This is a genomic window from Alteromonas sp. DY56-G5, assembly GCF_041414725.1.
GTDB classification, from domain to species: Bacteria; Pseudomonadota; Gammaproteobacteria; order Enterobacterales; family Alteromonadaceae; genus Alteromonas; species Alteromonas macleodii.
Genome location: NZ_JANHZQ010000039.1, coordinates 1 through 44,108, shown reverse-complemented (window position 1 = coordinate 44,108; position 44,108 = coordinate 1). Strand labels below are relative to the sequence as shown.

Genomic DNA, 44,108 nt, shown 5'->3' with positions numbered 1-44,108 from the left:
GAACACTCCGAATTTCACTATGCCTATTAGATCAAAGCCCCAGACTTTCGTCTAGGGCTTTTTCAACAGTCTGAGCCTGCTTATGCAGGCTTTTTTTGTTTCAGTTTTGTGCTCGGTTTGCTTACGTTTATTCGCACACCTATGCCTTTTGCCAGCATTTTTCGAAGCTTGAATGTCAAGTTTCCATAAAGAAAGGTCAGCTTTGCAAAGTTGACGTAAAGCTGCGAACTAAGCCCTATTCACATAGCCATATCGCTGTATTGTGCGTGCCAAGATCAGCACTCTCTACATGTGCCTATTTGCTTTAACGCAGGCTTTATCCAACCAAGAACAACTTCAAAGGACATTCAATTTATGCAATTGACCTCTCAATCTTTGCTTCGTGGAACATGGTTCCAAGCAGTGGCAATTGGGCTTATTGCACTGCTTGGGCTTACCGCTTGTGGTGGCTCAGGCAGCAGTAGCTCAGATTATTCGTATGCTTACATTCAGTTTTACAACGCTTCGCCTAACGGTGCCAATGTAGAAATGCGTGAAGTTGATGGCGATAGCTTTGGCTCTGCTCAATTTGGTGATACTACGTCAATGTACTCTATGGATGATGGAGAATTAGAACTCGAGTTCATTCGAACTGATTCAGACGACCAAGAAGTACTTATTGACGAGATTACCGTTAACTTAAAAACCGGTTATAAGACCATTGTTGTTATGAGTGGTGACTTTAGTAACCCTGTTTTTACCACCTATTCTTATAAGCGCGAAACATTGGAAGATCATTTCCGCCTATTCGCTTTGTCGGTAGCAGTAGATGAATCTTCTTATGATTTCTACATGAGTGAGTCTGGCGACCCGTTTGAAGCAGCCAACTTCCTTGGCACGGTTACAACGGGCGACATGATTGAATTTGACTTCTGGGATGCAGATGATGACAGTGAATACTTCGATGAGGGCGAGTACACGATTTATTTGACCGAACCAGGAAGTGACGATGTTGTCTTTGAATCGCAAACCATCGATTTTGTATACGAAACTGAGTATCTGATGACACTGCGCGATGTCAGTGGCGCCATTCAAGAAGGGCTAGTTGTAGACACTATTCTTAACTCTTCATCAGTAACGGCGCTTACAGATGTAGAAGCAGATTCACAGTATCGTATTTACAATTCTACGAATCTAGATGCAGAGCTTCAGGTTACCTTTGGTGGAAACACTGATGAAGAGGACGTCAGTTTTACACTCGCGGCAGGCGAGTTGTCTGAGTTTAGCACTATCCGCTATGGCGATTATCGCGTTACCGTAACCGACCCATCAGGTACAGTAACGTCATTGAGCAACAAGCTAATTACACTTAATCAGGGTGAGAGTAAGGCTATTCTCATCTACAACACCAACAATAAATTAGGCGCAGCAACCTTTGTAGAAAGTGGTTTGCCTCAGGCCTACGATAAGACAGTAAACTTCATCAACCTAGTTAGCGACTTTGATGACGTAGACTTCTACTTGGTAAGAAATGACGAAACCATTGATACTGCTGAGTACGATATACAGAATCTTGAATTTGCTGAAAGTACCAGTGAAGTGCTGCCGTCAGACTACTATGAAGTGATTGCCGTATACGAAGATGACAACGAGGAGCAGGTGCTGCTTGATAGAACCGCGCTGTTTGGTTTTACAGAGGAAGAAAACTATATAGTTACTGTTGAGCCAGCGGATACGCCAACGGGATATGAAATTAACGTGCTTTATTAATCGGTTAGTACATTTATTATACTAATTGATAAGGGTGAAAACTTTCATCTGCGTGTAATTCACGTAAGTTTAAAAGGTCAACGCAAAAAACGTTGGCCTTTTTACTTGCTGTCCGGGAGGGCGTAAATCCTCATGAGTATCATTAAAGATCTACAAACCATATCAAATGACAAAGCGCTTTCATTTGATAAAAAACTCGAGAGCTTGCTAAGCATAGGAACGGAAATACTCGGGTTGGAAACAGGGATTGTAAGTAACATTCGAGGCGATAATTATCGTGTGCTTAGCGTTATTACGCCCGACAACGACATACCATTAAATACGACCTTCGCATTACCAGATACTTACTGTGCAGACGTGGTGAACAGCGATGCTGTTGTGGCTTATCACAATATAGATACTGCGCCAGGTGCCTCGCATCCGTGTTTTGAAAAATACACATTAAAGAGTTATCTCGCTTCACCAGTGCGAGTACATGGTGAATTTTTCGGTACAGTAAACTTCTCATCTCTCGGTCCACGGGACACACCCTTTACGCCCTTAGAGATGGATTATTTACTTTTGCTTGCTTCGTGGATAGGCAACGAATTAGAGCGTCAACAAGCGATAAGTAATCTCAATGCGCAAAAAGCGATATTAGAAGAGAGAAACTCGTTATTACACCAAGTGACTAACCTTGCCGGTGTAGGTACATGGGAATTAAATATTGATACCGGAGCATTGATTTGGTCTGGTGCACTGAAGCGAATGCTGCATGTGCATGGTGAAAAAGTAGTAAAGCCAGAAGACGTGATCAAATTCGTGGTTGATGAAGACCAGCGGAATAAATACGTCGCCCAGTTCAATCAGATGATGAAAACCGGCGAAGACTTTTCCTATGAACTTGAAGTTCGCACCGATGCGGGAGAAACTCGTTGGTTACAAAGCCGCGCTCATCCGGTCATGGAAAATGACCGTTGCGTTAAGGTAATTGGTGCTACAGTTGATATTACGCAGCTTCACATGGACAAGGCAATGCTGCAGCAAAAAACGGATATGGCAGAAAGCGCCTTGAAAGCACGAAGTGAGTTCCTTGCGAATATGAGCCATGAAATAAGAACACCAATTCATGGGGTTCAGGGCATGCTTGAGGCACTTATTAGTTCCTCGCTAAATTCTACCCAGCTAGAACATGCCTCTATTGCTATGAAAAGTGCAGATTCATTACTCAACATCGTGAATGATATATTGGATTTTTCTAAAATCGACTCTGGCAACATGTCGTTTGAAGAATCGCCCACCAACCTTGCTGACACCATAGAAGAGCAAGTGCCGATGTTCACGCGGCTAGCTCACGAGAAAGGTATTGAACTTTCAGTAAGCACAAAGGGGGTTGAGGGCAAAACCTTCATAGCTGACAAACTAAGAATTGGGCAAATTCTGATTAACCTATTGAATAACGCCATTAAATTCACAAAAGAGGGGAAGGTAACGGTTGAAACTAAAAGCACCCGATACGGAAAAGGGCGGTTCAGAGTAAAATTAATCGTGACTGATTCAGGGATCGGAATTAGCGAGCAACAGCAAAAGCTCATTTTCTCGCCGTTCGTTCAGGCAGAAAACTCGACGCAGCGAAGGTACGGTGGCACAGGCTTAGGCTTGTCTATAGTCAGTCAAATCGTGAAACATTACGGTGGTAAAATTGAGGTGTGTAGCGATTTAGGCGTGGGGGCGCGATTTATCGTAACCCTCATGCTAGACGATGCTAACGCAGGCACCGTAGCCGAAAAAGCATGTGGCCATAATGCTGTTTATATCCCGTCTAAACAGGAACTGAGCGCGTTTAAAGCACTAATTGTTGAAGACAATGAAATAAATCAGCTTGTCATTAAAGAGCAACTAAAAGAGATAGGTATTGCAGCCGATTTAGCCGAAAACGGTGAAGAGGCAGTAGAAAAAGTTAAAGGCTCAATAAAGGGAAAGTCACCCTACGCTATCATTTTGATGGACTGCCATATGCCTGTAATGGATGGATTAGAGGCGACGAAGCTCATTAGGTCAATGGGAGACAAGGCACGGGATATCCCAATAGTTGCATTAACCGCAAATGCGCTAACCGGCGACAAAGAAAAATGCTTGAAATCGGGCATGGACGACTTCATATCAAAGCCTGTTGGTGTAAGTCGGTTGAAAGAATGTATTTATAAGCATTTGAGTAAGCAGCTTGTTAGCAATGAAAATCGCCTAAAAGATCCTGCTTGATAACCTATGACGTGGTTATCAGCCCCGGCTTTTAGTCGGGGCTTTTTTATTGCCCACATAGTTTAAAAATAATTCAATTTACCGCTATCACTTCGAAAAGTTTTCTGTTATTATTTCGCGCCCTTTTTATGGGGGTATGTACATAAAAGCAACGACATCCAGTTGTTTTTAGCAGCACTAACGACTCGGGAGAGTCTTAATTTTAAGAGCGGAGCACTAACATGATCCAAATGCAAACTAACCTGGACGTTGCAGACAACAGCGGCGCTCGCAGGGTTCAGTGTATTAAGGTTCTTGGTGGCTCGCATCGCCGTTATGCAGGTATCGGTGACATCATCAAAGTTACTGTTAAGGAAGCAATTCCTCGCGGTAAAGTTAAAAAAGGTGACGTACTGAATGCAGTGGTGGTGCGTACTAGAAAAGGCGTTCGTCGTGCAGATGGTTCTACCATTCGTTTTGACGGTAACGCGGCTGTTATGCTTAATGCTAACAAGCAACCAATTGGTACGCGTATCTTTGGCCCGGTTACCCGTGAGTTGAGAAGTGAAAACTTCATGAAAATCATCTCATTGGCCCCAGAGGTACTATAAGGAGTCACGATAATGGCTAATAAAATTCGTCGTGATGATGAAGTAGTCGTATTAGCGGGTAAAGACAAAGGCAAACAAGGCAAAGTCCTTAAAGTGCTTATTGCTGATAACCGTGTAATTGTAGAAGGCGTTAATCTCGTTAAGAAGCACACTAAGCCAAACCCACAACTGGGCGTAGCTGGTGGCATCGTTGAGAAAGAAGCTTCTATTCACGTTTCTAATGTTGCGATTGTTAACCCGGCAACGGGCAAAGCAGATCGCGTTGGTTTCCGTTTCGAAGATGAGAAGAAAGTACGTTTCTTCAAGTCTAACGGCGAACTTGTTTAATTATATTGGAGAGTACGATGGCGAAACTGCATGATTTCTATAAAGAAACAGTAGTAGCTGAACTTGCTAAGCAGTTCGGATACAAAAGCGTCATGCAAGTCCCTCGGATTGAAAAAATCACTCTAAACATGGGTTTAGGTGAAGCAGTTGCTGACAAAAAGGTACTTGAGAATGCTCAAGCTGACATGACGGCTATCGCCGGTCAGAAGCCTGTTGTTACAGTTGCTAGAAAATCAGTAGCGGGTTTTAAAATCCGTGAAGGTTATCCGATTGGCTGTAAAGTAACCCTACGCGGCGAGCGTATGTGGGAATTCCTAGAGCGTTTGATTTCAATCGCTATCCCACGAGTTCGCGACTTCCGTGGTTTGAATCCTAAATCATTCGACGGACGTGGTAACTACAGCATGGGCGTGCGTGAGCAAATCATTTTCCCTGAAATCGATTTCGATAAAGTGGATAAGGTTCGCGGTATGGATATCACTATCACTACCAGTGCGAATACAAATGACGAAGCACGTGCTCTGCTGGACGCGTTTAACTTCCCATTCAAAAAGTAGGGGTGTAGGGTTATGGCAAAAGAATCAATGAAGGCACGCGAAGCTAAGCGTACTAAGCTAGTAGCTAAGTATGCTGAGAAGCGCGCCGCACTTAAAGCGATTATCAGCGATGTTAACGTTTCTGAAGAAGAGCGTTGGGACGCTGTTCTGAAGCTACAACAACTGCCACGTGACTCTAGTTCTTCACGTCAACGTAACCGTTGCCGTGTAACTGGTCGTCCACATGGTTACCTACGCAAATTCGGTCTTAGCCGTATTAAGCTTCGCGAAGCAGCGATGCGCGGTGAAGTCCCTGGCCTTAAGAAAGCCAGCTGGTAAGGAGTAGCTGATAATGAGCATGCAAGATCCTATCGCGGATATGTTTACCCGCATCCGTAACGGCCAGATGGCACAGAAAGTTTCTGTAACTATGCCTTCTTCAAAACTTCGCGTTGCAATCTGTGAAGTATTGAAAGCTGAAGGTTATATTACTGACTTCGCTGCTTCTGGTGACGTTAAGCCTGTTTTAGAAGTTACGCTTAAGTACTTCGAAGGCAAGCAAGTAATTGACACTATCGAACGTGTAAGCCGTCCTGGTCTGCGCATCTATAAGAAAAAAGATGAGCTTCCAAAGGTTATGGGTGGTTTAGGCGTAGCTATCGTGTCGACTTCTAAAGGTGTGATGACTGACCGTGCAGCGCGTAACGCTGGCATGGGCGGTGAGATCATCGGTTATGTAGCATAACGGAGGAGTTGAAATGTCACGTATAGCAAAAGCCCCAGTAGACGTTGTATCAGGTGTAGAAGTTTCTATCTCTGGTCAAGAAGTTACTGTTAAAGGTAGTAAAGGCACTTTGACCCGCGTTTTCAACGACGCTGTAGAAGTTGCACAGGAAGAGAACCAACTTAAAGCACTTCCACGTGAAGGCTTTGTTGACGGTTGGGCACAGGCTGGTACTGCGCGCTCTATCCTTAACGCAATGGTTCAAGGTGTTTCAGAAGGTTTTGAGAAAAAACTTCAGTTGTTAGGTGTTGGTTACCGTGCACAAGCACAAGGTAACAAACTAAACCTTACACTAGGTTTCTCTCACCCTGTAGCATACGAAATGCCTGAAGGCATTACGGTTGAAACTCCTAGCCAAACTGAAATCGTCGTTAAAGGCGCCGATAAGCAGGTGGTTGGTCAGGTTGCGGCGAACATTCGTGGTTACCGTCCACCAGAGCCTTACAAAGGTAAAGGTGTACGTTACGCTGACGAACACGTACGTCGTAAAGAAGCTAAGAAAAAGTAGGTGGGTGATACGATGGATAAGAAAACAGCTCGCATTCGTCGCGCTACTCGCGCACGAGCAAAAATTCGTGAACTGGCCGCGCATCGCTTGGTAGTTAACCGTACACCTCGCCACATCTACGCTCAGCTAATCGCTCCATGCGGTTCTGAAGTGTTGGCAGCGGCTTCAACTGTTGAGAAAGATCTTGCAAAAGATCTTAAGTCTACAGGTAACGCTGAAGCAGCGACGGTAGTCGGTAAAGCAATCGCAGAGCGCGCGCTTGAGAAAGGCATTAAAACAGTGGCTTTCGATCGCAGTGGTTTCCAATACCACGGTCGCGTTAAAGCATTAGCTGATGCAGCTCGCGAAGCTGGTCTTCAGTTCTAGGAGTTTATAATGGCTAAACAAGACGTTCAAAATGGTGAATTTCTAGAGAAATTGATCGCCGTAAACCGCGTATCTAAAGTGGTTAAAGGTGGTCGTATCTTTAGTTTCACTGCATTGACAGTAGTGGGTGACGGTAACGGTCGCGTTGGTTTTGGTTACGGTAAGGCACGTGAAGTACCTGCTGCAATCCAAAAAGCAATGGAAAAGGCACGTCGCAACATGGTTGACGTAGACCTTAACGGTCACACGTTACAGCACCCGATTAAAGGTCGTCACTCTGGCTCTAAAGTTTACATGCAGCCAGCATCTGAAGGTACCGGTATTATTGCCGGTGGTGCGATGCGTGCAGTACTTGAAGTAGCTGGTGTACAAAACGTACTTTCAAAATGTTACGGCTCTACAAACCCAATCAACGTTGTACGTGCAACAATCAACGCGCTGACAGAAATGAACAGCCCGGCGAAAGTTGCTGCGAAGCGTGGATTGTCTGTAGAAGAAATTTTGGGGTAATCAGACATGGCAACGATTAAAGTAAAGCAAACTAAAAGTGCAATTGGCCGTCTGCCAAAGCACAAAGCTACGCTTAAAGGTTTAGGCCTTCGTAAAATCAACCATGTTCGTGAACTGGAAGATACCCCAGCCGTTCGTGGCATGATCAACCGTGTATATTACATGGTTGAGATAGTGGAGGAGTAATACATGCGTTTAAATACAATTTCTCCAGCCGAAGGTTCAAAGCCTACTGGTAAGCGTTCTGGTCGTGGTATCGGCTCAGGTCTTGGTAAAACGAGTGGCCACGGTCACAAAGGTCAAAAAAGCCGTTCAGGTGGCCGCGTTAAGCCAGGATTCGAAGGTGGTCAGATGCCTATCCAGCGTCGTCTTCCTAAGTTCGGTTTCACTTCACGCAAGAGCTTTGTTACTGATCAAGTAACTCTTGCTGAAATCGCGAAGGTTGATGGTGATACTGCGTCTCTTGAGACTTTAAAAGCAGCTGGTATCGTTAAGAAAGAAATCCAGTTCGTTAAAGTTGTTAAGAGCGGTGAAGTTTCACGCGCTGTTACAGTAAGCGGGTTAAAGGTTACTAAAGGCGCTAAAGAAGCGATTGAAGCTGCTGGCGGTAAAGTAGAGGAATAAGCTAGATGGCTAAACCAGGATTGGATTCAGGCGCTAAAAGCGGCTTGAGTGAGCTTAAGGCAAGATTGTTGTTCGTACTTGGTGCGATTGTTGTATTCAGACTAGGTTCTTACGTTCCTATCCCTGGCATCGATCCAGCTGTACTTGCTGACTTGTTCGAGCAACAAAAAGGCACCATTGTAGAAATGTTTAACATGTTCTCTGGTGGTGCGCTTGAGCGTGCATCCGTTCTGGCTTTGGGCATTATGCCATACATTACTGCATCCATTATCATGCAGTTGCTCTCGGTGGTTCACCCACCGATGGTGGAGCTTAAAAAAGAAGGCGAAGCAGGCCGTCGTAAAATTAGTCAGTACACGCGTTATCTAACGCTTGTATTGGCTATCTTCCAATCAATTGGAATTTCGACTGGTTTGCCTAACCTGATTAATGGATTGGTGATAAACCCTGGCTTCGGATTCTACTTTACGGCAGTGGTGAGTCTAGTCACAGGAACTATGTTCCTTATGTGGTTGGGTGAGCAAATTACCGAACGAGGTATTGGTAACGGTATCTCTATATTGATTTTTGCTGGTATTGTTGCCGGTCTGCCAACAGCGATAGGTCAGACTGCGGAACAAGCAAGGCAGGGCGACATTAACTTGTTGTTCCTACTGTTGATTGGCGTGATTGTTATCGCTCTTACATACCTAGTTGTATTTGTAGAGCGCGGACAGCGCAGAATTGTGGTAAACTACGCAAAACGTCAGCAAGGCCGTCAGGTTTTTGCTGCGCAAAGCACCCATTTACCGCTGAAAGTCAACATTGCTGGTGTAATTCCACCAATCTTTGCTTCTAGCATTATTCTGTTCCCGGGTACCATCGCAGGATGGTTCGGACAGAATGAATCAACAGCGTGGTTGCAAGATGTAGCGCTTATGCTATCTCCTGGTCAACCGCTGTACGTGATGTTATATGCAGCTGCGATTATCTTCTTCTGCTTCTTCTACACGGCGTTGGTTTTCAACCCGCGTGATACAGCAGATAACTTGAAGAAATCTGGTGCGTTCATCCCAGGCATCCGCCCGGGTGAGCAAACGTCACGATACATTGACAAGGTAATGACTCGCCTTACACTGGCTGGCGCACTGTACATAACCTTTATTTGTTTAGTGCCTGAATTCATGCTAATTGCTTGGAATGTGCCGTTCTACTTCGGTGGTACGTCGCTTCTCATTATCGTAGTAGTTATCATGGACTTTATGGCACAAGTACAGACACATTTGATGTCTAGTCAATATGAGTCTGTGCTGAAGAAAGCTAACCTTAAAGGCTACGGCCGATAAGTTAGCCCCTTAATATTGATAGAAAGGGGAAAGATGTAATGAAAGTTCGTGCATCAGTAAAAAAGATTTGCCGTAACTGTAAAGTTATCAAGCGCAACGGTGTTGTGCGTGTAATTTGCAGTTCTGACCCAAAGCATAAGCAGCGTCAGGGCTAATCTAAGCGGAACAAGATATTCGCAAAGCTAAGTAAGCAGAACCTAGATAGTACTTGTCTGGTTCTGCTAGTTTTGTTTTAAAGTATTTTGAACCTTAATTTGCAATTTAGTCGACGGGTAAGTATCCTATCGGGCTTTTTAGGTCGTCGACAAATAAACAAGAGGAGTGCTGTTAATGGCCCGTATCGCTGGCATTAACATTCCTGAGCACAAGCATGCTGTAATCGCTATCCAAGCGATCTATGGCGTTGGTCCCACACGTGCGAAAAGCATTTGTGCGGGTGCTGGTGTTGCAGAAAATACAAAAATCAAAGAGCTAGACGAAGCTACTATTGATAAGCTTCGTGACGAAGTGGCTAAATTCACCGTTGAAGGTGACCTACGCCGTGAAGTCTCTATGAGCATCAAACGTTTGATGGACCTGGGTTGCTTCCGTGGTATTCGCCACCGTCGTAGCTTGCCTCTACGTGGTCAGCGCACTAAAACTAATGCGCGTACCCGTAAAGGTCCTCGTAAGCCAATTAAGAAGTAAACGGGGAGTAAGTTATGGCTAAAGCACCAGCTCGTAGCACGCGTAAGCGCGCTAAACGTCAGGTTGCAGACGGTATGGCTCATATCCATGCGTCTTTCAACAACACAATTGTGACTATTACAGACCGTTCAGGCAATGCACTAGCATGGGCGACATCTGGTGGTTCAGGTTTCCGTGGTTCACGTAAATCTACCCCATTTGCTGCACAGGTAGCTGCTGAGCGTGCAGGTGTTGCTGCACAAGAATACGGTCTTAAGAACCTTGAAGTTTTCGTTAAAGGTCCAGGTCCAGGCCGTGAGTCTGCGATCCGTGCTCTTAACGCTACAGGTTATAAGATCACAAACATTACCGATGTGACCCCTATTCCTCACAACGGTTGTCGTCCACCGAAAAAACGTCGCGTTTAATCGACGGACAGTTGGAGAAAGATCATGGCAAGATATTTGGGTCCAAAACTCAAACTTAGCCGTCGCGAAGGAACAGACCTGTTCCTAAAAAGCGGCGTTCGCGCAATCGATTCTAAATGTAAAATCGATACAGCGCCTGGTCAGCACGGTGCCCGTCGTGGCCGTCTGTCTGACTACGGTGTTCAGCTGCGTGAAAAACAAAAAGTTCGTCGTATGTACGGCGTTCTGGAAAAGCAATTCCGCAACTACTATAAAGAAGCTGCACGTCTAAAAGGCAACACAGGTGAAAACTTGCTACAGCTTTTAGAACAGCGTCTTGATAACGTAGTTTACCGTATGGGTTTCGCTAGCACTCGTGCAGAAGCACGTCAGCTAGTTAGCCACAAGGCGATCATGGTAAATGGTCAAGTTGTGAACATCCCATCGTTTAACGTTTCTGCCGAAGACGTGGTTTCTGTTCGTGAAAAGGCTAAGAAGCAAGCGCGTATCGTTGCTGCTTTGGAACTGGCTGACCAACGTGAGAAGCCAACCTGGATTGAAGTAGACAGCAGCAAAATGGAAGGCACTTTCAAGCGCGTTCCTGAAAGAACTGACCTGTCTGCGGAAATTAACGAACAGTTGATCGTCGAACTTTACTCTAAGTAAAGCTAACTAAAGAGGAAGCATTGTGGGTTCTGTGACTGAATTCCTAAAACCGAGATTAGTTGAGATCGAAAACGTTTCTCCTACTCGTGCCAAAGTAACTTTGGAACCACTAGAGCGCGGCTTTGGCCATACTCTAGGTAACGCCCTACGTCGTATTTTACTGTCATCTATGCCAGGATGTGCAGTTACCGAGGTAGAAATTGACGGCGTTCTTCACGAGTACAGCACCAAAGAAGGTGTTCAGGAAGACGTAATTGAAATCTTGCTAAATCTTAAAGGTTTAGCGGTTCGCCTTGAAGGTAAAACTGAGGCAACCCTAACTCTAGTGAAATCTGGCGCTGGCCCTGTTGTTGCTGGTGATATTCAGCATGATGGCGACGTAGAAATTACAAACCCTGACCACGTTATTTGTACTTTAACTGGCGAAGCTGAAATCAGCATGCGCATTAAAGTAGAAATGGGTCGCGGTTATGTACCAGCTTCTACCCGTCGCTCCTCTGAAGAAGATGATCGTCCAATTGGTCGTTTGTTAGTTGACGCTTCATACAGCCCAGTTGAACGTATTGCTTACAGTGTAGAGTCTGCTCGTGTTGAACAACGCACAGACCTAGACAAACTAATCATCGACATGGAGACGAACGGTACTTTGGATCCTGAAGAAGCGATCCGCCGTTCTGCTACTATCCTAGCTGAACAGCTAGATGCATTCGTAGACCTACGTGATGTGTCTGAGCCAGAAGCGAAAGAAGAGAAGCCAGAATTCGATCCGATTCTGCTTCGTCCAGTAGATGACCTAGAGCTGACAGTACGTTCTGCAAACTGTTTGAAAGCAGAAGCTATCCAGTACATTGGTGACCTGGTACAGCGCACTGAGGTTGAGCTACTTAAAACGCCAAACCTTGGTAAGAAATCGCTAACTGAAATCAAAGATGTTCTAGCATCTCGTGGTCTTTCTCTAGGTATGCGCCTAGAAAACTGGCCGCCAGAGAGCATCGCTGAAAAAGATTAATCAGGTTTTTATCAAACTGATTTGTAGAGAAGGATAAAACTATGCGCCATCGTAAGAGTGGTCGTCAGTTGAATCGCAACAGCAGCCATCGTCAAGCTATGTTCAAAAACATGGCCGGTTCTTTGGTCAAGCACGAAGTGATCAAAACTACGTTACCAAAAGCGAAAGAATTACGTCGCGTAATCGAGCCTCTAATCACTATGGCTAAAGAAGATAGCGTTGCAAACCGCCGTCTAGCTTTTGCCCGCACTGGTGACAAAGAGGTTGTAGGTAAACTATTCAACGAGCTTGGTCCTCGTTACGAAGCTCGTCCAGGCGGTTACACTCGCATTCTTAAATGCGGTTTCCGTGCTGGCGACAATGCCCCAATGGCATATGTTGAGCTAGTTGACCGTCCAGTTGTAGAAGCTGAAGAAGAAGCAGTAGAAGCAACTGAAGAGTAATTAATACTCGATTAGAAAAAGGGCCTGAGTGAAAACTCAGGCCCTTTTTTTTGTACAGCATTCCTTGCAAACATTCACAAAAGGGAAGTCATACTTGGCTTAATAATTTGTGATGTTGTTATAATCTCAACAAGACGTAATATTACAAAGAATGTTATCATTAAAGCTGTATTGCATTATATCTACATAACTGCAAGTAGAATTCACCCACATGTAGAGATTTAACTACCATGTTAGAAAGTATTTCCCTAAGGGAATTTGGGTATAATTTCTTAGGCCCTATACTTAGTAAATACGTAGCTGAAGTATATAAAAAACTCAACACTTACGATCAACCTGTTTCAGTTTTCCATCTTGCACGAGAAGGTTATGCGCTTAAAAGAGCGTTTGAATTATATTCAGATGCTTCATCCTATAATTCTACTTATTTATTAGCATCGCGTACCTTTCTATTTAGAATTTCTCTTGATATTGAAGAATCTTGGCCTTTAAGTGTAGGTCATAATTTTACCGGAACCTTGGCCGAATTTTTACGGTCTAGGTACGCTTTTACCGCACTTGAAGCAGAGCAAATTCTAAGGGATGAAGATAGCAACAAATTGGTGTCCTTACCTAAAGATACCAATGAAATATGTCGCGTTTTAAAGTCAAATCTCACGTTAATATCCTCTATAATCAGTGAAAGTAAGCAAGCCTATCTAAGTTACCTTAGTAGTATCGGTTTCCTTAACAAAGGCTCTCATCCTCTCGTATTAGATGTAGGCTATTCCGGCACAATTCAAAAGCTATTAACATTAATCACTTCTAGTCAGGTTAATGGAATATACATGATTACGACGTCTTCGAAGACCGGTTATATCAACACGACTCCTTACTCTATTGACCATGTATTCAATACAAATGTTAAATTGGGAGAAGGTTATCTAATGTTAGATAGATCTATGTTTTTGGAGGCATTGCTAACATCTCCAAATGGACAATTTGTAGATATTATCAAAGGAAGTGAAGCAGGTTCTTATTCTTTTTGCTACGGCAAGCGCAACTATACACAAGAAAACTTCGAAAAATTAGAACATGTTTTTATGGGCGCACTTGCCTGTGTTTCTGACGCTAAAAAACATGGTTTTAGCTATTCGGTAGATGAAATAGAAGAGTTGTACGAAAAATATGTAACCCAACGTAACCTTTTACCTAGAGCCTCTTGGCCTTTATTCGTGCTTGATGATGCTATATCGGGTCATTCTGATTTACACCCTTTGAATTTCTTTGGTCTTTAAAATGTTATCTAAACTTAAACGTCTAATTCGACGCGTACAGCAATCGTTAGAATTATTAGCTAGACCGAGAACGGCTAAAGCTTTTAATAAAGCGAAAAAAGAAGGGCTCTTCAATTTAACTTGGTATGAAGAACATTATGGTTCTTTTCCGCACGAACTTGCAGCTTTCAAAGATTACTTAGACAAATCGACATCTTGCAACGTTAATCCATCCGCACATTTCGATACTGAAAGGTATTTAAGAGCAAACATGGACCTATATTTAGGGCTAAAAAATCCTCTCCTACATTATATGTATCATGGTAAAAAAGAGGGTAGATCAAAATTTGATGTTTGTGATACTTGGTTACCAAGTGAAGTTTTAATTGCTAAAGATACTGCGTCTTGGCGAAATCAAAAAATTGCCGTCGTTCTTCATATATTCTATGAAGATTTCGTTGCCAAGTTTGCAAATACATTGAAACAGTTTCCTACAGATATAGATGTATTTGTCACTGCTTCTTCAGCATCTATAAAGCAGCGTTCTCTAAAGTCCTTTAACAGCATTAACAATGTAAAAAATGTCAAAGTAGAGATAGCGGAAAATAGGGGACGAAACTTTGGACCGTTTCTCGTTAACTTCAGTAAAGATTTGCTCAACTATGATTTGATGTGCCATATGCACTCAAAAAAATCTTTATACAGCGGCAGGGAACAGACACAGTGGTTTGATTATTTGAACCACTTTATGTTGAAAGATAAACATGTAGTTAAATCTTTATTACGCCTGTTTGACGAACACTCTGATCTGGGTGTCTACTACCCAACCTCATTTTGGATGATGCCGCCTTGGGTAAACCATTGGACATGTAATAAGGCGTTTGCCAGCGAATTTGTTGATCAATGGGGCATTGATTTAACCGATAACTTTATTAACTACCCTGTAGGTGGAATGTTCTGGGCTCGCCCCAAAGCATTAAAGCCGATGTTAGATAGGTCTTATATATATTTAGACTTTCCTGAAGAACCCTTACCGAATGATGGAAGTTGGTTGCATGCTCTCGAGCGTACAATAGGCTTGTTGGCCGAAAAAGAGGGATTCAGCCAATTTTTCTATTATCCACCACATGGCAAGTTCACTAAAGATAAGAGCTACATTAGTTCTAGTTATTATAAGCCGCCTGAGAATCTTCTAAATGATTTAAGGGGGTTTGACATTGTTTCTTTTGACGTCTTCGATACTGTTTTGCGTAGACGTTACACAGAACCAGATTACGCTAAACTAAAACTTGCTAAAGAATTAGTAAAGGCAGGGTATTTCGAAAACGAAGAAATCTTTATAAAAGCTAGAAACGACGCTGAATATCAGTGCCGTTTGCAAAAAGGTTTCAAAGGAGACGTTTCAATATTCGAAGCCTATGAAAAATTAAGTCAAGCAGTAGAGATACCCACAGAAACTAGTAAAGCGTGGGCCGAAAGAGAATTTGAGCATGATTTACTAATGGCACTCCCTAAGGACGAAATGGTTAAAGTAGTTCAAGAGTTGCATTCGTTAGGAAAGGAAATTTGGTTTGTAACCGACATTTATTATACGCAAGCACAAATAGTTCAAATGTTAAAAGTTATTGGCATTTCTGTTCCGTATCAGCTTTTTGTAAGCTCAGACTTAGGAAAAAGAAAAGACGCTGGAACCATGTGGGAACATATTAAGTCTTTAGTAGACGCTGATAAAAAAAGCTTTGTACATGTAGGTGACAATGTTCGTTCCGACGCGCAAATATGTGGTGATTTTGGTTTGCAGAATATGCACATATTAAACCCAATAGATAAGTGGCAAGTTGCCAACTTGATGCGCCCAGACTTTTCTAGTGAACAAAATATCATTAAATGGGGAAAACAAATTTCTCATTTCGGAAGATACCCTTTTTTCGGTGAATAAATAATGAAGTTATTTTTACATGTTGGCCCTCATAAAACGGGGACTACACTAATACAAAAGACTATGCTCGACAATCAAGGCATATTGCTTCAACAAGGTCTCTTCTATCCAAAGCGTTTTTTTCGCATATTTGGGCATCATCTTTTCAGAGATAAGCTTTTAGAAAAACGTCTTTCCGACGAAGATGTGGCTTTTTTAGAGCACACGGGAAAAAACGTGCTTCTTTCAAGTGAAGACCTGATATCTCTTAGCGAAGAACATTTTTTATATTTAAAAGAAAGGCTAGCAAACTTCGATATCGAAGTTATATACGCGTGGCGACGTACTAATAAAAAATTGTTTTCAATTTGGCAAGAGTATGTAAAACATGGTGGGCAAGATACGTTTTTTGAGTATCACTTTCCACATATAGCAAGACCAGCAACAAGTGGAATGTTGTCACCTGATGTGAAGCTTAATATGCTAGCAAGAGTGTTTGGAAAGCCAAATATCTCAATTATAGACTATGATGCAGCAGCAAAAGCTGACAATTTATTAGATTTGTTTTGCAAAAAAGTGGGTTTATCAAACGCATCTACACTTAATGTTCCATTAAAAGATAAAAACGCCAGTAACAAATCGATGCGGTTCGCCGAATCAGAGCTTCTTAGAGCATTTAATTGTTATTTTGCGAAAACTTCGGGATTGACTGGCGTTACGGTAAGGTTAGCGTTCAATGAACACAGAGAGCGCTTAGATCAGCAAGTGTTGGGAGAGCTATTAAAAATAATAGAAAGCGATGCTGTTTACGTAAACGCTGATAGATACTTTATTGACCAGCGAAGCGAAAACATATTAAAGAGTGAATTTGCGTCTTGTCTTTTAAACTATGAAGAAAACCCGTTAAGCCATTCATTTAATATTAGCAGTCAAAAGTGGTTGGTAGACAAGAATGCTTCTACTTTGTTCGAAACGTTAGCTAAGCAGTTACAAGCTTTTTTATGATCAATTTATTTAAATCGAAGAAAAACCAAATAAAAACTAAAATTGTTGCTGTGGCAAAGGATGAAGGGGCATATCTTGCCGAATGGGTACATCATCACTTGTTTTTAGGGTTCGATGCTATTGATATATATATAAATCGAACAAGCGATAATTCGTTAGAAATATTACATAAAATCTCTGAAAAATATCCACAAGTGAATTATTTTACGGCCGACTGGGTTGACCTTTGTTCGGCAGAGGTAGGTGGTAAAATTCAGGAAATCACTTATGCGCTGGCGCTTGATAAAGAAAAACAAAGTAAAAATTTTGACTATCTAATGTATTTAGATATTGATGAATTTTGGATGCCCAAAGACTTAGCTACCGACATCAATAGCGTGATTTCTAAACTTAAATGCCCTGACTCGGTATCTTTTCAATGGATTAACGAACTAGGTAGACCAGAAGCATTTAGCCCTTTAGCAAAGGATATAGTTGGAAGAAGACATAAGCTAGTTAAAACAGCGTTTAAAGTGTCTGACAAAGTACAAAAAGTTCTACTGCACTTACCGATCATATCTAGAGCGAAAATGCTTTTAGTTGATGGGAAAGATTACAAACCCAATGAGGGGCAACACGAGCAGCTTAATGAATCACTTTCTTATGATAGAGAAGTGATGATCATTCATAGAATGTTTCGTTCACCTATGGAATATGTTTCGCTACTGAATAGAGGTAGACCTTCAAGTAAACAATCTCAAATCAAAACAAATCGCTCTGGATATAACAGATGCATGGGTGAAGACACCACTTTTTCCTTAGACGGAAAAGCCTATCAAAATTATCACCAAAGCTACGCAAACTTCTTAATAGAGACTTCTTTATCGAAAGAAATAGACAAAGCACAGAAGTTCATAAAACAGCGTTACCAAAACTGCATTAAAGCTATCTCAGAGATAGATGATAACGATGCTGCGAAAGCTGTAAGAGCTTTTCAATTCACTAATGATGTTATTTATAGTGAATTAGTGAAGAAGTTTGGTAATGATAAGTTTATCGCCTCTATTGGTAGACCGGTGGTGTTGAGAGAAATGGCTTCTTATTTCTCTAATATAGATTTAAAAGTTGCACTGGCCTACATTAACAGGGCCAAAGAGCTACATCCAAAGGGGCCCCAAATTCTAGATATGCATAAGCGTATAGTTGATATGGCTGAGAAGCGTTCGTAACCATAATGAAGATTCTTAGTACATTTAAAAAATTTAGACCGCGTTTAAGTAATTTAGTTAGTGCATCGGAAGTTCTATGGCTTTCCCACCATATTCCTAAAACAGCGGGAACATCTTTAAAAGCATGCTATGACGAAGCGCTTGGGCGTCGCCAAATATACAATTTGTATAACCCAGTATTGGTGAAGCAATTTGCTAGTGGTAATTCATTAGATTTGCCCAAAGGTACAAGATTAATACACGGTCATTACCAGCCCCACCCTAAACAGCTGGAGTATTTCCCAAGCGCTCAACGAATTGTTTGGGTTAGGGACCCCGTGGCTAGAGCATGGTCAGTGCTAAAACACTTGGTTAGAGTTCAACAACACAAAAAAGAGTTTGTGCTGTTGAAAGAAAAGTTTGGTGAACGAATTCACAAACCTGATCATGAAATACTAGATTACTTCTTAAAGCGTTCTGAATTTAGACACATGAACCGGCCTTATCAAAACTACTTTGATAAGGTTTCCATTGATGACTTTGCTTTCGTTGGTGTTACTGAGAATTTTAGCAAAGACATTAAAACGCTGAGTAACTTGATGAACGTTGAGTTAGCGAACAAAAAGCTGAATGTTATCGCCTCAAATAGTGTTATTGACAAAGATGACTTTAAACATTATTTGAAAGACGAATATAAAGTAATCCGTAATTTTATATCGTACGACTAAAAGCAGTATTTTAAGGAATATAAAGGAACGCGAATGTACGAGTTCTCCATTGCCTCTCCGCACAAGAATGTGTTGTGGTACGACTATAGAGTATTTGTGAATACTAAACATGAGCTTGAAAAGCTAGGATGTGTTTACAAAAAAAACGCCCGAAACCGAATATACTTATTAAGTCCACCTGTAAGAAATTATTATGAGGACGTTAGACATTTCGATAAAGAAGCGAATAACCTAGCTATAATCTATTCGCACTTCGAAAAAGTAGACAATTTTCAAGGTTTCAATAAGGTTTTCGCTCCTAGCAATCTAGTGCTAAGCTTTTTCCTCCAACAAAGGAAAAGTGCGTCACGCTGGTTTAAAAAAAATACATTTTTGGATTCAAAAAGAAAGTTAGAAATTTTACCCCCTTTTTCATCTCTGACTAAAAAAGAAGGCAAAGCAAACTTACCGCAGTGTGACCTTAGTTTTATTGGCTCCCCACGTATTAGACCAATAGTAGAAGATATTTTACCTATAGTAGAGAAGCATAATCTTACTTTTCATCTTTACGGCCCTGGTTGGGAGCGCTACTCAGGTAACCCTTCTGCTAAAAATTATGTAGTGGCGAAAACCATTGAATATAACCAGTTTTCAGACCTAGCTTTGGCATCGAAAATTTGCTTGGTAGATCATCATCAAAGTATGAATGATATTGGTGCAGTTAGTCATAAGTATATGGATCATATTCACAGCGGAGCTTTTGTTATAAGTGATAAAAACAAAGATGCCATAAAGAACTATGAAGGTGTTTGTTATACTTCCAAAAGCGACTTAGAAGAACTAGTACAATTCTACTTAGGGGATGCTAATGCTAGAGAAGAAAAGCGACTAAGACAGCGTGGGTTAACTAAAAGTAATACGACAGCGAATGCAGCTAAAGCGTTGATGAAGCACTTCGTTTAGGTGCTATTACACAAACGTCAAATTATTCAAAGTAAAGGAATACGAACATGAAAACTAAATTAATTAGTCTGTTTATGGCGGTGATGTTGTTTGGGTGTGGCGGGCAAAGTGAAAGCTCGTTGGTTTCTATAGGTGAAAAAGACACTGAATCCAAACAGCCTAATGTTATTATAATTTTTACTGATGACCATGGATACGCAGATTTAGGAAGTCAAAATCAAGTTTCTGATATTCATACCCCTAATATTGATCTCCTTGCAAATAATGGTGTTCGATTTTCCAACGGCTATGTCACTGCACCTCAATGTGCTCCCTCTCGCGCTGGTCTGTTGACTGGAAAATACCAGCAGACTTTTGGTTTCGATGAAAATAAACATGGCCCGTTAGACACAAAAGTACCTACTATCGCAGATGCGTTCAAAGAGCTTGGATACACAACTGGGATGATGGGGCTCCATTAGGGCGTACGATGGAAGACGAGCCGCTAACGAGATACGGAGTGTGGGATGGTTCATTGAACATTCCGCTTGCAGGTGAAAAGGGAATGCTAACCGAAGGTGGAATAAAGGTACCATTTATAGCTTATTGGCAAGGTAAACTTCAAGCAGGGTTAGTAGTTGACACCCCTGTAGTAACCCTTGATATCGCCAAAACAGCATTGAGTTTGGCAGGGATGCCATCGGAAAAATTGGAAAGCTACGACGGGGAAGAGCTAATGCCTCTCATGACTAAGGGGGTAGAAACAGAAACGTAGATTGAACGCCCAATCTTTTGGCGCTTTTATGAGCAAAGAGCAATTAGAAAAGGTGATTGGAAGTATCTGCAAGCAGGTGTAGCAAGAAAGTATCTTTTTAATCTTAAAGATGATCCAAAGGAGCGCATTAACCTCATACAAGATTACAAAGAAAAAGCAGCAGAGTTGAATGATATTTATGAGCAATGGGATAAGGGTAACAAAAGGGTAGATCCTTATAAAGAGCTCTTTAAGCCATTTGCAAATCAATATGATTTTTATATGCCTACTTCTTAACGGTATCCGTCCGGTAATCCCTACATTCAATTTATAAATTAGCTAAGGCATGGTGTTCTTTTTGATAAGGAGCAATGACTATGCAGCCAATTCAACTAAGAGATAGACTAGACTGGTGGCATCTGAAATACCGTATTCACGGCAGACTTCTTTGATTAGTCTGCCTGTTTCCATTTCTTTTAAAACCTTTACGATCTGTGGCTCTGTATAACGGGACTTTTTCGTCAGGAGTTCTCCATTCTTGGCTCAGTTTACGCCGAAGAACTCTGAAAAGGTATGCCGCTGTTTTAGGGGAGGTTTACATAAGCACTATTACTGGCAGTGTGAACAGCATGCCGTAGCTAACCTACAAATTACATATGGGGGTCAAAAGCTTACGGTCGAAAACACTGAATCTTCACAAGATGCTTTGTGATTTGACATGCGATACAATAACCTCGGAGTTTACGTGTAATTACTACTTAGTTATTAAGAAAGCGCACAGATTGACTCAGTCTAAGCTGTCCATCTACGATAGTGTATATTAAAGAGAATTTATGATTCAATAAATATAGGTTATTGATCCACCGTTCTTTTTATTAAAGTAATTAGACACCTGATGTTTGGGATTGGTTATGGAAGACGACTTGAAAACTTGCCCTTACTGTAGTGATTGTAATAAAAGTTTAAAGTTTTGAATTGAGCAATATATAAATAGTAGAAGACAATATTTGCAGCTAGATATTAAGAAAAGTAAAACGCACGTAGCGCAAATATAGTCTTAATAGAAGTTGAACCATTAATACAAATTGCAATTTTATAGCTTAAAAATGTTTGTTGTAAAATTTTTCAATGCTTTTAGGGGGATGAACTCCTAGTGAGAATTGAGATGGATAAAATTTTGTCCGCTATATATGGTAAACGATATTAGCTAGTGTGTCGTCATTTCGCCAAGTGCAGTGTGCTATGGCCTAAACATTTTTAGATTTTCATTCGGTTATTTAAGTTATGTCATTAAAAGAGCTATTGTTAGATTTAGAAGAGTGCGAAGAAGCGTACCTTAAACCAAGTAATGGGCTACACGCTTTTATGCGAGATGCTCAAGAGTTTAGTCCGTTATTAACAATTGAGGGGCAAAATCGTTGTTTTCAGGCTTATATAGAAAACTGTAAAAAGGTCTTGCAAGATGGTATTTTTTCTAGCAATGACAGATATTTACCACCACTTACTCATAAAGTGTGGCTGACTTCCGAAACAGACCCGAAACTACCGCTGGACAGAGTGCTAGTATCAGCTCGTGATTTTTATGCATCTTTTCCGAAAAACTATGAGCATAAAATATGGGTGAATAACGACTGGGTAGCCACTAAGTTGAGTGAATACTTCAGTGAATTTAATATCGCCTTTATTGATATTAATAAAGCAAGTTATACTTTCTCACTTGGTAAAATTATTTCGTCACTTATTACTGATAAGAAATTTGCATTTGCATGCGACCTTCTCAGAATCGAACTGTTAGCTCTTGAAGGCGGCATTTATAGTGACTGGGGCATCAAGTTTCTAGTGAGCGTTCCTGAACTTATAAATAAATTCAGATTTACATTTATTCTTGGTGATGGGGGGTTCTTTCAAAATAGTCTAATGGCCAGTAGTGTTGGCTGCCCATTTTTTAAAAAGTTGGTAAACCTTTTATCTGATCCAGATAACTTAGCTAGCAATACCCTGAAGGATATTAACTCTACAACAGAGGGGTGGTTAGGCGCTGGCCCGCTTATTACTGCGGTATTTCTTTTAACCGTTAGTCCTAAAAGTAAAATACTGCTGTTAAGAGGTAATGGTAAGTGTTTAAAGTGGGCCGCACAAAAGAGCTGGTACACTACTCAAGGTAGCGAGTTGATTGGAGCCAGAGTAGTTGAGGGTTCGCAATTGTCCATTCTGACTTCCAGTAAATTCTGTGAAGAAAATAAAAAAGGCATAATTTTCTAAGTAAATTTAGTTATATCGAAGTTAAGCTAGTCTGGGAATGCAAGGGTTTAATGAAAAACTTTTTCCGAGAAAAATGAGGTAAGAAAGCGGATGAGTGAAGAGCAATATAATTCGAAAAATAATGATAGCACATTATTGAATTTTCTTTTTGACGAAGAGTATTATCGAACAAATAATAAAGATCTGAACGACATAGACATTAGTTATTTAGATCACTATCTTCGCTATGGTTGGAAAGAAGGTCGAGACCCTAGCGCAAGGTTCTGTACAAATTCTTACTTAGAACAAAATAAAGACGTAGCGGATTCTGGGTTATGCCCGCTGTGGCATTTTGTCACTTTTGGTTTTTTAGAAGGGAGGGAAGTTACTCCCACTAATCTCGGTGATAGCACTTCTGAAGCTACTTCTCATTCACTTGACGAATTACTAGAACTCGGAAATAGCGCTAACTTGGCGAACTATCTTTCTGGCAACAAACTAGCAAATTTTTTATTTGACCGGAGTTACTATTTAGACGCGAATAGCGACGTTAGAGATAGCTTAATTGATCCATTTGTTCATTACTTCAATTATGGATGGAAAGAAGGTCGAGATCCGAATAAAAGCATATGTGTTAAAAGTTATATGTCCCAGCATGGTTATCATGATGGCATCGAACCAATTAGCCACTACATATTTTATGGAAAGGAACATGGATTCCAATTATTTAAAACCGGTACGGTTTCTGGCGTAGGCGATGTTTATAAAGACATGATGGCAGTCCATAGAGCTGATGTCAGGAAACCAGAGTATTCCCCGCGATTCAACACGCCATTAAACAAAACCAGTCCGGTAAAAACTATCGCCATGTATTTACCTCAATTCCATCCTTTCAGACAAAACGATGAATGGTGGGGAAAAGGTTTTACAGAATGGCGCAACGTAGCAAAAGCGGTACCTCAGTTCGCTGGTCATTATCAACCAAGGCTTCCTGGCGAGCTTGGTTATTATGATTTGAGGTTAAAAGAGACATTTGAAGCACAAATAAGCCTAGCAAAAGACCATGGTGTTGATGGTTTTTGTTTCCATTATTATTGGTTTGGCGGTACCAGGTTGATGGAAAAGCCACTGGATTTATTTTTAGAAAATAAAGATTTAGATATTGAATTTTGTTTGTGTTGGGCTAATGAAAACTGGACTCGTCGATGGGATGGCTCTGAGAATGATGTTTTGATCGCACAAGAGCATTCTGAGCAAGATAACGAAGATGTGTTTAATGATTTGAACAGATACTTTGCTGACGATAGATATATAAAGGTTGATGGTAAGCCTTTGATAGTAGTTTATCGCCCGGCAATCATACCTGACGTTGAATTGATGTTGACGAGGTGGAGGGAACTGGCCGTCATCGCAGGCTTTGAAGGGCTACACATTTTATGCACAAATGCCTTTGGCTTCAAAAATTACAAAAAACTCGGCTTTGATGGTGTTGTTGAATTTCCACCCCATGATGTTGAGGCTGGGGTTATCAATAGCTCTTTATCTTTACATAATGATGACTTCACCGGATTTGTCTATAATTACACAGACGTTATCTCTTTTTGCAAAGATAGACTCTCCTCGCTAGAAAGTGATAATAAAGCTGACGCATATTATCCAACAGTTATGACTGCTTGGGACAACAGTGCTAGAAAGCCCGGCAAAGGTAACGTATTCCACAATGCAACACCTCAGAAATTTCATGATTGGTTTGATTATGCGTACAATTGGGCTGATAGAAATCACCCGAGCTCTTCGTCTTTCGTTTTCGTAAATGCATGGAACGAATGGGCTGAGGGAACCTACTTAGAACCAGACTTGAGTTATGGCTATGCCTATTTGAACTCTATTAGATCTGCCATTAACGAATATTCAGTAGCCAAAAATAATGTAGTGAATGTTATCCATAAACTACCAGCAGAATCGAGTAAGGCAATTTTTGTCCATATTTATTATGAAGATATGATTGGTGAACTGACTGAAGTTGTTAATGGTGCGAAGTTACATGATGATTTTGACGTAATCGTGACCTATCCTAGTGGGCGTTCTAGTGAATTCCGTGAATCGATTGCCGAAGCATTGAAGCCCAAAGTATTACTCGAAGTCATTAATCGCGGCAGAGATGTTTACCCCTTTTTGTGCGCAATTAGCGAATGTGAAGAATACGGATATGAAGTAGCGCTAAAACTTCACTCAAAAAAATCAAAACATCTAAAACGCGGAGATGAATGGAAACAATCGATTTACGCTTCACTTACTAACAAAGATTGTATTGAGCTGATTAAGAAACTAGATTTTCAGCAAGAAATGTTAGGTATCGTTTGTCCAACCCCAAGCATAAAACAACTTGACCAAGACTCATTGCACTACAATAAAGAGACTATGGAAGAGATCATTGGTCAACTTTTCGGTAATAGTTATGATTTCGACAACAAAAACTTTATTGCCGGAACGATGTTTTGGTTTAACTTCAATATGATGAAACAGATAGTTAATAAATTTGACTATTCAAAACTTTTTGGGCCTGAACTAGGGGCAATCGACGGAACTAGCGCCCACGCGTTTGAACGCTTATTCCTCATCATCGCGGAGATAATGGAGTATAAAATATATCCTTATGACGTCGATGATTATTATTACCCTTATTGAGAGGAAATGACTTCAAACATTAAAAGGTCAAGAATGAAAAAGAACTTATATCTACATTTAGGGATGCACAAAACAGCCTCGACTTCGCTCCAAGTTGCCTTGTATAAAAATCAAGATAAACTGAGAGAAATCGGATATTTGTATCCAGTTGCAGGCCGCCCTGAAAACGCGAGATTTGGGCATCATTTAGTAGCTTGGTCATTTGTAGCAAACAGCGAATGGATTCCCGAGGTAAAAGGAGTACGTGAATCTGTTGATAAAAATTTGATCCTCAAAGAGCTCTTAGACGAGATCGATAAGTCTGGATGTGACAACATAATATTATCGTCAGAAGAATTTGACATTCTCTCTGACTCAGAGTTTGAAAGCGTGTTTCAATTTTTTAGTGAGTTTAATATTATTCCAGTGCTATATATTCGGAATACTATAGACTTCATTGAGTCTAGTTATAAAACATCTGTCTTATATAGTGGTTATGCGAAGTCTATTGATGAGTTTTTTGCGAATCAAAGGTCACGTTTAGACACTTTTCAGTTTGTTAGTAAACTCTTTTATTTATCTAATAAACAGTTGATATTGAAAGACTATGAGGCTGTTAAAGAAAGCAATGATTTAATTACGGACTTTTTGTGCAGCCTTTCGATTGATAAAAATCACTTAGAGTACAGCGATAACACAAAAGAAAATAAGAGCCCTCCTTCAGATATAATTGAAATAGTGCGCTTTTTTAATGTGAAGGGTGTTGATTATCAAGTGGTGGGCAAGATGATAGAGAAGCTTATGCAACTATCTACTGGCCAAAAAGTTCATTTGTTTTCGAAAGAAGAAGTTGAGCTTAGAGATAAGAAATTCCTGAGTGACTCAGAGAAACTAGCGCGTTTTTATGAGTCACAAGAGAGAACATTTGTCCTATCTAAAAAATTTATGGAAAGGAATGGAGATAGGTACTTAGAAGGAAATTTAGTTAAATCAATTCTATTTGTTATAAATTCCTTTGATGAATTGATTACTGAAATTAAGGAAGGTAAGTAATGAGAAAAGGAATAATTCTAGCGGGTGGGTCAGGCACTCGCCTACACCCACTAACAAAAGTGGTTAGTAAACAGTTAATGCCAGTTTACGACAAACCCATGATTTATTACCCACTAACAACACTTATGATGTCGGGTATTCGGGATGTTCTTATTATCACCACCCCAGAAGAACAGCAGCGCTTTATTGACCTTATTGGAGATGGTTCTTCTTTAGGCATGAACATTCAATATGCGGTTCAGCCAACACCTGATGGTCTAGCTCAAGCATTTTTGATTGGCGAAGACTTCATAGGCAACGATAGCTGCTCATTGGTACTGGGCGACAACATTTACTACGGCCATGACTTGAAACTATCGTTGCAAAATGCGTTTCAACAAGAGCATGGCGCTACGGTATTTGGCTATCACGTTCACGACCCAGAGCGCTATGGTGTTGTGGACTTTGACAAAGATTGGAATGCGCTTTCTATTGAAGAAAAGCCCGCTGTTCCAAAATCAAATTATGCCGTAACAGGTCTTTATTACTACGATAATCGTGTAGTAGATTTCGCTAAAGAAGTAAAACCTTCCCCACGCGGCGAACTGGAAATTACCGACCTGAACAATTTATATCTTCAAGATGGCTCTCTAAAGGTTGAACTAATGGGACGCGGATCTGCGTGGTTAGACACTGGTACGCTCGATTCACTGCTAGACGCTGCTAACTTTGTTGCGGCAATTGAGAAACGTCAAGGATTGAAAGTGTGCTGCCCAGAAGAAGTTGCCTATAGAATGGGATATATCAACGCCGAGCAGCTAGAAAAGCTAGCGGCACCATTAAAGAAAAGTGGTTATGGCGATTATCTACTGAAAGTTATTCACGATCGCGTTAAATAAAAAGAAACGGATATTATTTTATGCAAGCAATTAGTACTGACATCCCCGACGTTAAAATTATTGAACCAAAAGTCTTTGGCGACGAACGCGGTTTTTTCTTAGAAACCTTTCGCACTGACTGGTTTAAGAAAGAGTGCGCGGATGTAGACTTTGTTCAGGATAATCACTCGAAATCTAGCCAAGGTATTCTTCGTGGTCTTCATTATCAGATGGAGCAAACTCAAGGTAAATTAGTACGCGTAGTTAGCGGCGAAGTTTACGACGTAGCTGTAGATATGCGTAAAAACTCACCTACTTATGGTAAGTGGGTAGGTGTTACTTTATCTGCAGAAAATAAACGTCAGCTTTGGGTGCCAGCGGGTTTTGCTCATGGTTTTTACGTAACCAGCGAATCGGCTGAGTTCGTGTATAAATGCACAGACTACTATCATCCGGAATCTGAAGTATCGGTAAAGTATGATGACCCAACGTTGAATATTGACTGGCCTCTGGTGAATGGAGAAAAACCTTCGCTATCTGGGAAAGATGAAGCTGGGGTGGCATTTGTAGACGCACCTACATTTTAATTGTCATTGGGTACTAGCGATAAATGAATATTGTAATAATAGGTAAGTCTGGGCAGTTAGCATTTGAGCTCTCTCGTGAACTTGAAAATAGCGAGCATCAAGTTACGTTTTTAGGGCGCAATGATATTGATATTACGAACGCCTCTAATGTTAAAGAAACGCTATCGCCTTTATCTGTTGATGTTTTAATAAACGCATCTGCCTATACGGCTGTTGATAAGGCAGAGGAAGATACAGAAGCGTGTAATGCCATCAATGTGTTTGCTGTGAAGAACTTAGCAAAATTCTGTAAAGCAAACGGCGCTTTTATGGTTCATGTGTCTACCGACTATGTCTTTAACGGCCACAAAGGTTCGCCTTATTTAACGGATGATCCTATCGAGCCGCAAGGTGCTTACGGCGCATCCAAAGCTGAAGGCGAAAAAGCGCTGCTTGAAATACTGCCAGATGCTAGCTGTCTAATTCGTACTGCTTGGGTTTACTCGTCACATGGCAATAACTTTGTGAAAACCATGCTGCGCTTGATGGCTGATAAACCTCAGTTAGCTGTAATAGATGATCAAATTGGTACACCAACGTGGGCGAAGGGTCTAGCTGAAGCTTGTGTTTCTGCCGCCGTTAATAATAACCGTGGCGTGTATCACTGGACCGACGAAGGCGTAGCAAGTTGGTACGACTTTGCGTTAGCTATTCAAGAGCTTGGCATTGATAAAGGTTTACTGGATAAAGCTATTCCGGTTTTACCTATCCCTTCAAGCCAATATCCAACGCCTGCAAAACGTCCTCACTACAGTGTGCTTGATAAACAAACTGCGCGTGAAGCATTTGCGTCGTGTAAGCCTGCACACTGGCGTAAGCAGTTAGCTAGCATGCTAGATGAATTAAAAGCCTAAATGGCAAGAACAGAATTATTTTTGGTAAAAAGAAAATGAGTAAAACGATTTTAGTAACAGGTGGCGCAGGCTTCATTGGATCTGCAGTAGTTCGCCATCTTATAAACGACACTGACCACGCAGTGGTTAATTTAGATAAGCTAACTTACGCGGGTAATTTAGAGTCATTAACTTCGGTTTCAAGCAGCGACCGCTACAGCTTCGAGCAAGTTGATATTTGTGATGCTGAAGAAGTAAAGCGTGTTTTCAATACGCACCAGCCAGATATTATTATGCACCTTGCGGCAGAGTCTCACGTAGACCGTTCAATTGACGGGCCAGGTGAGTTTATCCAGACCAACGTTGTAGGTACATACACATTGCTTGAGCAAGCAAGAGCGTATTGGTCAGCACTTGAAGGCGATAAAAAAGCAGGGTTTAAGTTCCATCATATTTCTACTGATGAAGTATACGGCGACCTTCCTCACCCAGATGAAGTTGAGCCAGGCACAGAGCTTCCACTCTTTACGGAAACTACACCTTATGCACCAAGCTCACCTTATTCAGCAAGTAAAGCGAGCTCTGATCAGCTAGTGCGTTCGTGGCTTCGCACATACAAGCTACCAACGCTTGTAACTAACTGCTCAAATAATTACGGCCCTTACCACTTCCCGGAAAAGCTTATTCCACTAGTTATTCTAAATGCACTAGCTGGAAAGCCGCTGCCTGTATATGGCAAAGGTAATCAAATTCGTGACTGGTTGTATGTTGAAGACCATGCCCGCGCATTGGTAGTGGTTGCGCTTAATGGTGAAATCGGTGAAACCTACAACATTGGTGGCCACAACGAAAAGCAGAATATTGAAGTAGTGCAAACTATCTGTTCAATTTTGGATGAAGTTAAGCCAAAAGATAGCAAATACGCTGAGCAGATTACTTATGTTCAAGACCGCCCAGGGCACGATATGCGTTATGCAATTGATGCTAGCAAAATTGAGCGCGAGCTTGGATGGAAGCCGCAAGAAACGTTTGAAAGCGGTATTCGTAAAACTGTTGAGTGGTACTTAGCGAACGAAGGTTGGTGGAAAGCGGTTCTTGATGGTAGTTACCAAGGTGAGCGTTTAGGTACTGGAAGCTAATACCTATCACTATAAATCGTGATATGATAGAAAAGCCGCAAAATTGCGGCTTTTTTGTTTTCTAGTGTTGTTAAATGTCGCTGTTAGGGATTGAGTTAGCTGTATGAAGAAATTGGCCATGTTAACGGTTAAAGGCGCTGTTGGTTTAGTACCAAAAGCAGTAAGAAACAAGCTGAAAAGCAACCATAAACTTACCGAGTTTTACAGCCGCTCTTTACAACGTTCAGGACTTTTTTATGGCTTTCCATCTGAAAAAAAACGTATGGCTTTGTACAGTGCTTATCTCAAACAACAGGCGCAATATTTTCAAAGCCTAGCTCCTGTTGATAAAAGCGACTTCAAAATACAGGTTGTTATCTTTGGGGCAAAAAGTCTATCTTTAACATTAGACTCGCTTACCCAAGCAGGCGTAAAACATGAACGCATCTGTGTGGTCTGTCAAAATAACGTTGACGAATCAGTGAGGTGTGCTTCAACTGTTTCTGAAGCGGTAAATGATTTACATGAATCGACGCAGCTTCTGCTTTTAAATAGCGGAGATACAATATCGAAAGTATCTTTTGATATGTTTCTTAAATGCGACAGTGGCGTTGATATTGTTTATTGTGACACCGATAAGATTGACGCCAAAGAACGAAGAGTCTCCCCGCATTTTTTGCCTGATTGGAATCCGGATTTACAGCTCTCTACAGGTTATGTGTTTACGGGCGTAATGTGTAAAGCGGCCTTGCTCAAAAAGAGCTTGGTAGCCGCTTCGTCAATTGCCGGACTCGTTACAGAGCTATGGCTAAAGCAGCCAAAACTGTCAGTTGAACACGTACCCTATACACTGGTTCATCGTTTCTTTAATAAAAAGAGGGCAATTGAAAGTCTAGCTGATATTAGAACAGTGATAGAAAGTTGTATACCTGCAATTCCATCTTACAGTGAAGAGCTTGCCGTAAATACTATTCAGTGGCCCGTTGAATCTGAACCTTTAGTTTCTCTTATTATTCCTACTAAAAATGGCAAAGCACTTGTTAAAGCTTGTATAGAGTCCATATTAGAAAAAACCGTATATCAAAATTATGAAATATTACTCATTGATAATGGTTCTGATGAAAAAGAAAGTCTCGACTATTTTTCAGAGTTAGACAAACATAACAAGATCCGCGTTCTTCGCTACCCTGGTGAATTTAATTATTCAGCAATTAACAATTTTGGCGTACAACATGCTTGCAATGATAGTACGGTAATAGGGCTTATCAATAATGACATTGAGGTGATAAACCCTCATTGGCTAACAAGTATGGTGGGACATGCCATGCGTAGCGATGTGGGGTGTGTGGGCGCTAAATTGCTATACTCCGATGGAAGAATTCAACATGCTGGAGTGGTTTTAGGGTACGGTGGTGGTGCAGGCCATGCACATAAATACTTCCCTAGATACCACCCAGGGTATATGAAGCGTTTAATTGCAACGCAAAATTATTCTGCAGTGACAGCAGCTTGTTTGCTGGTAAGGAAGTCGCTATTCGTGGAAGTAGGTGGTTTAAATGAAAAAGATCTTACTGTGGCTTTCAACGATGTAGATTTCTGCCTAAGGGTGAAAGAGTTGGGATTGCGGAATATTTATTGTGCAGAGGCTGAACTATATCATCATGAATCAGTGAGTAGAGGGTTAGACCATGCCCCAGCAAAAGCAGCACGATTTAATCGAGAGTTAGAATATCTAAAAGCACAGTGGGGTAAGTACATTGAACATGACCCTGCATACAGCCCGAACCTTACACTCTTAAGAGAAAACTTTTCTATTAAAACGAAGGAAGAGTTTTCCGATTAGAACTAATTTGAAGTTAATTTAGAAGTTGGAACTGAACAATTAAATGGAATCAACAATGAGCAATTATAAAATAGCGGTAGCAGGTACTGGATACGTTGGCTTATCAAATGCGGTGTTGTTAGCACAACACAATGAAGTGAAAGCGGTCGACTTAGTTCCTGAAAAAGTTGAGATGCTGAATAACAAGAAGTCTCCAATTGAAGACAAAGAAATTTCAGAATATCTAACAACTAAAGAGCTTAACCTTGAAGCCACGTTAGATGCACAAGTTGCGTATAAAGATGCTGATTATGTTGTTATTGCAACACCAACCGATTACGACCCTCAAACTAACTACTTCAATACTGGTAGTGTAGAGGCGGTTATCAAAACAGTGATGGAAATTAATCCTAATGCTGTGATGATTGTAAAATCGACCGTGCCGGTAGGATTTACTAAAGACGCAAAAGCCCGCTTCGGTTCTGACAATATTATTTTTTCGCCAGAGTTCTTGCGTGAAGGCAAAGCGCTTTACGATAACCTTTACCCTAGCCGTATTATTGTGGGTGAGCGTAGTGAGCGCGCGGAGGTTTTCGCAAAGCTGCTTCAGCAAGGTGCAATAAAAGAGAACATCGATGTTTTATTCACCGACAGTACAGAGGCAGAAGCTATCAAACTTTTCGCCAACACTTACTTGGCAATGCGTGTAGCGTACTTTAACGAACTAGATAGCTATGCAGAGCGTAATGGCTTAGACACTAAACAAATCATCGAAGGTGTCGGTTTAGACCCTCGTATTGGTAATCACTACAACAACCCAAGTTTTGGTTACGGTGGTTATTGCTTACCAAAAGATACTAAGCAATTGCTTGCTAACTACAGTGAAGTACCTAACAATATGATTCAGGCCATTGTAGATGCCAACCGTACCCGTAAAGATTTTATTGCTGATTCAATTGTTAGCCGTGGTCCCAAGATCGTAGGCATTTATCGCCTTATTATGAAGTCTGGTTCTGATAACTTCCGAGCAAGTGCTATTCAAGGCATCATGAAACGTATTAAGGCTAAAGGTATTGAAGTTGTAGTTTACGAACCAGTACTTAAGGAAGAGGAGTTCTTCCGTTCTCGCGTGGTAAATGACTTAGACGAATTTAAGAAAATCTCTGACGTAATCGTAGCGAACCGTGTTACGGGCGATATCGAAGATGTACTAGATAAAGTATACAGCCGCGACTTGTTCAACGCTGATTAACCCAAGTTTTGGGGGCAGAGTCATTACTCTCTGACCCCACGATTCCAAAAAGGCCAGGTTACAAACCTGGCCTTTTAGTTTCAGCAAGCTAATATGTGGCTACGATCATTTATCAGAACGCCCATACCTGTCAGAAAAGCGAACAATGTCATCTTCCCCAAGATAAGCTCCAGATTGTACTTCAATTAGCTCTAGTGGAATCTTTCCTGGATTTTCTAATGCATGAACCGCCCCAATAGGAATATAGACAGATTCATTTTCCGTTAGCATTTGCGTTTCATCGCCTATTGTCACATTAGCTGTACCTGATACTACCACCCAGTGTTCAGCTCTATGATGATGCATTTGAACTGATAGTTTTTCGCCTGGCTTCACGGTAATACGCTTAACTTTAAAGCGTCCACCATTGTCTATTGAATCGTAACTTCCCCAAGGTCTGAAAACTTCGCGGTGAAACTCAAATTCAGGGCGCTTTTCAGCTTTCAAACGGTTCACAACGGTTTTGATGTGTTCTGCGTTTTTCTTATTCGCCACCATAACAGCATCTTTGGTTTCAACTACAACCACGTCTTCCAGACCAATAACTGCAACCAAGCTGTGCTCGGCGTTCACATAGCTGTTGGTGGTGCCTTCTAATAAAGTGTCGCCAGTAGTTACATTGCCATTTGCGTCCTTCTCTCCCGTCTCCCAGAGAGACGACCAACTGCCTACATCAGACCAACCTGCATCTAGTGTTACCATCGCGGCTTCGGAAGTTTTTTCCATCACTGCATAATCGATAGAATCACTTGGGCATGAAGCAAAAATGTCTTTGTCTACACGAACAAAGTCGAGATCTTTTTTGGTTTTTTCAATCGCCTTTTTACATACCGAATATATGTCAGGTGCGTGCACTTCCAGCGCCTTTAAAAATGCACTGGCTTTAAACATAAACATGCCGCTATTCCAAAAATACTCACCTGAACTTACGTATTGTGTTGCGGTAGGCATATCTGGCTTTTCAACAAATTCACTTACATCGAAGCCAATATTCAGCTTGTTTCCGGCTTTTATATAGCCGTAACCAGTATGAGGCTGAGTGGGGACAATACCGAAAGTAACTAACTTACCTTGTTCAGCTAGAGCCTGGGCTTCTTTAATTTTGGTACGAAACGTATCGCTATCTTTTATTAAGTGATCGGCGGCTAATACCAAAAGAACAGGATCATCCCCGTTTTCGCAAGCTTGAAATGCAGCAAGTGCAATAGCAGGAGCGGTATTGCGACCAACTGGTTCTAAAAGAATGTCGCTGTTATCGACACTTATTTGTCGCATTTGCTCGGCAACAAGAAATCGATGTTCTTCGTTACAGATAATAGAAGGTGGCAAAGACTCTATGCCATTGAGTCTTAGTACAGTGTCTTGAATCATCGTTTTGTCAGAAGTGAGTGACAAAAACTGCTTAGGTAGTGCGGCGCGAGATTTTGGCCATAAGCGGCTTCCCGTGCCGCCTGCAAGAATAACTGGCTTCATTAGCGTTCCTTGATTTATTAAATGCTTTTTCTGATTTCAGTATACTGGGTTATAGGGAACATAAAAACAGTGCAATACCACAATTACAACGCATCATTTCAAAGCGTTAATTAATCTGACCCCGTAAGCGGGAAAGTGTTCGTCTTTCGTTAATATTTGCAGTCCTTCGGCTTGAGCTTGGGCAATCAGCATTCGGTCAAATGGATCACGGTGGTGCGTTGGCAGTCTTCCTGCTTGCTGGCCGTGAAATAAACTAATGGGCAATGCGCTGAAACCAAGCTCTTCAACAAGCGACTCTATATCATCTGGTACCGACAGTTTTCCGAGTTGTTGTTTTATCGACATTTCCCAAACAGAAGCAGAGCTAACATAAATGGAGTTTTCAGTATTAGAAATGTGCTTTTGAGCGTTCAGACCTAATTGTTCATCACCGCTCATCCACCAAATTAAAACGTGGGTATCCAGCAAGATCCTTTTCATTACAAACCAAACATATTTGCTATATCTTCGTTAACCTCTTTCGAGTCGAAGTCCCTCGTTGCATAAACTTGTCCTTTGAATTGCCCAAAAATGCGCTTTTTATCTGTTTTACAAGGCACAAGCTTTACTGCTGGCTTTCCCGACTTGGCGATAACAACTTCTTCACCGGCCTCTGCCCGTTCGACAAGTTGGGATAACTTACTTTTTGCTTCATGCATATTAGCTTGCATTCAAAACCTCTCATGGACTTAGCTAAACTTAGCTATAATAATAGTTCAAAAAATCAACAGTTGCAATCGCGTCCTCTTTTCAGTTCATATCTAACGCTTGTAACTCCAAAATATGACAAGCAGCCAAACCAAATACCTATCGTATTAATGCTGCGGTATCTCTAATCAACAAAGATCATTCACAAAAAACTTCCCAACCCCCTAAATTCAAAATAAAATCCGTGCCAATTCACCCCCTGCCATCAAGCCTTAAGCTTACTCACACCCGGCGGGGAAGAAGCATGCTTTAAATTATGGAGTCAGAGTACATTTCTGCCTCCAATGCTATCTGTTCACTGGTTACTAAAACCAGTAAACAAAGTGTTGAGTTCATGCTACCTGCCATATTACCCAGTATGAACTTCGTTTCGTTTTAGTTTGCTTTTATTAGCGGAGTCGTTATGAATAGGCTGCGTGAGCTGTCCAGCCAAGTGATGGATGTTTACCAATCTCTTTCCCAAGAATTCAGTGCATATCAATCTAGCCAGTCACTAAACTGTGTTGAGAAATGTGGTGCATGTTGCAATAACCCCGACATTGAAGTTTCGCCATTGGAGATGCTGCCTTTAGCACTTCATCTGTTTGATACAGGACGGGCTGAACAGGCGTTTGACGAGCTAGACAACTACAGCGGCTTCGCCTGTAAACAATATCAACGCTTAAGTTTGGATGGTAAAGAAGGCTACTGCGGAATTTACGAATACCGACCTGGCATTTGCCGTATGTTCGGTGCAGCAGGTTATAAAACCAAATCTGGCGAAGCCACACTTTCGGTGTGTAAACCAATTAAGCAAGCTGTACCAGAGAAGTATGCGGCCGCGCTGATTGCTATACAGCCAGCATGGGGTCAGAGTAACTACTCTGACCCCATGTCTATATCAAACAGCAAACCACCAATGATTGCTGAAGGTAGACAAAAGCTGGCGCAACTGGATTACGAGTTAGGCGATAAGCTTATACCTATAAACGATGCGCTACGCTACATATTAGAAAAAATACTCACGCTAAGTTTCTACTCGCAAAACATAAATGATGGCGTTGCAGCGTAACATGCAGTAAGCATTGGGGTCAGAGTCATGACTCTGACCCACAAGTGCTTCACTGACTCCAACAACTTCATTGCTGAACTTTGAGCCTGATTTTCTAGGTACAGGATTGTACTCCGCAAAAGTCCACTTATCATCGATAAGTAATAACGACTAATCGGAGCTATAGTATGGCAAGAAGGAGAAGGATTTCCCCAGCAGGTTTCCCTTTACATGTTATTCAACGCGGCAATAATCGTTCTAATTGCTTTCTAAGTGAAACGGACTTTATTGCTTACGTAAAATGGCTCAATGTCTAGGCGAAAAAGTTTAATATACATATACATGTCTGGGTATTGATACAAATCATGTGCATTTACTTTGCACACCTCAAGAAGATAATAGGGGGGTAAGTGCAATGATGCAGTCAATCGGTCGAATGTATGTAAGAAGATTTAATGCAAAATATGAGCGCACCGGAACATTATGGGAAGGGCGTTTTCGTTCCTGTGTAGTGGATTCAGAAAAATACCTAATGACTGTGTCACGCTACATTGAGCTCAATCCAGTAAGAGCTGGCCTGGCGAAACACCCAGCTAATTATAAGTGGTCAAGCTATTATCGCAATGCACGTGGGGTTCACACCTCATTATGCACTGAGCACCCAATATATACATCATTGGGCACAGATCCTGAAGCACGGCAAAAGTCTTACAGCGCACTTTTTCAAGACGAACTTTCAAATAAAGATATAGAGCGTATTTGAACATACAGTCAAATAGGTAAGGCGCTTGGCTCAGAACAGTTTAAAACGCGACTATATGAAGCATTGGGGTCAGAGTCCCGACTCTGACCCCATAACTCACCATAACTCAGAGCGTCACGCTAAAATTTCGCGAGCCGAGGCAACAATCGCTTCACTTATCGTGTAGTCAGCACGGCTTTTGCCAGTAATGGCATAGTATCTCTCATTTAGTGTGCTTGCGTTACCAATACAGTGCACGTCATATTGCTCTTCTACGTGCTTTGAAATTGCCGATGGTGCGCAGAAAACACCGAAGTCTTCGCTGCCAAAAAGTTTAAGCAAAGCAGTATCGTCAAATTCGGCTACCACTTTGGGGTACAGCTGTTGTGTCTCAAGCCAACTTGTAAGTGCTTGCCGTATTCCTGAAGTATTCCCCTGAATTAGCAACGGCATTTGATTTAAACACTCTGGAAAAGTCTGTTCTTCAGTAAGCGGTGCTTTAGCAAAGAAGCTCAACGAACTTTCGCCTAAGAAAAAACTATTGGCGCTTATTTGTGTACCAGGGGCTATGCCTCTGTCTGCTAGAATGAAATCGATGGCGTTAATGGCGAGCTCTTTCAACAAACCGTCGAAGCTATCCTCTTTTATCACGTATTTAACCTGTGAAAACCTACGCATGGTGGCATGCACAAAGTCGTAAAAAAGCACTTTTGGAATACCATTAGTAATACCTATCACAAATTCTTTCGTATTCACTTCATCGCTATTGTTAAGTATTTCAGCTAGTTGATTACCTTTATGAAATATTTCGCTGGCATACTGATAACTTACTTTACCTCTCGCGTTCAGGTATAGGCGCTTATTTATTCTATCAAAGAGAGAATAACCTAACTGATTTTCGAAGGTGCTTAGTTGCCCGCTTACGGTTTGCGGGGTAACGTGGAGTAATTTAGCGGCTTTCGCAATGCTACCCTCACGGGCAACAAGATAGAAATAATATAAATGATGGTAGTTTAGGTGATGCATACTTCAACAAGCTACTCGATTATTAAGGTATTAGGGGCAAAAAATGTACTCTGACCCCATTTTTTTCGATGAACTATTAAGAATATAACAGATTTATTCTAACTAACTATTGCAATACACTATCTAGCGTTGTTTTTGTACGATTAAAAGCAGCGCGTCACTGATTTTTAAGCTAGCGGTATATTGAAGACATAACTATGGCTAAACCAATTGATTTACGTAAAACGCGAAAGACCTTATTTTCGCTATTGAAACCAGAGGCTGGCTTTTTTTGGGTTGCTATCGCATACGGCGTAGCAATTAGTTTAATGACCCTTGCGGTACCTATAGCGGTTCAAACGCTGATTAATAGTATCGCCAATATCGGTTCAACTCGGGCAGTTATCATATTGGCCGTCATTCTATTTCTTACTTTATTTATATCTGGCGTATTTAGCGCGCTGCGTATGCGAGTGATGGAGTTCTACGAGCGTAAAGTGTACGCCCGTCTTACCGCAGACTTAGGGCTAAAAACTATTCTCGCGCCCCACAGTTTTTTTGAAGGTCGACAAAACGTTAGCATTACACAGCGCTACTTCGACATAATGACTTTTCAAAAGAATATGCCGTCTTTAATGATTGATGGTTTCGCGCTTGTACTACAGATGCTGGTAGGTTTCACTCTAGTATCATTCTACCACCCAGCGCTTTTCGCGTTTAATGTGGTGCTTTTACTTACCATGTATGCGGTTTGGAAAATTTGGGGGCGTGGTGCTAAGCGCACGGCTATTGAATTGTCTAACGCGAAATACGATTCTGCAAAGTGGCTACACGATATTGCAACTGCTCACGAATTCTTTAAGTCAGCTGATCATGTTGAATACGCAGGGCGCAGCACCGAAGGTTATATCAGTAACTATGTGAAAAAGCACAAAAGCCACTTTCACTACACCTTTTCGCAGGTGGTTATGTTTCTATTGATGTATGCCGTGGCGAGTGCTTCGCTACTTGGTATCGGTGGTGTTCTGGTTGTACAAGGCGAGCTTTCTATCGGTCAGCTAGTGGCTGCTGAGCTTGTGATGTCTGCTGTTTTCTTTGGGCTGTCTCGCTTTACCCAATATTTAAAACTTTACTATGAGTTATATGGCGCTGCCGAGAAGCTGGGTGGCGCTCTTGACATGCCGCAGGAAGAGCTCAATACGTCGGAACATATACCAGCTTCTTCTAAATTGGTGTTTAACGATGTTGAACTTAAACATGGTAATGATGCGTGCCACCTCAATGTTATCTTCGAACCTGGCACTAAGTATTTTGTTACTACTGATAAAAGTTGGGTGCAGAAGCAACTGCTAGGATTGCTGAAGCAATATGACCGCGTTAAATCGGGCGACATCTTGTTAGGAGAACTTAGTCTAAACGATTACGACACCCATGAGTTACGGCAGGCCGTTACCATTCTAGATCGTTCTTTAATTATCGAAGTTTCTGTAGAGCGCTACTTAAAGTTGGCACATCCTCAGGCAACCATCGCTGATATTCGCGCAGCGCTTGAGGAAGTAGAAATGACCAAAGTGATAGATAGCTTACCAGAGGGTTTGCAGACTAAAGTATCCGTATTAGGGGCACCGCTGCAGCCATTGGAGTTTTTGTTGCTTAAACTTGCCGCCGCAATTATTGGTAAACCTAAGCTGCTCATTTTGAATCAGCACTTCGACGCAATACCGGTAGAGTTGAGGGCGCGACTTCTGCGACGCTTAAGTAAATATGATTTTACCGTCATGTATTTTACCAATATGCCACTGCCAGATTGTTTCGAAGGTGTGTTGCATCTGCACGATAACGCAACGGCAATGTTAAATGAGTATTCAAATGGTGAGTCACCGATTAGTGCTGCTAACGCAAGTGAGAGCAGCACGGCTTTAAAGAACAATAAGGAGGGTGAGTAAGTGAATCACGCAGAACGTCGCTTTTTAGATAACATCACTTCATTGCCTTCATTGAAAGTGCCAAAGCTTCATCGTGTAATTACCGGAGTTATCATCTTCTTGGTGTTGGCAGCTGGATTAATTTTGTATTTCACACCATGGATCCAAACGGCTTATGGCACCGGTATGGTCGACTCGCTCGATCCTAAAGACAGAACTCAACCAATAAATGCGTTAGTTGATGGACAAGTAAAGCAGTGGCACGTAAGGGAAGGCCAACAAATAAAAGCCGGCGAGCCAATCGTTACGTTAATCGATATTGATGCGCAGCGACTTGAGAAGCTGCGATCTCAGCTTTCAGCAGCGAACTTAAAGAATCAAGCTAATGAAACAGCAGTAAGAAATGCTGAGAACAACCTGGCGCGTCAACAGTCTCTGCAAGAGCAAGGGCTGGTTTCACGCAAAGAAGTAGAACAGGCCGAGATAAAAGTGCAGGAACTGCGAGCAAAAGCTGCCGCCTCTGTTTCGGAAATTAATGAAGTAAGCATGATTTTATCTCGCCAATCGACGCAAACTAAATATGCACCCGTTGACGGTACGGTTGTTCGGTTGCTATCAGGCGGTGTGTCTACGTTCGTAAAGTCGGGCGATATTCTTGGGCAGTTTATTCCAGCAGATGCAAAACGCAGCGTTCGCGTTACCGTGAGAGGGTTAGACGCACCGCTGGTTAAGCCTGGTGCAAAGGCGCGTTTGCAATTTGATGGCTGGCCCGTTTTTCAGTTTAGTGGATGGCCGGGTAGTGCAATAGGTACCTTTGGTGGTGAAGTTGTGTATGTAGAGCCTGTTGCTAATGCTACTGGCGATTTTAACGTGTGGATTAGACCTGACGAGTCTGATATTCCTTGGCCAGCTGAAAGTTCTGCGCGTTTGGGTAGCCGGGTTAAAGCGTGGGTGTTATTAGAAGAGGTGCGTCTAGGTTACGAGATGTGGCGACAGTTGAACAACTTCCCGCCATTGCCAACGCAAGAGCCTACTACCGGTGGAGCCAAGGGGGCTGGGGCATCAATATGGTAATTCGAAGGTTTACATTAGCAGTGCTTGCAACTTTTGCGGTTATTAGCACTCATGTTTCTGATGCAGCAGCGCAAAACAAAAATACTAGGCAAGCACCATCAATCGATGCACTTATCCAGAGTATGGTGAACTATCATCCCTACGTTAGGGCGATAAATGAAGGAAACTATCAAGCTGCAGCCGAGTTAGAAATAGCAAGAAGCAGTTTTGATCCTTTTATAGAGCAGAAAACCAGTAGCCGCGTTAGCGGATATTACGATGGTACTAATTTAACGCAGCGCTTTTCTAATCCGTTCGAAGACTTTAATGGCTCAGTTTATACCGAGTATCGTATATCAGACGGTGATTTTCCAGTGTACGAAGCCGATTACGAAACCTTGTCTGGCGGCGAGGCTAGTGTGGGCATTGCCATCTCCCTACTTAAAAACAGAGAACTGGATAAGCGTAGAACGGAGTTAGCCAATGCAGGGCTAGCGACTTCACAATGGCAAGCGTTAGCGACAAGTTTAATTAATGACTTTGTTTACAAAGGGGTTAGTGAATATGTTGCGTGGTACGAAAGCGCATTGCAGGTTAATGCCGTTACAGAGTTGCTTAACACCGCAACACAACGTGAAAGAGCGTTGGTGACCCGCGTAGAGAAAGGAGATTTAGCCAATGTTGTGCTGACAGAATTTAAAGCCAACATTTTGCAACAGCGCCTTTTGCTTGCCGAGCTTAAGCAAAAGCGAGACGCACATGCTCAAATGCTTTCTTTTTATTGGCGTTCACCTAAGGGAGATATGTTGATAGTAGATGAAGCGAATCCGCCTAAAGATATCAACTGGCCTTTCTGGGTTGGTAACGGTCAGCTTATGACTCTTCGCAATGCCCTTCGTAATCACCCTGAACTTGATGTGATGAAATTAGAACAGCAGGTGGTAAATAACAAGGCTGCGCTGGCTAGTAACGCGTTATTGCCGAAGTTAGATTTAAAAGCATCGGTTGCAAGAGATATCGGTTCTGGTCCGTCAAATTTAGACGGTACCGAAACAAAAGTAGGTCTGTCGTTTTCCTACCCTTTAGGAAACAGGAAGGCGAAAGCTGAACAAGCCCAATTACAGTCAAAGCAAAGAGAGCTAGAGCACAAGCTAACCTCTACTGAGCAAGCGATAACTCAGCGTTTTGAACAAGCGCTAGTTTATTGGGGGCAGGCGAAAGACATTGTTGCTCTTCAAAGTGAAAATGCGGCGCTAGCGAAAACCCTTTCTAAAGTAGAAAAAACACGTTTCGATGCAGGTGACAGTGATATGTTCGTGTTAAATGCGCGCGCACAAAATGAAATTAAGGCCCGAATAAAAGAGATAAAAGCGAAAGTGGACTTACTAAAGGCAGAACTAACCCTTTATAAAGAAGCCGCTATGTTGCACTCCCTTAACAACTGAGCTTTTTTGAAAACATCGAGTTTAATTGTGGAGTAGGCTTGGTTGCTATCGCTTGCTGCTTGTTGTTAAAAAGCAGGTATGGGTTGAAGATACTAGTACAGCTATAAACAAAAACGGCGTATTGAGTAAGTCAATACGCCGTTTTTTTAAAAATCAATTAGTAGGCGGTTAATTGCCCAGTGCACTATTAAAGTCGTCTTCGCTTAGTCCGGCAGACATAGCGTATTCTTTTAACTTATCCTGAGATACACCCGCGTGTTGCGCAGTATTTAAAATACGCATTACTTGTTCACGCTGCCGCGCAGACTCTCTCACTGCCGTTTCAACTACCGTTTCTGCTTCGCTAGGAAACACGGCCAGAAGCGCATCCACTACATACTCACCAACAAAAGGAACAGCATTCAATGCGCTTGTCATGATATCGACAATCTTATTTGGATGTTCTTGCGACAATGTCTGAACAATACTGTCTGCTGCGTCAGGTTGAGTAAGCACGGCAACGCGTACAATCTCATCTAGCTCTTCAGGTGTTGAAACCGCAGCAGCCTGCACAACAAAGTCGACATAAGTCGGCTCTGCTTTTATCGCTAACTGAACAATGTTAGGGCAGCTACTTACTTCTTTCTCAATAGCCAGCTGTACAATCTCTTCAGTAGACGCAGGTTGTGCAGAGATAGCAGCAAAAATGATCTCTCTGTATTTGTCTGGATAGGTATCTAAAGCAATATCCACAATAGACACAATCTCTTGCGGATAATGACCAGCGATTGAACTGATTGCTCGGCCAACCGACATAGTTTGGTTTACTTGACGTCTTAAGAAGGCGGTTTGAAAATGATTTGACTGATCAGCGCTTTCTACATTCGCTGACGCGGGTGGCTGAACAACATCATTTGAGGATACTTCTTGTGCCATTGCTGTATGACTAACATGAGTTGCTAGTATTGCCGCAGACAGCAGTGTAAGAGTTCGTAACATAAACCCACCTTTATAATTATTGCGTAGTCAATTTCTGACACCACCAGTATTAATACATTTATAAAGAACACAAAGCATAGGTCATTTACGCTTATATACATTCTTATACGTATTCCTTTACGCAAGCCTTAATATCTATCGCTAATATTAAGCATTAATATAATAACGGCAGGATCAAATACTACTTTAAGAACTACTACTTTATAGGATCTGAATTCCTATCCTATTAGTAATTAGTCCATATTGTCTACTAATTATCACATTTGAGCGAAAAATAGACGGTTAGTTCAGTTTTTTCAACTTTTTCAAAATAAGTGTTGACGTGAGCGCTCATTTCCCTAAAATGCGCATCCGCTTCGGGGGAAAAGCAAAACAGCAAGCCTCCTGAAGTAAGTCTCTACTACCTTTATAGGTCAGTAAAGACGGGAGTTTAGAAGAAGCGCTTCAGAAAATAAATTTTCAAAAAGTGTTGACAACGAAAACTTCCAGCGTATAATGCGCACCTCACTCGAACAGGGTGAGTCACTAAGAAGCAACGGCTTCAAGTGAATGTTCTTTAAAAATTTAGACAAGACAATCTGTGTGGGCACTCGTTAAGAGTGTCACAACGACGATTCATATTTCGATATATTTAATTGAAGAGTTTGATCATGGCTCAGATTGAACGCTGGCGGCAGGCCTA

Annotated in this window: 46 protein-coding genes and 1 pseudogene; 41 read left to right on the top strand and 6 right to left on the bottom strand. The window is 41.6% G+C overall.

The features are described 5' to 3' along the window. Positions 1 to 354 precede the first annotated feature (354 nt). From NO989_RS16935 to NO989_RS16805, 27 genes are all read left to right on the top strand, one after another. A complete protein-coding gene (locus tag NO989_RS16935; RefSeq protein ID WP_371342933.1) occupies positions 355 to 1,749 on the top strand; it encodes a DUF4397 domain-containing protein in 1,395 nt (464 codons plus the stop codon). Between the two features lie 132 nt (positions 1,750 to 1,881). After that, on the top strand, positions 1,882 to 3,990 hold the full coding sequence (locus NO989_RS16930) for an ATP-binding protein (RefSeq protein ID WP_371342932.1): 2,109 nt from the start codon (positions 1,882 to 1,884) through the stop codon (positions 3,988 to 3,990). Between the two features lie 221 nt (positions 3,991 to 4,211). Then, positions 4,212 to 4,580: a 50S ribosomal protein L14 gene (rplN, locus tag NO989_RS16925; RefSeq protein ID WP_012519228.1), complete on the top strand. Its 369-nt coding sequence runs from the start codon at positions 4,212 to 4,214 to the stop codon at positions 4,578 to 4,580. Positions 4,581 to 4,592: 12 nt separating this feature from the next. Next, positions 4,593 to 4,907: a 50S ribosomal protein L24 gene (gene rplX, locus NO989_RS16920; protein ID WP_014950912.1), complete on the top strand. Its 315-nt coding sequence runs from the start codon at positions 4,593 to 4,595 to the stop codon at positions 4,905 to 4,907. A gap of 17 nt (positions 4,908 to 4,924) precedes the next feature. Further along, positions 4,925 to 5,464, top strand: a complete 540-nt coding sequence (gene rplE, locus NO989_RS16915) for a 50S ribosomal protein L5 (RefSeq protein ID WP_012519226.1) — start codon at positions 4,925 to 4,927, stop codon at positions 5,462 to 5,464. 12 nt (positions 5,465 to 5,476) lie between these two features. Beyond that, positions 5,477 to 5,782, top strand: coding sequence for a 30S ribosomal protein S14 (gene rpsN / locus NO989_RS16910; RefSeq protein WP_012519225.1), 306 nt, complete (start codon positions 5,477 to 5,479; stop codon positions 5,780 to 5,782). 13 nt (positions 5,783 to 5,795) lie between these two features. Next, complete coding sequence (rpsH, locus tag NO989_RS16905) at positions 5,796 to 6,188, top strand: 30S ribosomal protein S8 (RefSeq protein WP_012519224.1); 393 nt, start codon at positions 5,796 to 5,798, stop codon at positions 6,186 to 6,188. Between the two features lie 13 nt (positions 6,189 to 6,201). Next, positions 6,202 to 6,735, top strand: a complete 534-nt coding sequence (rplF, locus tag NO989_RS16900; protein ID WP_014950909.1) for a 50S ribosomal protein L6 — start codon at positions 6,202 to 6,204, stop codon at positions 6,733 to 6,735. A 12-nt stretch (positions 6,736 to 6,747) separates the two neighbouring features. After that, a complete protein-coding gene (gene rplR, locus NO989_RS16895) occupies positions 6,748 to 7,101 on the top strand; it encodes a 50S ribosomal protein L18 (RefSeq protein ID WP_014950908.1) in 354 nt (117 codons plus the stop codon). A gap of 9 nt (positions 7,102 to 7,110) precedes the next feature. Then, positions 7,111 to 7,611 (top strand): 30S ribosomal protein S5, encoded by a 501-nt coding sequence (gene rpsE / locus NO989_RS16890; protein WP_012519221.1) that lies wholly within the window; start codon positions 7,111 to 7,113, stop codon positions 7,609 to 7,611. Positions 7,612 to 7,617: 6 nt separating this feature from the next. Further along, the gene (rpmD, locus tag NO989_RS16885; protein ID WP_014950907.1) at positions 7,618 to 7,797 is read left to right on the top strand and encodes a 50S ribosomal protein L30; all 180 of its coding nucleotides are present in this window, start codon (positions 7,618 to 7,620) and stop codon (positions 7,795 to 7,797) included. A 3-nt stretch (positions 7,798 to 7,800) separates the two neighbouring features. Beyond that, the gene (rplO, locus tag NO989_RS16880) at positions 7,801 to 8,235 is read left to right on the top strand and encodes a 50S ribosomal protein L15 (protein WP_014950906.1); all 435 of its coding nucleotides are present in this window, start codon (positions 7,801 to 7,803) and stop codon (positions 8,233 to 8,235) included. Between the two features lie 5 nt (positions 8,236 to 8,240). Continuing rightward, the gene (gene secY / locus NO989_RS16875) at positions 8,241 to 9,560 is read left to right on the top strand and encodes a preprotein translocase subunit SecY (protein ID WP_014977524.1); all 1,320 of its coding nucleotides are present in this window, start codon (positions 8,241 to 8,243) and stop codon (positions 9,558 to 9,560) included. A gap of 38 nt (positions 9,561 to 9,598) precedes the next feature. Continuing rightward, positions 9,599 to 9,715, top strand: coding sequence for a 50S ribosomal protein L36 (gene rpmJ, locus NO989_RS16870; RefSeq protein ID WP_012519217.1), 117 nt, complete (start codon positions 9,599 to 9,601; stop codon positions 9,713 to 9,715). A 175-nt stretch (positions 9,716 to 9,890) separates the two neighbouring features. Continuing rightward, the gene (gene rpsM, locus NO989_RS16865) at positions 9,891 to 10,247 is read left to right on the top strand and encodes a 30S ribosomal protein S13 (RefSeq protein ID WP_012519216.1); all 357 of its coding nucleotides are present in this window, start codon (positions 9,891 to 9,893) and stop codon (positions 10,245 to 10,247) included. 14 nt (positions 10,248 to 10,261) lie between these two features. Continuing rightward, the gene (gene rpsK / locus NO989_RS16860; RefSeq protein WP_012519215.1) at positions 10,262 to 10,654 is read left to right on the top strand and encodes a 30S ribosomal protein S11; all 393 of its coding nucleotides are present in this window, start codon (positions 10,262 to 10,264) and stop codon (positions 10,652 to 10,654) included. A gap of 24 nt (positions 10,655 to 10,678) precedes the next feature. Then, positions 10,679 to 11,299 (top strand): 30S ribosomal protein S4, encoded by a 621-nt coding sequence (gene rpsD, locus NO989_RS16855; RefSeq protein ID WP_012519214.1) that lies wholly within the window; start codon positions 10,679 to 10,681, stop codon positions 11,297 to 11,299. Positions 11,300 to 11,318: 19 nt separating this feature from the next. Beyond that, positions 11,319 to 12,308: a DNA-directed RNA polymerase subunit alpha gene (rpoA, locus tag NO989_RS16850; protein WP_039226687.1), complete on the top strand. Its 990-nt coding sequence runs from the start codon at positions 11,319 to 11,321 to the stop codon at positions 12,306 to 12,308. Between the two features lie 41 nt (positions 12,309 to 12,349). Then, positions 12,350 to 12,751 (top strand): 50S ribosomal protein L17, encoded by a 402-nt coding sequence (gene rplQ, locus NO989_RS16845; RefSeq protein ID WP_012519212.1) that lies wholly within the window; start codon positions 12,350 to 12,352, stop codon positions 12,749 to 12,751. Between the two features lie 230 nt (positions 12,752 to 12,981). Continuing rightward, positions 12,982 to 14,028, top strand: coding sequence for an HAD family hydrolase (locus tag NO989_RS16840; protein ID WP_371342931.1), 1,047 nt, complete (start codon positions 12,982 to 12,984; stop codon positions 14,026 to 14,028). Position 14,029: 1 nt separating this feature from the next. Next, on the top strand, positions 14,030 to 15,946 hold the full coding sequence (locus tag NO989_RS16835; RefSeq protein ID WP_371342930.1) for a rhamnan synthesis F family protein: 1,917 nt from the start codon (positions 14,030 to 14,032) through the stop codon (positions 15,944 to 15,946). 3 nt (positions 15,947 to 15,949) lie between these two features. Continuing rightward, on the top strand, positions 15,950 to 16,930 hold the full coding sequence (locus tag NO989_RS16830) for a hypothetical protein (protein WP_371342929.1): 981 nt from the start codon (positions 15,950 to 15,952) through the stop codon (positions 16,928 to 16,930). Then, a complete protein-coding gene (locus tag NO989_RS16825; RefSeq protein ID WP_371342928.1) occupies positions 16,927 to 18,138 on the top strand; it encodes a glycosyltransferase family 2 protein in 1,212 nt (403 codons plus the stop codon). Before NO989_RS16830 ends, NO989_RS16825 begins: the two co-directional genes overlap by 4 nt. Positions 18,139 to 18,143: 5 nt before the next feature. Then, positions 18,144 to 18,845 (top strand): hypothetical protein, encoded by a 702-nt coding sequence (locus NO989_RS16820; RefSeq protein WP_371342927.1) that lies wholly within the window; start codon positions 18,144 to 18,146, stop codon positions 18,843 to 18,845. Between the two features lie 96 nt (positions 18,846 to 18,941). Further along, positions 18,942 to 19,787, top strand: coding sequence for a hypothetical protein (locus NO989_RS16815; protein ID WP_371342926.1), 846 nt, complete (start codon positions 18,942 to 18,944; stop codon positions 19,785 to 19,787). A 47-nt stretch (positions 19,788 to 19,834) separates the two neighbouring features. Beyond that, positions 19,835 to 20,248 carry a sulfatase gene (locus tag NO989_RS16810; RefSeq protein ID WP_371342925.1) on the top strand — a complete coding sequence of 138 codons (414 nt, stop codon included), beginning with the start codon at positions 19,835 to 19,837 and terminating at the stop codon, positions 20,246 to 20,248. A gap of 8 nt (positions 20,249 to 20,256) precedes the next feature. Then, entirely contained in the window at positions 20,257 to 20,541 is a 285-nt protein-coding gene (locus tag NO989_RS16805; protein WP_371342924.1) for a hypothetical protein, read from the top strand. 390 nt (positions 20,542 to 20,931) lie between these two features. Here the strand turns inward: NO989_RS16805 and NO989_RS16800 are convergent. After that, positions 20,932 to 21,045, bottom strand: a pseudogene (locus NO989_RS16800) (transposase); the annotation flags it as partial. 759 nt (positions 21,046 to 21,804) lie between these two features. Here NO989_RS16800 and NO989_RS16795 point away from each other — a divergent pair. From NO989_RS16795 to NO989_RS16755, 9 genes are all read left to right on the top strand, one after another. Continuing rightward, positions 21,805 to 22,782 carry a hypothetical protein gene (locus NO989_RS16795; protein WP_371342923.1) on the top strand — a complete coding sequence of 326 codons (978 nt, stop codon included), beginning with the start codon at positions 21,805 to 21,807 and terminating at the stop codon, positions 22,780 to 22,782. A gap of 90 nt (positions 22,783 to 22,872) precedes the next feature. Continuing rightward, the gene (locus NO989_RS16790; RefSeq protein WP_371342922.1) at positions 22,873 to 25,449 is read left to right on the top strand and encodes a glycoside hydrolase family 99-like domain-containing protein; all 2,577 of its coding nucleotides are present in this window, start codon (positions 22,873 to 22,875) and stop codon (positions 25,447 to 25,449) included. 33 nt (positions 25,450 to 25,482) lie between these two features. Next, the gene (locus tag NO989_RS16785; protein WP_371342921.1) at positions 25,483 to 26,481 is read left to right on the top strand and encodes a hypothetical protein; all 999 of its coding nucleotides are present in this window, start codon (positions 25,483 to 25,485) and stop codon (positions 26,479 to 26,481) included. After that, positions 26,481 to 27,359: a glucose-1-phosphate thymidylyltransferase RfbA gene (gene rfbA, locus NO989_RS16780; protein ID WP_371342920.1), complete on the top strand. Its 879-nt coding sequence runs from the start codon at positions 26,481 to 26,483 to the stop codon at positions 27,357 to 27,359. Before NO989_RS16785 ends, rfbA begins: the two co-directional genes overlap by 1 nt. Positions 27,360 to 27,379: 20 nt before the next feature. Continuing rightward, entirely contained in the window at positions 27,380 to 27,925 is a 546-nt protein-coding gene (gene rfbC / locus NO989_RS16775) for a dTDP-4-dehydrorhamnose 3,5-epimerase (RefSeq protein WP_371342919.1), read from the top strand. Positions 27,926 to 27,948: 23 nt separating this feature from the next. Next, positions 27,949 to 28,818, top strand: a complete 870-nt coding sequence (rfbD, locus tag NO989_RS16770) for a dTDP-4-dehydrorhamnose reductase (RefSeq protein WP_371342918.1) — start codon at positions 27,949 to 27,951, stop codon at positions 28,816 to 28,818. A 35-nt stretch (positions 28,819 to 28,853) separates the two neighbouring features. After that, on the top strand, positions 28,854 to 29,936 hold the full coding sequence (gene rfbB, locus NO989_RS16765; protein ID WP_371342917.1) for a dTDP-glucose 4,6-dehydratase: 1,083 nt from the start codon (positions 28,854 to 28,856) through the stop codon (positions 29,934 to 29,936). 103 nt (positions 29,937 to 30,039) lie between these two features. After that, positions 30,040 to 31,758, top strand: a complete 1,719-nt coding sequence (locus tag NO989_RS16760) for a glycosyltransferase (protein WP_371342916.1) — start codon at positions 30,040 to 30,042, stop codon at positions 31,756 to 31,758. Between the two features lie 43 nt (positions 31,759 to 31,801). Further along, complete coding sequence (locus NO989_RS16755) at positions 31,802 to 32,989, top strand: nucleotide sugar dehydrogenase (protein ID WP_371342915.1); 1,188 nt, start codon at positions 31,802 to 31,804, stop codon at positions 32,987 to 32,989. Positions 32,990 to 33,094: 105 nt separating this feature from the next. Here NO989_RS16755 and NO989_RS16750 read toward each other — a convergent pair whose 3' ends face one another. The 3 genes from NO989_RS16750 to NO989_RS16740 all read right to left on the bottom strand — a co-directional run bounded on the left by NO989_RS16750 (position 33,095) and on the right by NO989_RS16740 (position 35,211). Continuing rightward, positions 33,095 to 34,501, bottom strand: coding sequence for a mannose-1-phosphate guanylyltransferase/mannose-6-phosphate isomerase (locus tag NO989_RS16750; protein ID WP_371342914.1), 1,407 nt, complete (start codon positions 34,499 to 34,501; stop codon positions 33,095 to 33,097). A gap of 93 nt (positions 34,502 to 34,594) precedes the next feature. Further along, the gene (locus NO989_RS16745) at positions 34,595 to 34,981 is read right to left on the bottom strand and encodes a type II toxin-antitoxin system VapC family toxin (RefSeq protein WP_371342913.1); all 387 of its coding nucleotides are present in this window, start codon (positions 34,979 to 34,981) and stop codon (positions 34,595 to 34,597) included. After that, a complete protein-coding gene (locus tag NO989_RS16740; protein WP_371342912.1) occupies positions 34,981 to 35,211 on the bottom strand; it encodes a type II toxin-antitoxin system Phd/YefM family antitoxin in 231 nt (76 codons plus the stop codon). The genes NO989_RS16745 and NO989_RS16740 overlap by 1 nt, the downstream gene beginning before the upstream one ends. A gap of 440 nt (positions 35,212 to 35,651) precedes the next feature. On the opposite strand from NO989_RS16740, the gene NO989_RS16735 reads away from it, so the two are divergent. Together NO989_RS16735 and NO989_RS16730 are read left to right on the top strand one after the other, a co-directional pair. Continuing rightward, entirely contained in the window at positions 35,652 to 36,299 is a 648-nt protein-coding gene (locus tag NO989_RS16735; RefSeq protein WP_371342911.1) for a YkgJ family cysteine cluster protein, read from the top strand. Between the two features lie 346 nt (positions 36,300 to 36,645). Then, positions 36,646 to 37,041: a transposase gene (locus tag NO989_RS16730; protein WP_371342910.1), complete on the top strand. Its 396-nt coding sequence runs from the start codon at positions 36,646 to 36,648 to the stop codon at positions 37,039 to 37,041. A gap of 114 nt (positions 37,042 to 37,155) precedes the next feature. On the opposite strand, the gene NO989_RS16725 is transcribed toward NO989_RS16730, so the two are convergent. Further along, entirely contained in the window at positions 37,156 to 38,046 is an 891-nt protein-coding gene (locus tag NO989_RS16725) for a LysR family transcriptional regulator (RefSeq protein WP_371342909.1), read from the bottom strand. 197 nt (positions 38,047 to 38,243) lie between these two features. Between NO989_RS16725 and NO989_RS16720 the strand changes: the two genes are divergently transcribed. The 3 genes from NO989_RS16720 to NO989_RS16710 are packed head-to-tail and all read left to right on the top strand — an operon-like array spanning position 38,244 to position 42,448. Then, entirely contained in the window at positions 38,244 to 39,971 is a 1,728-nt protein-coding gene (locus tag NO989_RS16720; protein ID WP_371342908.1) for an ABC transporter transmembrane domain-containing protein, read from the top strand. Then, complete coding sequence (locus tag NO989_RS16715) at positions 39,972 to 41,024, top strand: HlyD family secretion protein (RefSeq protein WP_014977505.1); 1,053 nt, start codon at positions 39,972 to 39,974, stop codon at positions 41,022 to 41,024. Then, positions 40,937 to 42,448 carry a TolC family protein gene (locus tag NO989_RS16710; RefSeq protein WP_371342907.1) on the top strand — a complete coding sequence of 504 codons (1,512 nt, stop codon included), beginning with the start codon at positions 40,937 to 40,939 and terminating at the stop codon, positions 42,446 to 42,448. The genes NO989_RS16715 and NO989_RS16710 overlap by 88 nt, the downstream gene beginning before the upstream one ends. Positions 42,449 to 42,616: 168 nt before the next feature. Here NO989_RS16710 and NO989_RS16705 read toward each other — a convergent pair whose 3' ends face one another. Next, entirely contained in the window at positions 42,617 to 43,426 is an 810-nt protein-coding gene (locus tag NO989_RS16705; RefSeq protein ID WP_168534334.1) for a hypothetical protein, read from the bottom strand. Between the last annotated feature and the right edge of the window lie 682 nt (positions 43,427 to 44,108).

Bases quoted from the DNA above. Each gene is read 5' to 3' on its own strand.
- rpsD (WP_012519214.1), top strand. From the start codon at position 10,679: ATGGCAAGATATTTGGGTCCAAAACTCAAACTTAGCCGTCGCGAAGGA.
- NO989_RS16785 (WP_371342921.1), top strand. From the start codon at position 25,483: ATGAAAAAGAACTTATATCTACATTTAGGGATGCACAAAACAGCCTCG.
- rpsM (WP_012519216.1), top strand. From the start codon at position 9,891: ATGGCCCGTATCGCTGGCATTAACATTCCTGAGCACAAGCATGCTGTA.
- rpmD (WP_014950907.1), top strand. From the start codon at position 7,618: ATGGCAACGATTAAAGTAAAGCAAACTAAAAGTGCAATTGGCCGTCTG.
- rplE (WP_012519226.1), top strand. From the start codon at position 4,925: ATGGCGAAACTGCATGATTTCTATAAAGAAACAGTAGTAGCTGAACTT.
- NO989_RS16835 (WP_371342930.1), top strand. From the start codon at position 14,030: ATGTTATCTAAACTTAAACGTCTAATTCGACGCGTACAGCAATCGTTA.
- NO989_RS16830 (WP_371342929.1), top strand. From the start codon at position 15,950: ATGAAGTTATTTTTACATGTTGGCCCTCATAAAACGGGGACTACACTA.
- rfbB (WP_371342917.1), top strand. From the start codon at position 28,854: ATGAGTAAAACGATTTTAGTAACAGGTGGCGCAGGCTTCATTGGATCT.
- rplQ (WP_012519212.1), top strand. From the start codon at position 12,350: ATGCGCCATCGTAAGAGTGGTCGTCAGTTGAATCGCAACAGCAGCCAT.
- rplX (WP_014950912.1), top strand. From the start codon at position 4,593: ATGGCTAATAAAATTCGTCGTGATGATGAAGTAGTCGTATTAGCGGGT.
- rplN (WP_012519228.1), top strand. From the start codon at position 4,212: ATGATCCAAATGCAAACTAACCTGGACGTTGCAGACAACAGCGGCGCT.
- rpmJ (WP_012519217.1), top strand. From the start codon at position 9,599: ATGAAAGTTCGTGCATCAGTAAAAAAGATTTGCCGTAACTGTAAAGTT.
- rpsK (WP_012519215.1), top strand. From the start codon at position 10,262: ATGGCTAAAGCACCAGCTCGTAGCACGCGTAAGCGCGCTAAACGTCAG.
- rpsH (WP_012519224.1), top strand. From the start codon at position 5,796: ATGAGCATGCAAGATCCTATCGCGGATATGTTTACCCGCATCCGTAAC.
- rfbC (WP_371342919.1), top strand. From the start codon at position 27,380: ATGCAAGCAATTAGTACTGACATCCCCGACGTTAAAATTATTGAACCA.
- NO989_RS16735 (WP_371342911.1), top strand. From the start codon at position 35,652: ATGAATAGGCTGCGTGAGCTGTCCAGCCAAGTGATGGATGTTTACCAA.
- rplF (WP_014950909.1), top strand. From the start codon at position 6,202: ATGTCACGTATAGCAAAAGCCCCAGTAGACGTTGTATCAGGTGTAGAA.
- rfbD (WP_371342918.1), top strand. From the start codon at position 27,949: ATGAATATTGTAATAATAGGTAAGTCTGGGCAGTTAGCATTTGAGCTC.
- NO989_RS16720 (WP_371342908.1), top strand. From the start codon at position 38,244: ATGGCTAAACCAATTGATTTACGTAAAACGCGAAAGACCTTATTTTCG.
- NO989_RS16745 (WP_371342913.1), bottom strand. From the start codon at position 34,981: ATGAAAAGGATCTTGCTGGATACCCACGTTTTAATTTGGTGGATGAGC.
- NO989_RS16750 (WP_371342914.1), bottom strand. From the start codon at position 34,501: ATGAAGCCAGTTATTCTTGCAGGCGGCACGGGAAGCCGCTTATGGCCA.
- rplO (WP_014950906.1), top strand. From the start codon at position 7,801: ATGCGTTTAAATACAATTTCTCCAGCCGAAGGTTCAAAGCCTACTGGT.
- secY (WP_014977524.1), top strand. From the start codon at position 8,241: ATGGCTAAACCAGGATTGGATTCAGGCGCTAAAAGCGGCTTGAGTGAG.
- rpsE (WP_012519221.1), top strand. From the start codon at position 7,111: ATGGCTAAACAAGACGTTCAAAATGGTGAATTTCTAGAGAAATTGATC.
- NO989_RS16760 (WP_371342916.1), top strand. From the start codon at position 30,040: ATGAAGAAATTGGCCATGTTAACGGTTAAAGGCGCTGTTGGTTTAGTA.
- rfbA (WP_371342920.1), top strand. From the start codon at position 26,481: ATGAGAAAAGGAATAATTCTAGCGGGTGGGTCAGGCACTCGCCTACAC.
- NO989_RS16705 (WP_168534334.1), bottom strand. From the start codon at position 43,426: ATGTTACGAACTCTTACACTGCTGTCTGCGGCAATACTAGCAACTCAT.
- NO989_RS16805 (WP_371342924.1), top strand. From the start codon at position 20,257: ATGGAAGACGAGCCGCTAACGAGATACGGAGTGTGGGATGGTTCATTG.
- NO989_RS16740 (WP_371342912.1), bottom strand. From the start codon at position 35,211: ATGCAAGCTAATATGCATGAAGCAAAAAGTAAGTTATCCCAACTTGTC.
- rpsN (WP_012519225.1), top strand. From the start codon at position 5,477: ATGGCAAAAGAATCAATGAAGGCACGCGAAGCTAAGCGTACTAAGCTA.
- NO989_RS16825 (WP_371342928.1), top strand. From the start codon at position 16,927: ATGATCAATTTATTTAAATCGAAGAAAAACCAAATAAAAACTAAAATT.
- NO989_RS16795 (WP_371342923.1), top strand. From the start codon at position 21,805: ATGTCATTAAAAGAGCTATTGTTAGATTTAGAAGAGTGCGAAGAAGCG.
- NO989_RS16840 (WP_371342931.1), top strand. From the start codon at position 12,982: ATGTTAGAAAGTATTTCCCTAAGGGAATTTGGGTATAATTTCTTAGGC.
- NO989_RS16790 (WP_371342922.1), top strand. From the start codon at position 22,873: ATGAGTGAAGAGCAATATAATTCGAAAAATAATGATAGCACATTATTG.
- NO989_RS16725 (WP_371342909.1), bottom strand. From the start codon at position 38,046: ATGCATCACCTAAACTACCATCATTTATATTATTTCTATCTTGTTGCC.
- NO989_RS16755 (WP_371342915.1), top strand. From the start codon at position 31,802: ATGGAATCAACAATGAGCAATTATAAAATAGCGGTAGCAGGTACTGGA.
- NO989_RS16930 (WP_371342932.1), top strand. From the start codon at position 1,882: ATGAGTATCATTAAAGATCTACAAACCATATCAAATGACAAAGCGCTT.
- rplR (WP_014950908.1), top strand. From the start codon at position 6,748: ATGGATAAGAAAACAGCTCGCATTCGTCGCGCTACTCGCGCACGAGCA.
- NO989_RS16820 (WP_371342927.1), top strand. From the start codon at position 18,144: ATGAAGATTCTTAGTACATTTAAAAAATTTAGACCGCGTTTAAGTAAT.
- NO989_RS16935 (WP_371342933.1), top strand. From the start codon at position 355: ATGCAATTGACCTCTCAATCTTTGCTTCGTGGAACATGGTTCCAAGCA.
- NO989_RS16810 (WP_371342925.1), top strand. From the start codon at position 19,835: ATGAAAACTAAATTAATTAGTCTGTTTATGGCGGTGATGTTGTTTGGG.